Here is a 56,944-nt window from a genome sequence, read left to right as displayed (position 1 = left end):
CCAGGGCGTTGGCGGTGCGCAGGCGGGCGGTCTCCGCCTCGTAGTCCGAAATCTGCTGCTGCAGCATCCGTTCCGGGTCGGAGGGCTCGGCATCGGGCAGCAGGGCCAGGTCCTGTTTGAGCTGACGCAGCAGGGCATAGCAGTCGTCGGTCACCTGGTTGCGGCGGCAGGAGGCGGCAAAGCGGGATTTCAGCCCTGCCAGCATCAGGCTGACCAGGGACAGACGCTCGTCAAAGGGCGCCTGCAGCAGCCGGGCAAAGGCCGTCGAACGGGGCTTGCCCGCCAGGATTTCCTCCACGCCGTAGTCGTCCCGGTACTTATAGTACAGGTCCAGATAGGAGGCGAAGTCCTCGGCGATCTGCTTGTGCTGCAGATACTGCCGGATCACTTCCTCGTCGGCCTGGAGGTCCAGGGATTCGTAGGTGTCCAGCAGGTTGGACAGGTCCTCCCAGCCGCGGGCGGTGACGAACTGGGTGCCCTCCACGTCGGCGTTGATCTGGTAGAAGTTCTGGGGATGCAGCTCCAGATAGCTCAGGATGGCGCCATGGATGCCCACCGCCCGGGCGTAATCCCGCCAGGCGGGAAGATCGGGCTCAATGTCCATCCGGCGGACGCGGTCCAGGGTGACGATGTCAAAATCCCGCACCGACTTGTTGTACTCGGGCGGGTTGCCCGCCGCCACAATCACCCAGCCCGCCGGCACCGCCTGGTTGCCGAAGGTCTTGCACTGCAGGAACTGCAGCATGGTGGGGGCCAGGGTCTCGGAGACGCAGTTGATCTCGTCGATGAACAGGATGCCTTCTTTCAGGCCGGTGGTCTCCATCTTTTCATAGATGGAGGAAATGATCTCGCTCATGGTGTACTCGGTGACCGAGACATCCCGGTCGCCGTAGTGCTTCTGGCGGATGAAGGGCAGGCCCACGGCGCTCTGGCGGGTGTGGTGGGTGATGGTGTAGGCCACCAGAGCCACCCCGCACTCCCGGGCGGCCTGCTCCAGAATCTGGGTCTTGCCGATGCCCGGAGGGCCCATCAGCAGGATGGGCCGCTGACGGATGGCCGGAATAGCGTATTCCCCCAGGGCGTCCTTGGCCAGATAGGCCCGGACCGACCGCTTGATCTCATCTTTTGCACGCTTGATATTCATAGGCAGATTCCTCACGAATTGTTCAGGTCACGGTAGAGGTCCTGGTCCTCATCCAGGGCCGCAGCCAGGCTGCCGGCCGGGCTGGGAACCGAATCGGGCCGGGTGAACTCGTCCTCGTCCAGCACCACCTTGATGGCCCAGGGCGGCACGTTGGCGTCATCGAACTTGTCCCCCAAAAACAGAAACGCCGTCTCGTAGGCCGGGCGGCGGGCGGGATAGGTTCCCATGCCGTCGGTAAAATACAGCAGGCCCCGCAGGTTCTGGAACTTTTTCTCCTCGCACAGCCGGGTCACATAGGCGAAGGCGGGGCGGAAATCGGTTCCGCCGCCTCCCGCCAGCTCGAAATGGTCCATCAGGTCGATGAGCTCGTCCTCGGTGGTGACCAGATGGTCCCGCTGGACCTTGTTGTCGGCCTGAATGATGTGGAGGTTCATCCGGCGGAAAAAGCTCTCCCGCTGCTTCAGCAGGGCGTAAGTCTCGGACAAGAAGCTCCGCACCAGCGCGCCTGAGGTGGAATAGCTGGTGTCGATGACCAGGGCGATCTCCTCGATCTTTTTGCTCTCCCGGGTCTCCACCGGCTCGATGAGGGGCATGTTTCCGTAGACCGACAGCCCGTAGGTGTAGAAGTTCAGATCGAAGGTGTCGGGGTCCAGATGAGGTTCCTCCCGCAGCACGCAGAACCGGCGCAGAAAATCCCGGTAACTGCTGCGGCTCCGGTTGGCGGCCTTCACCGCCTCGGCCAGATTGCCGGCGTTGGCGCCGGCCTCCTTGTCGTTCAGCTCCAGCTCGGTCTCCATCCGCCGCCCGATCTTCTGCCAGGTCTTTTGGAGCTGGGGGGACGGGGCGGGCTGGTTGGGCTGGCCGGGCTTGGGCCACAGCCGGTGGTCGTCGGCGTAGAACTCCCGGGCCAGCTGTTTCTGGACGCCGGGGGTCTGGGTCAGCAGCCAGCGGTAGGCCGGGGCTGCCGCCGCCACATGGCCGCCCTCGGTGAGGGCCTCATAGGCCCGGCGGCGGACGTAGGTCAGGGGCCGCAGGATGCTCTTGCGCCCCAGGCCGTCGATGACGTTTTCCACCGCCAGGTCGCAGGCCACATGCCACAGAGCCGGGTCCCGGCTGCCCTGCAGCCAGAGATGTCGGAATACGCAGTGGAATATTGTATGAAGATATAACCGTTTGAGGTATTTTGGGTTTTCCCGGTAGAGCCGCAGCAGGGCGCTGGGCTGATAGAACAGGCTCTGGCCGTCGGTGGCCAGGACGCCGCACCGCTCGTCGGGAACGGGGGTCAGGGCCCCCAGGGCCTGATCCAGAAAGCGGAAGTCCAGGTACAGCTCGCTGCGCAGCACAGCCAGCACCTCGCCGCCCATCCGGGCCTGCCATTCCTCATGGGTTTCGGGCCGGGCCGACTGAAAAGGCGCGTTGAAATCCACCGGTGCTTTGCGGGCCATACAGATCACCTCCCGGAATATTTATCTCAAAAATCATCAAATGTATAGCGTCGTTTGGGCCGGGCGGGCCGGGCGCGGTACTCCGCATCGGCCAGCAGGGCGGCAGACTGGGCGTCTCCGGCCTGCTGGGCAGCCGCCGAGGCAGCGGCCAGAGCCGGACCGTCCAGGACGTTCAAGGCCAGCAATGCCCCCAGCGCCTCCCGGTCCTGGGCCCGGATGAGGGCCGCGGCCACCGCCGCCCCCTGCTGGGCCAGGAAGGCCCGGTAACGCCCGGCGGCCTCCTCCCCCAGCTGCCAGGGATACCGCAGCCGGTCCAGGCAGAGGAGGGCCATATAGGTGGGATCATCCCCGCCGTGGCCCTGGGCAAAGATGGCGTCGTACTCCTCGCAGCGCAGACGCCCGTCCCGGAAACACTGGCGGTAGTGATACCCCTGGCCCGAGAAGGTGTGGAGCAGAATGTGGGCGGGGGTCTCCTCGATGTCCTCCCAGTACTCCGGGTAGCGGAACACCGCCGCGGTGTCCCCTTCGGGCCCGTCCGGCAGGAAAGCCGCCCGCAGGTTGCTGGAAATATTGTTGACGATGGCAAACAGGCCGGTAACGGCGTCAGGCTGGGCGCAGACCCGGACCTCGGTCAGGGCAAAGCAGTTGAGGAAGACATCGCTGCCCACCGCCAGAGGCCCGTCCCCCACCGTCATCCGGCGAAGGGCCCGGCAGTTGTAGAAGGCGCAGCTGCCCACCTCCCGCAGGGAGGCCGGAAGGGTGATTTCCTCCAGGAAGTTCCCCGCCACCGGGTGCAGGTCCTCCGACTCGGAGGCAGGGCCGGCGTACACCGGCCGGCCTTCGCCGTCCCACCCGCAGCGGAACAGCTGTCCCGGCATCCGGTCCCGGACGGTTCCCGCAAAGCAGTAGCCTCCCAGCCGGGCCAGGGGCAGAAGCTGCCCCTCGGGGCCGGGCAGAACCTCGGGCAGGGTGAGGATGGGTTCCTCCCCATAGGCCCGGGCCAGGGCTGCTGTGCCGTCGGGCTGCACCATATAATCAAAGGTATACCGCATGGATGCCTCCCTTCAAAACAAAGCGCTCCCGCGGCGTGTTGCCGCCGGGAAGCGCTTTTTCCTGTGAATCAGCCCGCAGCCTGGGCCAGACAGTCATCCATACCGGCGAGAACCGCCTCGCTGGTGTAGGTGCTGCCGGACACCACGTCCACGTTGGCAGAGGAGCCGGCCTCGGTCAGGGCAGTGGCCAGCTGGGCAGCGGCCACGCCGCCCAGAGCGGGGGTCTCGCCCGAGGCATCCACCTGGACATCCGACACCATCCCGCTGGAGATGGTGACGGTGACGGTCACCTCACTGAGGTAGCCCTGCTGCACCGAGGTGTACACCCCATCCAGCAGCAAGACGTTGTTGGGGTTTTCGCCGCCGGGCAGCGGGTCCGTGTTGTGGATATAGAACACCAGGCTGAGCGCCATCAGAACGGTGACGACAGCCATCAGCAGAGCATTGCGCAAAAACCGTTTCGGCATTGTGGCAAGGCCCTCCTTTCCTCATGGTTTGAATTGGATCACTGGGGGCATTCCACCGGCTTGGCGGGCTTGAAGCTGTCCCGCAGGGTGACCACCCGGTTAAAGACACCGGGGTGCTTGGAATCGGGGGTGAAGAAGCCGTTGCGGACAAACTGGAACTTGTCCCCCGGCTTGGCGTCGGCCAGAGCCATCTCCAGCTTGCAGCCGGAGCAAACGGTGACGCTGTCCTGGTTCAGGAAATCCCGGTAGCTGGTGCCCTCGGGGAGATTGTTCATGTTCTCGCGGGTGAACAGCTTGTCGTACAGGCGGATCTCGGCCTCGATGCAGTGGGCGGCGCTGACCCAGTGGATGGTGCCCTTGACCTTGCGGCCGTCAGCGGGGTTGCCGCAGCCGGTCTCCAGGTCGGCGGTGCAGTGGATGGCGGTGACGTTGCCCTCGGCATCCTTGTCCACGCCGGTGCAGCGGACGATATAGGCGCCCATCAGACGGACTTCGCTGCCGATGGTCAGGCGCTTGAACTTGGGAGGCGGCACCTCTGCGAAGTCCTCCGACTCGATCCAGACCTCACGGCTGAAGGTCACCTCACGGGTGGAGCTGTCGTTGGCCTCCCGGTTGGGGTTGTTGGCCAGGGCAAAGGTCTCGGTCTTGTCCTCGGGGTAGTTGTCCACGATCAGCTTGACCGGGTGCAACACCGCCACGCGGCGCTGTGCGTTCAGGTCCAGCTCGCTGCGGACGCAGGCCTCCAGCTGGCGCATGTCGATCAGGTTGTCGCACTTGGCAATGCCGGCCTCCCGCACAAAGGTGAAGATGGAGGAGGGGGTATAGCCGCGGCGGCGCAGGCCGCAGAGGGTGGGCATCCGGGGATCGTCCCAGCCGTCCACAATGCCCAGCTCCACCAGCTCACGCAGGTAGCGCTTGCTCATGACGGTGTTGGTCATGTTCAGGCGGGCGAACTCCCGCTGTTTGGGGAACTCGGTGCCGAAGATGTTGGTGATGACCCACTCGTACAGGGGGCGGTGGTTCTCAAACTCCAGGCTGCACATGCTGTGGGTGATCCCCTCGATGGCGTCCTGAATGGGGTGGGCAAAGTCGTACATGGGGTAGATGCACCACTTGTCCCCCTGACGGTGATGGCTCTCGTACTTGATGCGGTAGATGGCCGGGTCACGCATATTCATGTTGGGGCTGGCCAGGTCGATCTTGGCCCGCAGGGTCTTTTCGCCCTCCTTGAACTCACCGGCCCGCATCCGGCGGAACAGGTCCAGGTTCTCCTCGGGGGTGCGGTCACGCCAGGGCGAGGGACGGCTGGGCTTGCCGGCGTCGGTGCCGCGGTACTCCCGCATCTCGTCCCGGGTCAGGTCGTCCACGTAGGCTTTGCCCTCCAGGATCAGCTTCTCGGCGTAGGCGTAGCACTGCTCAAAGTAGTCGCTGCCGTAGAAGATGCCGCCGTTGGGATCGGCGCCCAGCCAGTGCAGGTCCTCCAGGATGCTGTTGACGTACTCCACGTCCTCACGGGCGGGGTTGGTGTCGTCCAGGCGCAGGTTGAATTTGCCGCCGTAGGCCTTGGCGATGGACCAGTTGATATAGATCGCCTTGGCGCTGCCGATGTGCAGGTAGCCGTTGGGCTCCGGCGGGAACCGGGTGTGGACCTCGCTGACCTTGCCTTCGGCCAGGTCGGCGTCGATGATATCGGTCAAAAAGTTTTTGTCTGCCATAATACAGTTCTCCCTCATACTGCTCGCTGCTCGGATATCGTCCCTCCGGCGCAGGCTGCGCCGCGGGACGTCTGCGGGAAAATAGGCCGGCGGGAAAAGGTTCCCCGGCTGTCTGCCGCGGGGTGCGGGCTGTTTTTCCACCCGGCCGCCGCGGCCCGTGGAATACCGGCCTTCCAGCCCAAAAAACCACAGAGAAAGCTGCCCGTGCATGCTTTTGGTGCACGCCAGGCCGCTTTCCCGCTGAGTGTGTTGCAGACACACCCTTATAATGGTATATCATACAACATTTTCAGCTTTCCTGCAAGAAGGACGGACCCAGTTTTCTCTTTTGATTCACCGCCCGGTTTTTTTCTGCCGGTAATTCGTGCAGAATGCTTGACATCCGCCATGAAGTATCGTATAGTTCTGCATGGTGTGAAATTTTCTGTGCTTTGGAAAGCACTGTGCAACGAGGAAACAAAATTATGATGGATCTAGTCAAAGACGCTTTTAAAAAGGAAAAACTGCTTGCAAACTTCCGCTTTTTTGTTCTGCTGAACCTGGGCCTCATCCTGACGGCCCTGGGCATTGTCTGGTTCAAGACCCCCAACCACTTCGCCTTCGGCGGCACATCGGGCCTGTCGGTGCTGCTGTCGGCTTTGTTCCCCCAGTTCAACGTGGGCTTTTTCATGTGGGTGCTGAACCTGATCCTGGTGGTTCTGGGCTTTGTGTTCCTGGGCATCAGCTGCATGGGCTGGACGGTGTTCTCCTCCTTTGCCCTGTCCTTTTACGTTTCTTTGTGCGAGGCCATCTGGCCCATGCCCCATCCCTTCACCGACGACAAGCTGCTGGAGCTGATCTTCGCCGTGCTGCTGCCCGCCATCGGCGCCGCCATTGTCTTTAACATCGGCGCCTCCACCGGCGGTACCGATATTGTTGCCCTGATCCTTACCAAGCATTCATCTTTGAACATCGGCACCGCCCTGATGGTCAGCGACGTGCTGATTATCATTGGCGCAGCCGCCATCTTCGGCGTGTCCACCGGCCTGTACTGTATCCTGGGCCTGATCGGCAAGTCCTTTGTGGTGGACGGCGTCATTGAAAACATCAACCAGCGCAAGGTGTGCACGGTGGTCACCTCCAACCCCGAGGACATCATCGACTTCATTCTGGACGACCTGCACCGCTCGGCCACCGTGGAGGACGCCCAGGGCGCCTACACCGGCAAGGACCTGACCGTCATCATCACCGTCCTGACCCGCCGCGAGGCCGCCCGCCTGCGCAACTTCCTGCGGACCAATGACAACCACGCGTTCATCACCATCGTCAACTCCAGCGAGATCATCGGCAAGGGTTTCCGCGCCCTCAACTGACCCGCCTTCGCCGGCTGCCCAAAGCCGGCAAAGTCATACTTATTCGCAAAAAAAGCCGTCCAAAAGGGCGGCTTTTTTGCAGTTTTCACCAGAATTCACACCCAACCGGGCAGCAACTCCACCGTTCTGGCGGTAGTCAAACCGGGGGCAGATATGATACAATAAGGCCGTAAGAAAGATCGCGGCCCCGGCGGCCGCTTGGAAGAAGAAGGAGTGTTTTTCGATGACTGAATACAAGCCTTTCAAAGAGGGCAAGGTCCGCGAGATTTACGACGTGGGCGACGCCCTGGTGATGGTTGCGACCGACCGCATTTCCGCCTTTGACGTGATCCTGAAGAACAAGATCACCAAGAAGGGCACCGTCCTGACCCAGATGAGCAAATTCTGGTTCGACTACACCAAGGACCTGCTGCCCAACCACATGATCTCGGTCAACACCGCCGATATGCCCGAGTTCTTCCGTCAGCCCCAGTTCGAGGGCAACAGCATGCTCTGCCGCAAGCTGACCATGCTGCCCATCGAGTGCATCGTCCGCGGCTACATCACCGGCAGCGGCTGGACCAGCTACCAGAAGACCGGCAAGGTCTGCGGCATCACCCTGCCCGAGGGCCTGAAGGAGTCGGACAAGCTGCCCGAGCCCATCTACACCCCCAGCACCAAGGCCGACCTGGGCGACCACGACGAGAACATCTCCTACGAGCAGAGCATCACCGTGCTGGAGAAGCACTTCCCCGGCAAGGGCGAGGAGTACGCCGCCAAGCTGCGTGATTACACCATCGCCCTGTACAAGAAGTGCGCCGACTACGCACTGAGCCGCGGCATCATCATTGCCGACACCAAGTTTGAGTTCGGCCTGGACGAGGCCGGCAACGTGGTGCTGGGCGACGAGATGCTCACCCCCGATTCTTCCCGCTTCTGGCCCCTGGAGGGCTATGAGCCGGGCCACGGCCAGCCCTCTTTCGACAAGCAGTTTGTCCGCGACTGGCTGAAGGCCAATCCCGACAGCGACTACCTGCTGCCCCAGGACGTCATCGACAAGACCATCGACAAGTACCTGGAGGCCTACGAGCTGCTGACCGGCACCAAGCTGTAAGTCTTTAAAAAATGCTCCTCCCCCGCCTGTCCGGCCCCGCGCCGCAGGCGGGTTTTTCTATGCCCGGACGCAGAGGCGCGCCCCCATTCACAGACAACAAAAGCCCCCGGAGGGCTGGATGCCTTCCGGGGGCGGATTGGTTCTTTGGTGGAGCCCTGCGGGCCTTACTCAATGTCGATCAGGTTGCTGTTGGGCTTGGGCAGCTGCTTCTTGACCTCAGGACGGGGCAGGGTGATCTTCAGGACACCGTCCTCAAACTTGGCGTGGATGTCCTCCTTCTTGATCTCCTCGCCCACATAGAAGCTGCGGGTGCAGGTGCCCGAGAGGGTCTCGCGGCGGACGTAACGGCCATTCTGGCCTTCGTTGCCGGTGGTGTGGCTGCGGACGGCCTGGATGGTCAGATAACCGTCCTGCAGCTGCATCTTGACGTTCTCCTTCTTGCAGCCGGGCAGGTCCACATCCATCTCATAGCCGTTCTCGACTTCCTTCACGTCGGTTTTCATCATGTTGGATGCCCGCTTGCCGAAGGTGTTGCGGGTATCGCGGTTCAGCTCCCGCTCCATATCGCTGAAGAACGGATCAAACCAGTCATCGAACAAATTCTCATGAAAAACAGCAGGCAGTAACATAAGTCAAACCTCCTATCACAGCCCTCAGGGGCTGGTATATCATCTGAAATTCTCAGGGCGGGAAGGCCTCTGCCGGGGTTCTTTGGTTTCCCCCGGGGCCCTTCCTCCTGACCACGGCCTTAGTATAGCACGCATTTTTAGCACTGTCAAGCATAGAGTGCTAAAATTAATTCTTTCTTCATAATCCTGTCACATTTTCCGGCAGAGTGCACGCTTTTTCTTTTCTGTACGCTCTTTTTCGCCCAACATCCGCACTCTGTCCAGCGCTTGTGCATTCCTTCCGCTTGCATCTCCGGATACAAAAACGCCCCCGAGAGGCTTTTCGGTCTCTCGGGGGCATTTTGATGCGTTTTCGGAACGCGCCGCCTGGTTACTCAATCTCGATCAGATTCTGCTGGGCGGCGGGCAGCTGCTGCTGGACCTGGGGATGGGGCAGGGAGAATTTCAACACGCCATCCTCAAATTTTGCGTGGATGTCCTCTTTCTTCACATCCTCGCCCACATAGAAGCTGCGGGCGCAGGTGCCGGAGAAGCTCTCCCGGCGGACATAGCGGCCATTCTGGTCGGTCTGGTCGTTGCTGTGGCTGCGGACGGCCTGGATGGTCAGATAGCCGTTTTCCAGCTCCATCTTGACGTCCTCTTTCTTGCAGCCGGGCAGATCCACGGCCACCTCATAGGCGCTGCCGGTGTCCCGGACGTCGGTCTTCATCATGTTCGCGCCGCGCTTGCCAAAAACCTGGTGGGATTCGCGGTTCAGTTCGCGATCCATATCATCGAAGAACGGATCAAACCAATCATCGAAAAGATTCTCATGAAAAACAGCAGGCAGAAGCATAAGTCAAACCTCCAATCAAACAGCCCCGAAACGGGCTGAGCTTTGCTCCCGGCGGAATGGGAACCGGAGGTTGTTTGGATCTCTGGTGCCCTTCCTCCTGAGCACAGCTATACTATAACACGGACTTTTAGCACTGTCAAGCATTGGCTGCTAAAATTCACTTTGTGGACACAGTTTGTTCACATCTCATGCAATCTCTCGCCGTTTTATGCGCTATTCCGTGTTTTGGCTCACTCTGCCCGGGCCGCACCTCACATACTTAGAAAAACGCGTCGTAGCTGTCGTACTCCTCCGCCTGGGCTTTCATCTCCTCGATGACCGCCCCGGCCTGTTCCAGCTGGCTGGGCCCTGCCCCCGACTCGCTGACCAGGGCCCGCACCGCCGCCGCCAGATCCCCGCCGAACAGGGTGTCCAGCCGCTCCCGCATACAATAGACCCCATAGGCCCGCCGGGTGATGGTGGGGGTATAGATATTATAGTTGGCGTTCCGGGTGACCTTCACCCAGCCCTTGGCCTCCAGCCGGCTGAGAAAGGTCAGCAGGGTCCCGTCGGCCCAGCCCTTCTCTTTCAGCTTCCGGCCAATGTCCCGCCGGGAGGCGGGAGCCGCCTCCCAGAGGGCCAAAAGGACCTGTTCCTCCGCCGCTGAAAGCGGTTTGCAGTGCTCCGGTATGCCGTACAACCCAAAATCCCCCTTTTTCTTATCTTTACATTTGTAGTAGTTTTACTCAGTATAGCAGACCTGAGCCCGGGTGACAAGGGGTGTTTTTGGGCCTGGAATGGGCATTTTAGGCCATTCTACTACATTTGTATTTGTTTTTGTCCTTGTATGACACACATTTGTGTGTTCTGCGCTTTCACTGCTTATCTGCACCGGTCTTTTTTGTGCAAAAGAGCTCTTGTTTTTGCCGTCCCAAAACCTTTATACTTTGTACCATCAAACACGCCAACACAGAGCAATCTGAATCATACAGACGGAGGGAATTCATCATGGCAAGAGTTTACAATTTCAGCGCCGGGCCCAGCATGCTGCCTGAGGCAGTCCTGAAAAAGGCACAGGCCGAAATGCTCGACTACCACGGCAGCGGCCAGAGCGTCATGGAGATGAGCCACCGCAGCAAGTGGTTTGACGACATCATCCAGAACACCGAGGCCTCCCTGCGCCGCCTGATGCAGATTCCTGACAACTATAAGGTGGGCTTTTTCCAGGGCGGCGCCACCCAGCAGTTCGCCATGGTGCCCCTGAACTTCATGACCACCGGCAAGGCCGACTACATCGTCACCGGCAACTTCTCCAACCTGGCCGCCAAAGAGGCCGCCAAGTTCGGCGAGGCCCGCATCGTCGCCTCCAGCAAGGACAAGAACTTCACCTACATTCCGGACGTCAAGGCCATCCCCTATAACCCCGACGCCAGCTACATCCACATCTGCCAGAACAACACCATTTTCGGCACCCAGTATGTGGAGATTCCCCAGGTGGAGAACATTCCCCTGGTGGCGGACATGAGCTCGATGATCCTGTCCCGCCCGGTGGATGTGAGCCAGTACGGCTGCATCTACTTCGGCGTTCAGAAGAACGTCGCCCCCGCCGGCATGGCCATCGCCATCATCCGGGAGGATCTGCTGGGCCACGCCGCCGACACCGTCCCCACCATGATGAACTACACCACCATCATCGGCAAGGACAGCATGTACAACACCCCGCCCTGCTGGTGCATCTATATGACCGGCCTGGTGCTGGATTACCTGGAGAACGCAGTGGGCGGCCTGGCCGAGATGCAGAAGATCAACGAGGCCAAAGCCAAGGTCCTGTATGACTATCTGGACAGCCAGGACTTCTACACCAACCCTGTGGAGCACCGCTACCGCAGCACCATGAACGTCACCTTCACCAGCCCCAACCCCGACATGGACAAGAAATTCTGCGCGGAGGCCACCGAGGCAGGCTTTGTCAACCTGAAGGGCCATCGCCTGGTGGGCGGCATGCGCGCCTCCATCTACAACGCGATGCCGGCCGAGGGCATCGACAAGCTGGTCGCCTTTATGGAGACCTTCCGCAAGAACAACGCCTGAGCTTTTCCAGGGAGGAATACACCCATGTTTACGATTCAGACTCTCAACGCCATCAGCCCGGTGGGCCTGGCCAAACTGCCCAAAAACCTGTTTGAGGTGTCGGTGAATGCCGAGGACCCCGAAGGCATTCTGGTGCGGAGCGCCGACCTGCTGAACACCGAGTTCAAGCCCAACCTGCTGGCCATCGCCCGGGCGGGCGCCGGCGTCAACAACATTCCCCTGGACCGCTGCAGTGAGCAGGGCATTGTGGTGTTCAACACCCCCGGCGCCAACGCCAACGCGGTGGCCGAGCTGGTGGTGGGCATGCTGATTGCGGGCAGCCGCAATGTTCCGGCGGCCTCGGCCTGGGCCCAGGGCCTGGCCGGCGACCCCAACCTGAAAAAGGACGTGGAAAAGGGCAAAAAGCAGTTTGTCGGCAACGAAATCTCGGGCAAGGTGCTGGGCGTCATCGGTCTGGGCGCCATCGGTTCCCGGGTGGCCAACTGCGCCATCGAGCTGGGCATGGAGGTTTACGGCTACGACCCCTATATCTCCATCGACGCCGCATGGAACCTGAGCAGCCGCGTGCAGCACTGCGTCAATCTGAACGACATGCTGCCCCTGTGCGACTACCTGACCATCCATGTTCCCTACCTGCCCACCACCAAGGACACCATCAACGCCCAGACCCTGGCTCTGTGCAAGGACGGCGTCAAGGTCCTGAACTACGCCCGGGGCGAGCTGGTGAACAATGCCGCCATGCTGGAAGCTCTGGAGAGCGGCAAAGTGGCCCAGTACATGACCGACTTCCCCGCCGAGGAGCTGCTGAACAATCCCGGCGTCATCTGCACCCCCCACCTGGGCGCCTCCACCCCGGAGGCCGAGGACAACTGCGCCATTATGGCCGCCCAGGAGCTGAGCGACTATCTGCGCAACGGCAACATCACCCACTCGGTGAATATGCCCGACGTCCAGCAGCCCCGCGCCGGCGGCAAGCGGGTCTGCATCATCCACAAGAACGAGCCGGGCGTCATCAGCCAGATCACGGCTCTGACCACCGCCGCCGGCCTGAACATCGAGAACATGGTGAACAAGAGCAAGAAGAACATGGCTTACACCATGCTGGATGTCACCGGTCCCATGGACAACGGTCTGAAAGAAAAGCTGGATGAAATCCCGGCCGTTATCCGGGTTCGCATCCTGTGATAAATCTCACTATCCTCCATTACCCAAAAAAGCCCCCGGGCTGTCTGCACACCGCAGCGGCCCGGGGGTATTTTTATGGGATTATTCCAGCCCGATTTCCTTGGCGTACTCTTCCAGCAGCTCCCGCTCCAGGAAGGGGGTCTTGACGCCCATCCGGTCGCGGTAGGTCTCGTGGCCCTTGCCGATGACGGCAATCAGGTCGCCGGGCTGGGCGTGGTCCACCGCATAGTGGAGGGCGTCCAGACGGTCGGGGATCTCCACAAACTTGGCGTCGGGGTTGCCCTTGACCATGCCCTGACGGATGTCGGCCAGGATGTCCTCCACCTTTTCAAAGCGGTTGTTGTCCTCGGTGAGGATGGAGAAATCCGCCATCTTGGCGCAGATTTCGCCCATGCCGTAGCGGCGCAGTTTGGAGCGGTTGCCGCCGCAGCCGAACACCACCACCAGACGGTGGGGCTGATAGGCCCGCAGGGTGGTCAGCAGGCTCTCGGTGGAGACTTCGTTATGGGCGTAGTCCAGCAGGATGGTGAACTTTTTGCTGATGGGCACCAGCTCCACCCGGCCCTTGACCACACAGCGGGCCAGACCGTCGTGGATGGCCTGGTCGGGCACACCCAGCTCCTTGCCCACCGCCAGGGCGGCCAGGGCGTTGTAGACGCTGAATGCGCCCGGCATATTAACCCGGACGTCCATCTCGTCTTTGCCGCTGACGTGGAAGGTGACGCCCAGGAAGTCGTGGGTCCGCAGCAGCTGGCAGTCCCCGGCCCGGTAGTCGTCCTTCTCCCCCATGCCGTAGGTCACCAGGCGGCAGGTATGGCCCTCCAGCAGGGCCTCGGTGTTGGGGTCGTCGGCATTCACAATGCCCACGTCGCACCGCTGGAACAGTTTGCCCTTCCAGCTGCGGTACTCCTCAAAGCTGGCGTGCTCGCCGGGGCCGATGTGGTCGGGGGAAAGGTTGGTAAAGACGCCCACGTTGTAGTGGATGCCTCCCACACGGTCCATCATCAGGCCCTGGCTGGAAACCTCCATCACCACCGTGTCGCAGCCCGCATCCACAAAGGTGCGGAAAATTTTCTGCAGCTCGTAGCTCTCGGGGGTGGTGTTGGCGGTGTCCTCATGGCGGCCCATGTAGGACACGCCGTTGGTGCCGATCATGCCCACCTTGCGGCCCGCCGCCTCCAGCACGCTGCGGATCATGTGGGCGGTGGTGGTCTTGCCCTTGGTGCCGGTGACGCCGATCATGGTCATCCGGCGGGCCGGGTTGCCAAAGAGGTTGGCGCTCATCCGGGCCATGGCATAGCGGCTGCTGTCCACCTTCAGGACGGTGACCCCGTCCATTCCAGTCAGATCGATGTCGTGCTGGATGACGATGGCCGCCGCGCCCTTGGCGGCGCAGTCGGCGGCAAAGTCATGGCTGTCCCGCTGGGTGCCCACAATGCAGACAAACAGAACGCCGGGGGCGGCCTTCCGGCTGTCATAGACGATATCGGTGATTTCGGTGTCCATGCTGCCCTGGACCAGGGTGCAGGCGACGCCTTCCGTCAATGCAGATAATTTCATAGCGGATTCACTCCTCATTGGTCTGTCCCCTCAGCGGGGGGCTCTGGGGCCGTTCCGTCTCCGGCGGCCTGGTTTTCCGCGGCGGGGTCCGCCGGCTGGGCGGACGGATCTGCCGCCGGGTCTGCACCGGTCTCTCCTGCCGGCACGCCCTCTGCGGCAGTTTCACCGGTCAGGGCGGGGTCTGTGGTTTCGGTGTCCGGTGCAGGCACCTCCTCCGGCACAACATAGCCCGAGGGCAATTCGGGCACGCCCTGGGCAAAGATGGCCTGCAGGGTGCCGTCGGTCTTGACGTGGCTGCAATCCAGCTGACCGGTATCGGTCTCGGCACAGCCCTTGCCCTCTTTGTTCAGCAGCATGTACTCGGCATAGTCCAGTTTATAGTCCAGCTCGTTCAGGGTGCCCAGCAGGACGCTGATCCGGTCCTGATACAGGAAGGCGATCTCCTCCACATCGGCGTATTCGATGCGGGTCACGTCCCCCAGCAGGCCCCGCTCTTCCAGAGCGGTCAGCAGGGTGGTGAGGGCGTCAATCCGCCCATCCTGAGCCAGCGAGGCGCTCTCACTGTCCGCTGCACTGGATGCCTCTGCGGAGTCTGCCCCGCTCAGGGCGGGGTCCGCCAGAGCGTAGGCCAGCTGATCGCCGGGGGTCACGCTCACCGGGTCGCCGCCGTAGAGCACCAGCAGGTCGGGCTGCTGGGTCTCGGTGGACAAAATCTTGAGCCCTGCCGACAGGTTGATCCAGCCGGTGGAGGTCTGCATGGTATAGGCGGGGGTGGCCGGGGTCACCTGCACCACCACGGTGCTGGGATACACCCGCTTGACTTCGATCTGTTCCAGCAGAGGGAAGGTTTTCTCCAGCATGGCGGCCTTTTCGCCGGGGTCAAAGCTGAAGATGTTTTCCTCCACCTGTACTCCCAGGGTCTCCAGAATCTGGCTGCTGGTGTAGGGACCTGCCTCGGTGAGGGTGGCCCCGTCGGGGCCCGCCACCCGGATGGCGTTGATCTTAAACAGCATGGTGACGGTGAGGTAGACGCCCGCCGCCGCCACGCACAGCACCAGGAACACCGCCGTCAGGCGGCGCATCATCCGGCGGCGGCGCAGCATTTTGCGGGTCAGACGGCGACGGCGGCGGCCCTCCCGCCGGGGCGCCGAGGCGGACGGACGGGCCTGTGCGGGCCGCCGGGCTCCATTGGCGCTGCGGACCGGCCGCACCTGCTGGGGACGGGCCCCGTTCCGGGTCCGCTGCTCCCCCGGCCGCTGGCTGGGCCGGGTCTGGCCGGTGGGGAATTCCACCAGGTTATCCTGGCGGCGGGCCCGGGGCGGATGCTCATAAAAGAAGCTGTCCTCCACCCTCTGGTCACTCCCCGCTGCCGGGGCCGGACGCTGTCTGTTCTGCCCCTGCTGGGGCCGCTGCGGGGCGGATCGCCCTGCCGGCCTCCGCCTGCGCTTTTTGGAAGGCATACCGCTCCGCCTCCTTTCCTTCTCGTTCAAAAGCGCAATCCAATCTTTTTGGGGCCCTGCGGTCCGCAGAGGCCCGGGCGCTCCAAGAGAGAGGGCCTGCCGCTTGTGCGGGCAGCTCTCTCCTTGCGGCGCAGTCTTTGTGTTCTTTACGGCTCCCGCACCAGCTTTTGCAGCCGGTCCACAATCCGGTTCAGGCTGTCGTCCACCGACAGGGTGCGGGCGTTGCGGCCCATCCGGGCCAGTCTGGTGTCCTCGGCCAGCAGCTGCCGCACCTCCTCTACCAGCTTTTCGCCGGTCAGGTCTTTCTCCTCAATGACCACCGCTGCGTCCACCTTGGCCAGCTCCAGGGCATTGTAGTACTGGTGATTCTCAGCCACGTTGGGGCTGGGGATCAGGATGGCGGCCCGGCCGGCGGCCTCCAGCTCGGCCAGGGTCAGCGCGCCGGCCCGGCTGATGACCAGGTCCGCCGCCGCCAGCAGTTCGGGCATATTGTCGATGTACTCCCGCACAATCAGGCTGTCCCCCCGGGCAAAGCCCTTCTCCTTTTCCAGGTTGCGGAACAGCTCCACGCCGTACTGGCCGGTGGCGTGGAGGTGCAGGGTATTCAGGTGATTTTTCTGCTCCCAGGCGCACAGGTCGGCCACCACTTCATTGATCCGGCGTGCCCCCAGGCTGCCGCCAAAGGACAGGATCACGGTGCGGTCCCCTGCGTTGAGCTTGGCCCGGGCTTCGTCCCGGCGCTTGGCCCAGTCAAAGACCTCGGGACGGACCGGGTTGCCCACCACGAGGGTCTTGCCGGGTGCGCCCAGACGGTCGGCGCCGGCCTGCACCGCCGCAAAGACCACGTCCACCTCGGGGGCCAGCAGCTTGTTGGTGACGCCGGGGAAGGCGTTCTGTTCATGGATGGCGGTCTTAATCCCCCGCTTGGCCGCCGCACGGACCACCGGGCCCGACACATAGCCGCCGCAGCCGATGACCAGGTCGGGCTTCACCTCATTGAGGATGGCCTTGCAGCGGGGTCCCGAGCGGGCCAGATTCCAGACGGTGACAACATTCCGCCGCAGGTTTTCCAGGGACGGCCGCCGCTGAAAGCCGGTCACCTCGATGTGGTGGAAGGGGTAGCCCGCCTGGGTCACCAGACGGTATTCCATGCCCTCTTTCCGCCCCGCAAAGTGGATCTCGGCGGACGGGTCCGCCGCCCGCAGCGCCCCCGCAATGGCAAGGGCCGGGTTGATATGGCCGGCGGTGCCGCCGGCTGCGATTAATACGCGCATATCCGATTCCTCCTGTCCGGTCTGGCCGGACGATTTCCATGAAAAACCCATCCGCCTGTTTGACGGACGGGAGAAACAGCACAGATGCCGTCCGGACTCACAGCCCGGGCTGATGCCCGGCGGACCGGCGGCCCAGGCCATTCAGAACAATGGGCGGCCGGGCCGATTCCTGACGGATTTTTTCCATTTGCGCAGCGCGGCGGGCTTCCGCAGCCCGGGCGCCGTTGCGGCCGATGTGGATCATGACGCCCATCTCGGCCATCAGAAGCAGCAGACTGGTGCCGCCGGAGGAGAAGAAGGGCAGACTGATGCCGGTGTTGGGCAGGGTGTTGGTGACCACCGCCACATTGCAGAACACCTGCCAGCCCACCTGGGCCATGATGCCCACGCCCACCAGGGTGCTGAACCGGTCCGCGGCCTGGAATGCAATCCAGAAGCCCTGCACCAGCAGCAGCACAAACAGCAGGATGACCACCACAGCGCCCACAAAGCCCAGCTCCTCGCACACCACGCTGAAGATAAAGTCGTTGGTGCACTCAGGCAGCCAGAGCTGTTTTTCCACGCTGTTGCCCAGGCCCAGGCCGGTCAGGCCGCCCGAGCCGATGGCATACAGGCTCTGGAGGGTCTGGTCGGTCATCTTGGTGAGATCCTGGGTCCAGCCGTCCAGACGGGCCTGCAGGTAAGGGATGGAGTCAATATGGGACAGGATACTCTCCAGCAGCAGGATGGCGGCCGCTGCGCCGCCGTAAGTAATGATGCCGCCGCTGCCGTTGAGCAGCAGGATGCTGCCCACGATGGCGCACATCAGGACGATGCCGGACATATGGGGTTCCAGAGCCAGCAGCACAATGATGGGCAGCAGAGGGATCAGCGGGACCATCAGTTCCCGCACCACCTTCTGGTACAGCCACCGGCCAAAGTTCTTTGCCACCCGCCGGGCCCCGGGCTCTCCCTGGAGGACCAGATAGGGGGTGCGGCTGGCCAGATGGGCCGTCAGCAGGATCATCTCGAACTTCACCAGCTCGGAAGCCTGCAAAGTGGGCAGGCCGCGGATGTTGATCCAGCGGCGGCAGCCGTTCAGCGGCTCACAGAACAGCACCAGCACCAGCAGAATCAGGCTGATGATGTAGCCAGCCCAGACAAATTTGCGGATGAACCGCAGGTCGATGTAGGAAAAGAGGAACATAACCCCCATTCCGATGGCGGCGTAGAGGGTCTGGGACTTGATATAGTAGAAGCTGTCCCCCATCCGCAGGTAACCGGTGGTATAGCTGGCGCTGAACAGCATCACCAGCCCAAAAATCACGATCAGGATAAGGGTCGCGAGCCAGCCGATGGTCAGCGGGGTCCACGGCCCGGGGTTGCGCTGAAACACCACCACCGGCCCGTTGGGGTCGGGGCGTCGTCTTCTTGCAACAGCCATAGGAACATCTCTCTTTCGTTGGATTGGATGCCATCCCGCCCGGTCAGGCGGAGACAGGCCGCACACTCAGAGCTGTGCGGTGCGCAGGGCGGCCAGCGTTCCGGCCAGGGCCAGCGCACAGAATACATAGAACACCGTCACCGGGCCGCCCCGCCGACACAGCCAGGCGTCGAAGCTGCCCTCCCGAAAGAGAGGACGCCGCCGCACCCGGCGCCACAGCGCCTGCAGCAGGCCGGCCAGGCCCTCCACCCAGAAGGGCAGGGCCAGCGCCAGGGCGATGTCCGCCCGGCCAATGGACAGGGGGATGCCTCCCACCGCACCGGCCAGGAACATACTTCCCACCGAGCCCGGCAGCAGCCGTGCCGGGTAAAAGTTCCACAGCAGAAAAGCCATCAAAGCCCCTGCCAGGGCTGCAGGCAGCACCGCCAGGGGGAAAAATCCCAGGATGGTCTCGGCTCCCATCAGGCCCAGCATGGCCACAAAGGCCGCGCCGGCCGCCGCGCCGTCGGCGGGGCCGGACATCCGGGCCGACTCGCTGAGAGCCATCAGCATGACCGCCCAGAGGGGGGCTGCCGCGCCGCCCAGCTCCAGATACCCGACGCCGGGCAGGGTCAGGCCGGTGGGCATGGCGCCGTTCAGGTAGAGGGCCGCCACCGTCACCAGGGCGGCCGCCCCTTCCAGAGCCAGCCGGGGCCCCGTCCGCAGGCCCAGCACCTGGCGGGGCCGCAGCCGGGCCAGGTCGTCGGCCAGGCCCGCCGCTCCAAAGAGGAAGCCCGACCCCAACCCCAGCATCAGCCGGCCGGTGAGCCCGCCGCCCAGCAGCTCCGGCTGGACCAGGCAGACCACCACCCAGCCCACGCCCACCGCCGCCAGGGTGCCAATGATAAAGCACAGGCCGCCCATGGTGGGCAGGCCCCTGGGCTCAGGCGGCTCCGGCTGGCGCTCCGATTCCGGCGAATCCGGCTTTGCGCCGGCGCCGGTCTCTTTTTCGGGTGGGACAAGGGCCCGCAGCAGCGGGACCAACAGGTTCCCGACCGCGGTCGTCAGGGCGAATCCCAGCACCGACGCCACGATCAAGGCAAAACGTATCATGCTTTCTATCTCCGATCCGTTGGTTTTCAGTCGCCGTTTTCGCTCTCTGCTCTGGCCTCGGCGTCCTGCAGGGCGCTCAGCTTTTCGATGGCGTTTTCCAGCGCCATCCCGCGGCTGCCCTTAAAGAGGACCGCATCCCCCGGCGCAGCTGCCCGCGCCAGGAAACCGGCAATTTCATCGTAGTTGTTGGCGTGGATGGTCCGCACCCCTTTGGCCGCGGCCACGGTGGCGGTACGGCGGGCCAGGTCGCCGTACGTAATCAGCACGTCAATGTTGCTCTGGGCCACCAGGCGGCCCAGTTCTTCGTGGGCTTCACGGCCATGCTCGCCCAGCTCCAGCATATCCGCCAGCACCGCAAAACGGCGCTTGCAGGGATATTCCTTGAACATCTCCAGGGCGGCCTTCATGCTGTTGGGGTTGGCGTTGTAGCAGTCCTTGATGATCCGCACCCCGTGGCTGTCCAGCATCTGCTGGCGCATCCCGGTCTGGCGGAACTCCTTCATCTGCTTCAGGGCGTCCCGGGGCTCCAGGCCGGCCTGGATGGCGGCGCAGTAGGCCGCCAGGGCGTTGGCCACATTGTGGCGGCCCAGCGCGCTGATGTGGACCATGAAGCAGCCGTTCTCAGCGTCGTCCAGCAGGAAGCTCATGCCGTCGTCCTCCTGCCGGATGGCGGAGGCGTAGACGTCGGCCTCCTGGCTGGTCATGCTGTACCAGACCGGGCGGACGTGGCTGGGCAGCTGGGCCTTGCGCAGGAATTCGTCGTCGTAGTTGAGGATCAGGGGCGCGCCCTCGGGCATCCCCTCACAGATTTCCAGCTTTGCCTTGCAGATATTCTCCTGGCTGCCCAGATTCCCGATGTGGGACAGGCCGATGCAGGTGATGATACCGATATCAGGTTTGGCGCAGCGGGACAGACGGCTGATCTCTCCGGCGTGGTTCATCCCCATCTCGATCACGGCGTATTCGGTGGAGGCGTCGATCCGGAACAGCGTCCGGGGCAGGCCCAGCTCGTTGTTCTGGTTGCCCTCGGTCTTGATGGTGTTGCCCAGGACCGACAGGGCGGTGGCGCAGAATTCCTTGGTGGTGGTCTTGCCCACGCTGCCGGTGACGCCGATCACCTTGGGCGAGAACTGGGTCCGGTAATTGGCGCCCATCTGCATCATGGCCTGATAGCTGTCGGGGCAAAGGATGGTCTTTTCCTCGGGGACTCCCTCAACCGGGTGGTTCAGCACCACCCATGCGGCTCCGTCTGCCAGCGCTTTGGCTGCAAAATTGTGTCCGTCAAAGTGCTCGCCCGGAAACGCCACAAAGACGCATCCCGGCACAACCTCTCGGCTGTCGGTGGTCACCAGGGTGACTTTTTCTTCACCGATCCGTTCCGCAGGCGCCAGGCCTGCCAGGAGGATGTTTGCTGCGATGTGTTCCATATCGTTCTGATCCCCTTTCCTGTTTCATTCTTATCTATATGTATTATAAATATAGCGTACCGCAGTTGGCAAGTAAAGACCTTTTCTTTTCGCTTCGTTTTCACCTCTCGGGGCCTTCGGGCCGGGGCGCGGACTCATCCGCAGGTGATGGTGACGATGGTGCCCAGCTGAACGCTGCTGCCCGGCGCGGCGCTCTGGTTCTGGACCAGGCCTCCGGCGCTGCCCTCCACGGTGCAGTTCAGGCCCGCCGCCAGCAGCATCTGCCGCGCAAAGTCGGCGCTCTTGCCGGTGAGGTCGGGCACCTCTGTGGTCTTGCCGCCCGAGCCGTCGGTGTAGAGGTAGACGGTGGTGCCACTGGGCACGGTGGACCCGGCGGTGGGATACTGCCAGGTGACCGGCGCGGCGGTGTTGTCGGCCTCGCTCTCCACCAGCTGGTGCTTGAGGCCCCGGATGTTCAGGGACACCTGGGCGTTGCTCCACTCGGTGCCGATCAGGTTGGGCACCTTGACGGTGGTGCCGCTGCGGTCGATGCCGTCGGTGGCCAGGCCCAGATAGGGGGCAATCTCACTGATGATATTGCCCACCACCGGCGCGGCCAGAACCGACGAGTAGTCACTGTTGGCGTTGTTGGGGTCGTCCAGCATCACATAGACCAGGATCTCCGGGTCGTCTGCCGGCAGGACCGCCACAAAGGAAGCCGCCTTCTTGTAGTCGCCGTCGGCGCGGCGGTCCATGTTCAGCAGCTCGGAGGTGCCCGACTTGCCGCCGATGCGGTAGCCGGCCACATAGGCACGGTAGCCGCCCACCTGCGTGGTGCCGTCGCCCACCTCATACTCCATGATCTGGCGGATGGTCTCGCTGGCGCTCTCGCTGATGACCTGGCGGCGGACGTTGGCGCCGATCTGCTCCACCACGTTGCCGTTGGCGTCCACAATCTGGTCCACCACGTGGGGGGTCACCAGATAGCCGCCGTTGACCGAGGCCGCAATGGCGGTGCAGACCTGCAGCGGGGTCACCGCCATGGACTGGCCGAAGGCCGAGGAGGCCAGCTCCACTTCGCCCATGTTCTTGTCGGTGTAGTACTGCATGTAGGAGGTCTCATTGGGCAGGTCCACGCCGGTCTGTTCGGTGAAGCCAAAGGCCTTGAAATACTGATAGAAGGACTGGACGCCGATCCGCTGGCCCAGCTGGATAAAGTAGATGTTGCAGCTGTTCTGCAGAGCCAGAGCCAGGTTCTGGACGCCGTGGCTGTGACGACCGGCGCAGTGGTAGGTCTCCTTGGCCACTGCATAGGCGCCGGAGCAGTTGAAGGTGGTGTTGTAGGTGGCGTTGCCCGAATCCAGGCCCATGGCCGCCGTAATCACCTTAAAGACGCTTCCGGGGTAGTACAGCTCGGTGATGTTCTTGTTTTTCCACATGATATCCCGGAAATAGCCCGAGTAGTCGGCCTCCGGGTCCAGGATCTTGTTGCCCTCCTCGTCGGTGATGTAGGAGCCGTCCTCGTTTTTCAGGTAGATACCGTACAGTTCCGGCTCGGCCCGGACCAGTTCCTCCAGATAGGCCTGGTTGGCGGTGTAGTCGTTGGGGTTGTTGGGGTCAAAATCCGGCTTGGAGGCCATGGCCAGGATGCCGCCGGTCTTGACGTCCATCACAATGGCGCAGCCGCGGTTTTCCACCGTGTTGGCGGCGATGGCCTCGTTCAGATACCGCTCCACCACTTCCTGAATGGTGCTGTCCAGGGTCAGGATCATGCTGTTGCCGTCCTTGGCGTCGTAGGTCACCGCGCCGCTGTCGGCGATGGCGTTGCCCCGGGCGTTGCGGATGGTGACGGTGCGGCCGTCGGTGCCGGCCAGCACGTCGTTATAGGACTTTTCCAGACCGTAGAAACCCTCGCCGTCGGCGTTGGTAAAGCCCAGCACCGACGCCGCAAAGGCCCCGTAGGGATAGTTCCGCTGATAGGTGCGGGAGCTGGAAATGGACAGCCGGCCGGTGCCCTTTTTGGCGTTGCGGTCGGAGACGTAGCTCTCGATGGACTCCTTGACGGCGTTGTTCACCTTCTCGGCCAGCACCTGATAGGAGGAATCAATCTTGCTGAGGGCATTGTAAATCTTCTCGTACTGGGCCACATAGGCGTCGGAGGTGGTGTCCACCTTGTCCAGGCTGACGCCGTCCCCCGACAGCAGCCGGAGGGTCAGTTCCCGGCTGATTTCGGCGCAGGCCGCCGCGTTCAGGGTGTGGGCGGTGGACTCCACTTCCTCCCCGGTTTCGGGGTCGGTGGAGGTGATGGTCTGGCTGTCGTAGAGGGCGGAGGAATAGCTGGGGTCGCACCAGATATCCCAGACCACGCTGGTGGAAGCCAGGACTTTGCCGGTGGCGTCGTAGATCTCGCCCCGGGTGGCCTGAATGGTGGTGTCCAGCAGCTGCTGGTCGCTGGCGTAGCGGGTAAACATCTCGCCATTGCGGATCTGAATATTATAAAGGCTGCCCACCACGATGAGGGTGGCCAGCGCCACCGCACCGATGGAAACGGCCATCCCAATGGTCCGGGTCCGGCGTGGAATGGGGGTGGCGTCGGGTTCCCGGCGGAGCATGTAGTTCCGCCGGCGCCTGTTGTTTTCCTGATTCATCTGCTTCTCCTGACGGCGCCCGGTCTGAGCTCACAGGCGCCAAAAACCGAAAAAGCGTGCGCTGCCGCACGCTTCTCCGGGTAGTTTGTCTGTACAGGCCGTCTCAGCCGGCCGCAGGTCACTGCGCAGCGCTGGACGGCGGATTGATGGTCCGCAGCAGGGACGAGACCCCTGCCTCCAGGGTGTCGGTCCACTTTTCCACCGCGCTCTCGCGGCGGGTCAGGACGCTCTGGTCGTCCAGACGGATGTAAGTAATCTGACTGTCGTCGATCTTCATCAGACCCAGACGTCCGGCCACATCCTCCACATTGCTGATGCTGGACTGAACGTTCAGGGTGGTGTTGTAGTAGTCGTTCTGGCTCTGGGCCGACACCAGCTCTGCCTTGGCCTGGCGGATGTCGCCGCTGAGCTCCACGATGCGCGCCTCGCTGAACAGCAGCGCCACCGAAAGTCCTGCCAGAACCCCCAGCGCCAGGATTTGCACCCCGTGCTGCATCATCGCGCGGAGCGGCGAAATGGCCGCTTTGCCGCCCTGCTCGACACGCAGGTTTACCCGCCGCTCGGGCTGGAGAGCCGGGCGGCGGACAGTCTGTGCATAGGCAGTTCCGGAATAATGAATATCGTATGCAGGCTGACCCATGATCTATCTCTCCTTCTACGCACCAAACGGAGCGCTTGCTTACAGTTTTTCGAGGACCCGCAGCCGGGCCGAACGGCTGCGCCGGTTGTCGGCCAGCTCGTCGGGTTTTGCCTCAATGGGCTTGCGGGTGATCAGTTTTGCCTTGGCCTTGCCGCCGCACACGCAGACCGGAAATTCCGGCGGGCAGGTGCAGGCCGTGGCCCAGCGGCGGAACTTGTTTTTCACCAGCCTGTCCTCCAGAGAGTGGAAGGTGATGACACACAGCCGTCCGCCGGGCGCCAGGGCGCCGAAAATCGCATCCAATCCTTCTTCCAAGGCATCCAGCTCATGATTCACCGCAATGCGCAATGCCTGGAAACTGCGGCGCGCCGGGTTTTTATCCTTGCGCCGCACCGCCGGGGGAACCGCCGAAGCGATCAGCCCGGACAGCTGAAGGGTGGTTTCAATGGGGGTTTCCTGCCGTGCCTCGACGATCCGTCCGGCAATCTGCCAGGCGTAGGGTTCCTCGCCGTAGTCGCGGAGGATGCGGGCCAGTTCTTGCCGGTCCAGGGTGTTCACCAGGTCGGCGGCGCTTGTCCCCTCCTGGCTCATCCGCATATCCAGCGGAGCGTCCGCCCGATAGGAGAAGCCCCGCTCTGCGTCGTCCAGCTGATGGCTGGAGACGCCCAGATCCAGCAGCGCGCCGTCAATCTGGGCCACGCCCAGACCCGCCAGCGCGTCGGCTGCATAGCGGAAGTTGGTCTGTACCACCGTGGCGGGTAGGCCTGCCAGCCGCTGCCGCGCGGTCTGAACTGCGTCGGGGTCCTGATCCAGCGCAATCAGCCGTCCGCCTGCCGCGGCGTCCAGCCGGCTCGCAATGGCCCGGGAATGTCCTGCCCCTCCGGCGGTTCCGTCCAGATAGGTGCCGTCGGGGCGGATGGCCAGCCCTTCCAGACACTCCTCCAGCAGCACCGGCACGTGTTCAAACGAGGCCGGGTCAAATGCCTGCTGTTCCTGTTCTGCTTCCATTGGGCCCGCCTCCTTTCTCAAATCATTCATTCGCGTTCTTCCAGCGGCCCGGGCCCGGCGCAGAGGGCCTGTCCGCCATGGTTGAAAAGACAAGGGACGGCGCAGCCTGTCCCCTGACCCCGCCCGGGCAGGCAGGGACGGGGCTCAGGCGCCGTCACGAAGCCCGGTTTTCTCATCTCCACAGGCTGCATCCTGCGCTCCCTCTGCAGCCGTGTCAGATGTGCAGTTCCCGCAGACGGGCGGCCCGCTGTTCGTTGGTGATGGCGGCCCGGCGGGCGTCCCAGCGGGCGGCGTCCCAGATCTCAGCGTGGTTGCGGTTGCCGATGACGGCCACCGTCTTGCCCAGGCCCGCATACTGGCGCAGGCTGGCCGGCAGGAGGATTCGCCCCTGCTTGTCCAGCGTCACCTCGCAGGCGGTGCTGAACAGGTCGCCGGTGATCTCCCAGCTGTCCATCAGCTCGTCCGCTCCCATCCGTTCGGAGATGCGCTCCACCTCCGACATGGGCAGTGCGAACAGGCACTGGTCCAGCCATTCCATCACCACAAAGCTGTCGCCCATTCCGTCCCGGAACTTGGCCGGGAAATTCAGGCGGCCCTTGGCGTCAATGGTACAGTCGTAACGTCCAAAGAACACCCTGACCGCCTCCTTTTGTGGAGCTGTGCGGGGCGCGTTCCCCACTTCTCTCTACTTTACTCCACTGATATGGTTTTATTGTAACAAAACGGACCTTTGAATGCAATAGTTTTCGCCCGACTTTTTCCATTAATTTTCCGCAGGATATCCAAAACATCGTCCGTTTCCGCAATAAAGTTGATCTCTTTGTATCCCAGTTTAAGCTTTTCGGGAGATGTGCGCCGGGGGCGGAATAACTCCCCGTGTTTCTGCGTTCCGGCCGGCCCAAAAATCCTTTTTCTGGCAATTTTGCCCCGGCACGGAAAAAGCCCCCTCCGCCGCAGGGGCGGAAGGGGCTTTGGGACCCATGTAATTACTGTTTTCTGGGCGGGGTGCGCAGGCTGGCGCGGACGCTCTTGACCTGGGCGGCGTTGGACAGCATGACTTCCTCGGTGTTCTTGAGCATGTTGTCACAGTAGTCGGCGGTGGTCTGGCGCAGGGTGCGGCTCTCGGCCTGGGCCTGGGCCATGATCTCGGAGGCCCGCTGCTGGGCGTTCTTGACGATCTCCGACTCGCTGACCAGGATGCGGGCCCGCTCCTCGGCCTTGCGGACGATGGCCTGGGCCTGGGCGTTGGCCGAGTCCACAATCTGGGCCCGGTCGTTCACAATGGCCTGGGCCTGGCGCAGTTCGCCGGGCAGGTTGGCCCGGACTTCATCCAGATAATCCCGTATCTGGTCTACATCCACGATCCGTTTGCCCCCCGACAGCGGCATATTGGCGCTCTCCTCCAGGGCATCCTCGATGGTATCCAACAGTTCATTGATGTTCATACGGTGTCTCTCCCTTCCAGTTCGCCGGCGTGGGGCTTGGTGTAGCGCCACAGCAGCACACGGCCATAGCGGTACTGCTTGCGCAGGGTCAGGCCCCCCACCTCAGCGGGCAGGACCAGCTTTGCCTCGCTCTCACACAGGACGATGCCGCCGGGCGCCACCACCTTGTCCACCGCGGGCAAAATCTCCTCCAGGGTTCCCTGGCCGAAGGGCGGGTCCAGCAATACCAGATCAAACTGCTCATGGCAGGCCGACAGCCAGCGTGCGGCTTCGCCCACGCTGACCCGGCTGCGGTCAAACAGGCCGCAGGCCTTGCAGTTGCGCATCACCACGGCGGCTGCATCCCGGTTCTGGTCCAGGAACACGCACCGCGCCGCCCCGCGGGACAGCGCCTCGATGCCCAGCTGGCCGCTGCCGGCAAAAAGATCCAGCACCCGGGCGCCAGGCAGGTCAAACTGGACGATGCTGAACATCGCCTCCTTGACCTGGTCCAGGGTGGGCCGGGTCACGTCTGTTCCGGGCAGCGCCTCCAGACGGCGGCCCCGTGCTTCACCTGCGATCACACGCATCTGCATCCGCTCCTTTCAGTGGTACGTTGTTCCCTTCATTATTACAGAGCAGGCCGGACTTGTCAAGCCTTGGCGGGGGGTGGTGCGGATTTGTCCCCGTTTTCGCCAAAAAATCTTGCTCCTGGGGATTTACATTCTTTATTCGTTCATATCTTTGTGTTAAGATAAAAATGAATTTTTGTGCTAAATTTGGTCTATCCTGACCGGTCAAGGAGTCTGCAACAGATGGAACGCATCGAACATTACGACTGGAACGACGGTTGGTTTTTCACCCCCCGCTATGACCCGGCCCTGCTGGGGCCGGAGATCGGCGGCCTGGATCTGGAGCCGGTGCGGCTGCCCCACACCGTCAAAGTGCTGCCCTTCAATTACTGCAACGAGAACGACTACCAGCTGGTCAGCGGCTACCGGCGTGTGTTCACTGCGCCCAAGAGCTGGGAGGGCCGCACCCTGCTTTTGACCTTCGGCGCGGCGGCCCACGACGCCACCGTCTACTGCAACGGCCAGCGGGTGGGGCATCACGCCTGCGGGTACACCGCCTTCACCGTCAACCTCACCAATGCGGTCCGGCTGGGACAGGAAAACATTCTGGTGGTCCGGTGCGACAGCCGGGAAACCCTGGACATTCCCCCCTTCGGCGGCCAGACTGAGACCCTGACCTACGGCGGCCTCTACCGCGGGGTATCCCTGGACGTCAAGGAAAACGCCTGGCTGCGGGATGTGTTCATCCAGGCGGGGGCCGACGGTTCTTTCCGCATTTACTCTGCCGCCGAGGGCGAGACGGTGGGCTGCACCCTGGAGGCCGAAATCCGCTCCCCGTCGGGGCGGCGGGCCGCCTATGTGGGCGAGCTTTCCCTGCCCATCAACGGCACCCTGAACGGGGTCCAGCCCTGGAGCTGTGAGCACCCCACCCGCTATACCCTCACAGCGCGGCTGATCCGTCCCGGCACCAGCGGTCTGCCCGACCGGGCTTTGGACCAGAAGGTGATCCGGTTTGGCTTCCGCACCATCCAGTTTGTGGCGGGCGGGCTGTACCTCAACGGGGTCCGCACCCATCTGCGGGGTCTGGTCCGTCCCCAGAGCTATCCCTACCAGGGCTACGCCATGCCCGACAGCATCCAGCGCCTGGACGCCCAGATTCTCCGCAAGGAGCTGGGCTGCAACGCGGTGCGGTGCGTCTGCCCGCCCAGCCCGGCTTTCCTGGACGCCTGCGACGAGCTGGGTTTGCTGGCCTTTGTGGAAATGCCGGGGCAGCAGCACATTGGCGGCCCCGCCTGGAAAGCCCAGGCCCTTCAGAACTGCCGCGAGATGGTCTGCCAGTACCGCAACCACCCCAGCGTCTTTTTGTGGGGCGTGCGGGTGCCGGGCAGCGCCGACGACGAAGCCTTCTATAAAAAGACCAACGAGGCGGCCCGCCGCCTGGACCCCACCCGCCCCACGGCGGGCACCCACCGGACCAAAAAGGGCCAGCTGCTGGAGGACGTCTACGCCTACGACGACTTTTCCTTTGCCGGGGCGGGTCCGGGCTGTCTGCCCCGGGCCTCGGTCACCCCGGACCTGCGCCGCGGCTACCTCATCAGCGGCTACGGCGGGATGATGTACCCCACCAAGAGTTTTGACGGCAACGCCCAGCGGCTGAGCCAGGCCCTGCGTTACGGCGCCGTCCTCAACGATGCCGCCGCCCAACAGGGGGTGGCCGGCAGCTTTGGCTGGTGCATGACCGACTACAACACCCATCCGGCCTACGGCAGCGGGGACCGGGTCAGCTATCAGGGCGTGCTGGACCTGTTCCGCAACCCCAAACTGGCCGCCGCCGTCTTTGCCAGCCAGAAGCCGCCCCGGGTCCCCTCCGACATTGTGCTGGAGGTATCCCCGGCGGCCGCCTTCGGGGATATGCCCGCCGGCTATCCCGGCGGATGCTGGGCTTTCACCAACGCCGACACGGTGCGGGTCTACCGCAACGGGGATTTTATCGCCGAATTCTCCCCCGACCGTCAGGGCCGGTTTGCCGCCCTGCCCTATCCGCCCATCCAGATCGACGACTTTGTGGGCTCCCTGCTGGAAAAATACGAGGGCATCGCCCACAGCGAAGCGGTCCAGCTGGCCGGCTGTCTCAACGCCATGCGCCGGGACCCCAACATCCCCTCTCCCCTGCTGCGGGCCCGTCTGGGCCGGCTGCTGCGGGCTCTGCGGATGGACGAGTCCAACCTGATCCGGCTGTACCAGACCTATATCGGGGTGCTGGGCGGCCCCACCGCCTCCTACCGGTTTGATGCGGTGTGGAAGGGCCGTGTGGCCCGCACGGTGGTGCAGGAACCCGCCCAGCGGGTCCGCCTGGAATGCACCGTCCGCAACGCCATCCTTACCGACGGCCCCACCTGGGACTGCGCCGCGGTGTCCCTCCGGGCCATCGACCAGAACGGCAGCCTCCTGCCCTATTGCAGCGAGGCGGTCCAGCTGTCGGTGGAGGGCCCTGCCAAACTGATCGGCCCCTCGGTGGTTCCCCTGCGGGGCGGCATGGCGGGCACCTATCTGGCCACCGACGGGGTGGCCGGCCGGGCCACCCTCCACTGCAAAATGGAGGGCGCCCTGGACACCGAGGTCTCGGTCATCATCCGGCGGCGTGAAGCCTGATAAAAACCCAGACTCCGCCCGCTTTTTACGTTTGCTTTGCAGTCTGTTCAAAATTTGATCATTTCCAGCTGGCATACTAAATTTAACAGGCATTCCTCTGCGCATCCAGTGCGCGGAGGGCCCTGGGGCGGTGCAGATCTGTGCCGCCCCAGCTTTCCGGTTTGGATTCCGACGTTCACAATTTATTTTTCAAAGACATGGGGGCTTATACACATATGCGTGAGAAAATCCGTCAATTTATGGCCGGCCGCTACGGCACCGATGCGCTCAATCAGTTCCTGAGCATTCTGGCCGTGGTCCTGCTGCTGCTCTCGCTGGTCACCGGCTGGGGCATCTTCACCTGGCTGGGCCTGGCCGCGCTGATCTACTGCTATTTCCGCACCTTCAGCCGCAACATCTCCCGCCGCACCGAGGAGAACTACCGCTTCTATAACCTGAAAGAGCGGGTGGCCGGCAAGTTCCGCGGCATCAAGCGCCGCTGGGACGACCGCAAGACCTACCGCTATTTCCGGTGCCCCAAATGCCGCCAGATGCTGCGCGTGCCCAAGGGCCGGGGCCGGATCGAAATTTCCTGCCCCCGGTGCGGTACCCAGTTCATCAAGAAGAGCTGATATGTTCGGCTATATCATTCCCGACCAGCAGGCCATGACCCCCGAAGCCCGGGACCGCTACCGCACCGCCTATTGCGGGCTGTGCCGCCGGGCTGCGGCCCTCCATGGCATGGCTGGCCGGATGACCTTGAGCTACGACCTGACTTTTTTGAACCTGCTGCTGTCCAGCCTGTACGAGGGCGAGACGCCGGCGGTGGCCGAGACCGGCCGCTGTCCGGTGCATCCCATCCGGCCCATTCACTGGCGGTACAGCGGCCCCACCGATTACTGTGCCGACATCGGCCTGGCCCTTCATTATTACAGCGCCAAGGACAAATGGGAGGACGACCGCAGCCCTCTGGGCCTTGGATATATGAAGCTGCTGGACCAGCGACGCCGGGACGCCGAGGCCCGCTGGCCCCGGGCCTGCCAGGCCATCACCACCGGCCTGGCCCAGCTGGCCGCCTATGAGGCCGACGGCTGCGAGGACCTGGATTTGGTGTCGGGGTCCTTTGGGGGGCTGATGGCCGAGCTGTTCGACTACAAGCAGGACCGCTGGTCCGGCGAGCTGCGCACCATCGGCTACAGCATCGGCAAATATATCTATCTCCTGGACGCCTGGGACGACCTGGAGCGGGACAAGCGGAAGGGTTCCTATAACCCCCTGCGCAGCCTGTCCGCCGAACCGGACTATGAAAACCAGATGCGGGAAATCTTCGAGCTGCTTCTGGCCCAGGCCGCGGCTGCCTTCCGGCGGCTGCCCTGCGTCGAGGACGCCGACCTGCTGGAAAACATCCTGTACTCCGGCATCTGGCTCAAATACAACGTGAAAAACAGCCGAAAACAGCCCCGCTGAGCCTTCTTGCGCGGTGTGGGGCTTGCTTTTTGAGCCTGTATACGATAAAATAGATGAGATTGTGAAGACCTTTCCGGGAGCGCGGGTGTTTCCCGCTCATGGGCGGCGGCCTGCGCGCTCCTTTTCCACATTGCGATAGAGAGTTGTGAGGAAGTTATTCGATGAAAGATCCCTATGAGGTTCTTGGCGTCCAGCGCGGCGCCAGTGAGGAAGAGATCAAGAAAGCCTACCGCGCCAAGTGCAAGCGCTGGCACCCCGACCTGAACCCCGACGACCCCACCGCCGAGGAACACTTCAAAGAGGTGCAGGCCGCCTACGACGCCATCATGAAGGGGGATACCGGCCCCCAGAGCGCCGGCGGCTACAGCCAGCAGGGCTATGGCGGATACAGTCAGCAGAGTTATCAGCAGGGCTACCAGCAGGGCGGCTTTGAGGATGGCTTCTATGGGTTTGACCCCTTCGGCTTTGGGTTTGGCGGATACGGCTACACCCAGCAGCAGCGGGGCCCCAGCAGTTCCAGCAGCGACCCGGCTGAGATCCAGGCCGCCCGCAACTTCATCGTCAACGGCCGCTACGCCGAGGCCCGCCGGGTGCTGGACTCCCAGCGGGACCGGAACGCCCGCTGGTACTATCTGTCCAGCCTGGCCAACCAGGGCCTGGGCCGCAGCATCGACGCTCTGCAGGACGCCCGCCGGGCCGTCCAGCTGGACCCCAACAACACCGAGTACCGCTCTCACCTGAACCGGCTGCAGAATCCGGGCCAGACCTACCGGACCCAGACCACCTACACCAACGCCGGCGGCGGCATCATGCGGTGGTGCTGGTCCATGATCCTGTTGAACCTGCTGTGCAACTGCTGCTGCGGCAACCGCTGGTTCTTCTACCGGCCCTTCTGATGTTCCCCGTTTTTTCGCGCAGTTTCGCCCCTGTCCCGCCCGGACAGGGGCTTTCTTCTTGCCGCTGGATATAGACCTTTCCCACAAATTATGTTAATATATTATTAATGTGACCGGGCGGCCCTCCCCCCGGCCTGGATCAACTGGAAAGGATGCTTAACGCATGAAAATCATACTTGTGGGCGGCGGCAAAGTGGGCACGGCCCTGGCCCGTCAGCTCAGCGAGGAAGGCCACAGCGTCACGGTGGTGGACACCAACAAGGCCCGCGTGGAACAAATCGTCCAGAACTACGACGTTTTGGGCGTGGTGGGCAACGGTTCCTCCATTGCCACCCTGTCCGAGGCCGGCATCGAGGACAACGACGTCTTTATCGCCATCACCGGTTCGGACGAGCTGAATCTGCTGTGCTGCATGTTTGCCAAAAAGGCGGGCAGCCGCCACACCATCGCCCGGGTCCGCAACCCGTCCTACAGCCACGAGCTGGACTTTATCCGCCAGCAGACCGGCATCTCGGCCATCATCAACCCCGAGATGGCCGCCGCCGCTGAGATTTCGCGGCTGCTGCGGTTCCCCGGCGCCACCAAGATCGACACCTTCGCCGACGGCCGGGTCCGCCTGATCAAGTTCGCCCTGCTGGAACCCCACGGCCTGGACGGCATGCCCATCCGGGATATCCCCTCCCGGCTGGGCTGCGACATTCTGGTCTGCGCGGTGGAACGGGGCAAGACGGTGACCATTCCCGACGGCAGCTTTGTGCTGCGCAGCGGCGACCTGGTCACCTTCCTGGCCACCCAGGAAAAAGCCCACCAGTTCTTCCTCAAGCTGGGCATCCCGGTCAAGCCGGTGAAAAACGCCATGATCGTGGGCGGCGGCGCCATCGCCTTCTACCTGAGCAAGTCCCTGCTGGCGGACAACGTCAAGGTCCGCATCATCGAGCGGGACCTGAACCGCTGCGACTATCTGGCCGAGGAACTGCCCCAGGCCCAGATTCTCTGTGCCGACGGCTCCAACCGCAGTTTCCTGTTGTCTGAGGGCCTGGACTCCACTGAGGCCTTTGTCTCCCTCACCAACATGGACGAGGAAAACATCCTGCTGTCCCTCTTTGCCAGCAACCACTCCCGCGCCAAGCGGGTCACCAAGATCAACCGGCTGGAATTCGACGATATGCTCTCCAGTTTTGACCTGGGCAGCATCATCTACCCCAAGTACATGACCTGCGACTTCATCGTCCAGTACGTCCGCGCCCTCCAGAACGAGGCCGGCAGCAACATCAAGACCCTCTACCGCATTCTGGACGACCGGGTGGAAGCGCTGGAATTCACCGTCCACGAAAACAGCGCCGTCACCGGCGTCCCCCTGAGCAGCCTGTCCCTGAAACCCAATCTGCTGCTGTGCTGCATCGCCCGGGGCGACCGGATCATCATTCCCCGGGGCGGCGACACCATCCAGGTGGGCGACACCGTCATTGTGGTGACCCTGCAGCATGGCCTCCATGACCTGCGGGACATTGCGGCCGGACAAGGGAGCGCACGCCGATGAATTATGCTGTTGTTTTCCGGCTTTTGGGCTATATTCTGCTGTGCGAGGGCGGCCTGCTGTGCCTGCCGGCCCTGGTCAGCGCCCTGTACGGCGAATGGGATATCCTGTGGATTTTCCTTTTCACCGTGGCCCTCTGCTTTGTGATCGGCCTTTCCCTCACCTTCCTGAAACCCCGCAGCAAAATCTTCCATATGCGGGAGAGCTGCGCCACCGCCGCCCTGACCTGGATTGTCATCAGTATCATGGGCGCCATTCCCTTTGTGCTGTCGGGGGCCATCCCCAACCCCATCGAGGCTCTGTTTGAGACGGTGTCGGGCTTTACCACCACCGGCGCGTCGGTGCTGGCCGACGTGGAGAGCCTGCCCATGGGCATTTTGTTCTGGCGCAGCTTCACCCACTGGATCGGCGGCATGGGCATTCTGGTGTTTCTGCTGGCGGTGATGCCCCTGACCGGCGGCAGCCACGTCAACCTGATGAAGGCCGAAAGCCCTGGTCCCCAGGTGGAAAAGATGGTGCCCTCGGTCCAGGCCACCGCCAAAATCCTCTACACCATCTACCTGGGCATGACCGTTCTCCAGATTCTGTTCATGCTGGCGGGCGGCTGTCCCCTGATGGACTCCCTGCTGCTGACCTTCGGCACCGCAGGCACCGGCGGCTTCGGCGTCCTGAACGACAGCCTGGGCAGCTACTCCACCTACATCCAGGTGGTGGTCACCATCTTTATGATCCTGTTCGGCGTCAACTTCAGCGTCTATTTCTATCTGACCCGCCGCAAGTTCAAAAAGGCCTTCGCCATCGAGGAAGTCCGGTGGTATCTGGCGGTCATCGCCGCATCCATCCTGCTCATCAGCTGGAACATCCGGGACCTGTTCCCCAACTTCCTCACCGCGATGCAGCAGGCCGCTTTCCAGGTGGCCTCCATCATCACCACCACCGGCTTCTCCAGCTGCGACTTTGACCTGTGGCCCTCCTTCTCCAAAAGCATTTTGGTGGCCCTGATGTTCATTGGCGCCTGCGCCGGCAGTACCGGCGGCGGCATGAAGATCAGCCGTCTGATGGTTCTGGCCAAGAGCATCCGCAAAGAGGTGCTCCAAACCGTTCATCCCAACGCGGTCACCCCCATCCGGGTGGACGGCAAGCCCATCAACCACGAGACCCTCCGGTCCATCAACGTGTTCATAGCGGCCTACATCATCCTGTTTGCGTCGTCGGTGCTGCTGATCAGCCTGGATGGCTACGACTTCACCACCAACTTCACCGCCGTGGCCGCCACCTTCAACAACATCGGCCCCGGCCTGGCAGCCGTAGGTCCCACCGCCAACTTCTCCATCTACTCCGGCTTTTCCAAGCTGGTGCTGACCTTCGACATGCTGGCCGGACGTCTGGAGCTGTTCCCCCTGCTGCTCCTGTTCGCCCCCGAGACTTGGAAAAAATTCTAATCCGCTTTTCTGCGCCCTCTGCCCGACGGCAGGGGGCTTTTTTTGGGGCCCAAAACAAAAAATCCGCCCATTCCTGCCGATATCCGGCACGGAACAGCGGATTTTTCTCAGATTCAGATCAGGGCCGCCCCCGAATGGGCCGGCAGCTGGCTCCCCTCCATCATGCTCTGCACCAGGCTGGGCAGGGCGGTCAGGTCTCCGTCGGTCACCCGCAGGGCGGCCGCCAGACCCGCCAGGGCCACCACCCCCAGCACAAAGGCCAGGCGCACCGGCCAGCGGCGGCGATGCGCCTGCGGCGCCGGGAGGCTTGTCTCTGTTGAGGCGGAGGATTCCGGCGTTTCGTCCTCCCCAGGGGCAGCGGATTCGGCGGGGGCCGCCTGGGCCTCCCACAGGGGGCCGGGCCGTTTGCCCCGGGGCACAAAGCACACTTCCGGGGACTGTCGGCGGCCTTCGGCAGCACGGCGCAGGATATCCAGCAGCCACAGGGCAGGATTTTCCCCCGCGCCGGCCAGATAGAACCAGCTGCCCTTTCGGCCGGCCACCGCCACCAGGGTGCGCTCCTCCATCGAAAGAGCCCCCGCTGCCAGGTCGGCCTTTGTCACCTTGAGGGTTGCCCGCAGGCGGTCCAGCTCCCGGGCCACCGGACCGGCGGTTCCCTTTTTGTCCCGCCGGAGGGCCAGGGCCTCGATTCGCGCGGCGGCGTCAGGGTCCTCACAGCTGCCCGCCCCAAAGTCAAAGACGCGGTCTACCCCGTCCCGGCCTTCCAGCCGGGGGGCCAGCAGTTCCAGGGCCAGCTTGTCCCCGCAGGCCAGCAGACGGTCCCGCTTTACCAGAGCCCGGGCGGCACAATCGGCCAGGGTCTGTTCCCCTGTGCCGTACAGCCCCGCCCGAAAGGTCCGGCGCAGCCGTCCCTCCGCCTTGTGCAGCGCGGGGGCCGGGGCCGTCAGGGCCAGAAGGGTTTCGGGCCCCTGGGACCGGCTCTCCACCTGGGTCAGGCCATACCGGCCCGCCAGGCCGGAGGCGGCCCGGCACACCTCCGCCTCCTGCACACCAAAAAACCGGAGCACCCAGCTCTCATTTGCCCCATCCATCCTTGCATTCCTCCTGTCGCTTTCTGCGGTGCATCTGAAAGCCGGTCCGGCAAGGGTGATGGCGCGCTGAAGGGTTTCAGATGGACCTTATAAGATCAACGCCTGGTCCAGTGCCTCCAGCGCCTCAGGCCGGGTGCAGTCCTCGGCCGTCAGGCGGCAGCAGCCCGCCGGGGCCTTGCCCTGCATCAGCCGCAGGGCCAGCTCCAGGGCCGCATGGGCCGCCCGGGCCCGGACATTTTCCCGCCCCGAGCGGACGTAGTGGAATTTCTCCACCCAAACGCCGTCCTCCGTGGCACCGGCAATATAGACGGTGCCCACCGGGCGCACTTGGTCGCCGCCCCCCGGGCCTGCCAGCCCGGTGACCGAGACCGCCAGGTCCGCGCCGGCAGCCTGCCGGGCGCCCAGCGCCATCTGGGCCGCCACCGGTCCCGACACCACGTTGTAGCGCTCAATCACCGCCGGGTCCACCCCCAGCAGCCGGGCCTTGGCCTGTTCCCAATAGGTCACAAAGCCATAGCCGAACACGTGGCTTGCCCCCGGCACTGCGGTGAGCTGCTGGGCGATGAGGCCGCCGGTGCAGCTCTCGGCGGTGGCCAGGGTCATTCCCTTGGCCTCCAGGGTGTGGATCACGGTATGCGCCAAACCAGGTACATCTTCATCATACACCGCGTCGCCAAGAATATCATAGAACTTTTTGGCATATGCCCGGCACATGGCCTCCCCGTCCTGGTCGCTGGCCGCCCGGGCGGTGATGCGGATTTCGCTCTCGCCGGTCTTGCAGTAGATGGCCGCGGTGGGGTTGGGGCTGCTGAGCAGGTGTCGCACACGGTACTCGATCTCGCTCTCGCCCCCCAGAACCCGCAGCGTCAGGGAGTGCAGGGTGCAGTTCTGCCGGGCCAGCAGCCAGGGCCGGACCTGTTCCGCCCACATGGCTTTCATCTCGGCCGGCACCCCCGGCATCAGGACGGCGCAGCGGCCGTCCTGCTCAAACCAGGCCCCCGGCGCGGTGCCGTGGGCGTTGGGGATTTTCCGGCCGTGAACCGGCACCATGGCCTGTTTGCGGTTGTTGGGGGTGGTCTGACGGCCCATCCGGGTGAAAAAGCTCACGATCTTCTCCCACTCCTCGGGGTCAAAGACCAGCGTATCCCCGTAGCAGGCCGCCACCGTCTCCTTGGTCAGGTCGTCGTCGGTGGGCCCCAGCCCGCCGGTGAAAACCAGCAGGTCGCAGCGGTCCTTGGCCTCCCGCACCCAGTCGGCCAGCCGCTCATGGTTATCCCCCACGGTGCTCTGGCGCTGAACGGTGATGCCCAGCTGGGCCAGCTCCTGGCTGAGGAACTGGGCATTGGTATTCAGGATATTCCCCAGCAGCAGCTCGGTGCCCACGCTGATGATTTCTGCCGTCATGGCTCGGCCTCCCCTCAGTCTTCCAGCTCCAGCTCGTCGTTGATGCGGATGCGCAGCCGCTCGGTCTGGGCCGCCGCCTCGGCCTCCAGCTGGGCCAGGCCGGGCATGGCGGCCTCCGCCTCCAGAATCTCTTCCAGGGTGGGGCGGAGTTTGGGGTGGGGCGGGGTGAAGATGGTGCAGCAGTCCTCATAGGGCAGGATACTGGTCTCAAAGGTGCCGATGTGCCGGGCGGTCTCCACAATCTCGGTCTTGTCCATGCCGATCAGGGGGCGCAGCACCGGCAGGTCCTGGGCTGCATCGGTGCAGCGGAGGGCGTGGACGGTCTGGCTGGCCACCTGGGCCAGGCTCTCGCCGGTGATGAGGGCTTCGCAGCCCTGGCGCTGGGCGATCTGGCCCGCAATCCGCATCATGCTGCGGCGCATCAGAACGGTGAACAGCATGGCGGGGGCATTGTCCCGGATATACTCCTGGGGACGGGTATAGGGCACCACAAACAGGTTGCAGCTGCCGGTGTAGACGGTGGTGCGCTGGGCCAGGGCAATCACCTTGCGGCGGGCCCGCTCAGAGGTATAGGGAGGCGAGGCGAAGTGGATGTGATCCAGCGCCAGACCCCGCTTGGCCATACGGTAGGCCGCCACCGGGCTGTCAATGCCGCCCGACAGCATATTCAGGGCGCGGCCGCTGGTGCCCACCGGCAGACCGCCCTCGCCGGGGGTCTTGGGTCCGTGGACGTAGGCCCCGCGGTCCCGGATTTCCACAATCACCTTGCAGTCCGGGTTATGGACGTCCACCTTCAGCCGGGGATGCCGCTCCAGCAGATAGGCGCCCAGCTCCCGCATCAGGGCGGGGCTGTCCATGGGGAAGGTCTTGTCCGAGCGGCGGGCCTCCACCTTAAAGGTGACGGCATGGCGCAGGCTGTCTCCCAGATAGGACTCGGCGGTGCGGCAGATGGCATCAAAGTCCTTTTCACAGACGGCGCTGCGGCTGACTGCCGCCAGGCCGAACACCTTGCTCACCCGCTCAAAGGCCAGGTCCAGGTCGGCCCCGTCCTCCTCCGGCTCCATGTAAAAGGTGGACTGGGCGCACCAGACGTTGAACTTGCCGGCGTCCTTCAGCCGGAAGCGCAGAATTTTCATGAGGGCGGACTCAAACTGATTCCGGTTGAGGCCCTTGAGGGACATTTCGCCCTGGTAGCCAATGATTACTTCCTGCATATACATTCTCCTACTATAACAATCTGTCAAAACAAAAGCCAGTCCGGCCCGGGCCGGACCGGCCGTTTCCGGTTCCTTTAAAAGGACGCCAGGGTTTTCATGCCGGCCTCAAACCGCTCCAGGAAGGCGTCCACATCCTCGGGGGTGTTGTCGGCGCAGAAGGACACCCGGATGGCGGTGTCGATGGCCCGATCGCTGCGGCCCATGACCGCCAGGGTATGGCTGGGCTCGCCCCGGCCGCAGGCCGACGCCGAGGAGACATACACCTTCGCCTCGGCCAGCCAGGCCAGCATGGTCTCGCTCTTGATCCGGTTCTGGCTGAAATTCAGGATTTCAGGCACGCCGTCGGCGGGGCTGTTGATCTCCACCGTGGGGAAGGCCGCCAGCCCGGCCCGCAGCCGGTCATTCAGCTCCCGCACACGGGCGGTGCGCTCCCGCAGGGTGGGGGCCAGCTTTTGGGCGGCCGCCGCCAGGCCCAGGGCATAGGGCAGGTTCTCGGTGCCGGGCCGGATGCCCCGCTCCTGCTCACCTCCCAGATAGGGCGGCCGGAAGCTCTGGATCAGCTTGTCGCTGAGGAACAGGCCGCCCACCCCTTTGGGGGCGTGAATCTTGTGGCCGCTGACGGTGAAACTGTCGATGCCGCTGTCCGCCAGTTTGACCGGCAGCCGCATCCAGGCCTGGACGCCGTCCACGTGGACCATCACCCGGGAGTTGATCTTTTTGGCCTCCCGGGCCAGGCGCTCCACGTCGCAGCGGGCGCCGGTCTCGTTGTTCACCATCATGCAGGCCACCAGGACGGTGGAACGGTCCACCTGTTCCAGCATCCGGTCCACATCCAGCCGGCCATCGGTCTCAGGCGGCACAAACACCACCTGCCAGCCGCTGGAAGCCAGCTGCTCCAGAGGACGGCGGACGCTGGGATGCTCAAACCCCGAGCAGATGATCTTTTTGCCAAAGGTCTTGGTGAGAGCGCCGCCCAGCAGGGCCAGGTTGTTTCCCTCGCTGCCGCAGGAGGTGAAGTAAAACTCTTTGCTCTTGCAGCCGATGGTGCGGGCCAGAGCGGCCCGGGCATGGCCGAGAGCCGCCTCGCTCTCGGCGCCGGGCCGGTAGAGGGAGGAGGGATTGGCCCAGTGCTCCAGCATGGCGGTATGGATGACATCGGCCACCGCGGGGTCCACGATGGTGGTGGCCGCGTTGTCCAGATAATGCAGCGAAGGGTCTGTGCGCATCAAATTACCTGCTTTCTGTCAAGAATTCCTATTTTATAAGTATAGCATAAATCAAGCCAGGAAGAAAGGCCCCGCCGCCCCCTGGCAAAATTCACCTGCCGCCTTGCGCGGCGGTGGCGGGCGCTGTATAATAGAATCAATCATCAAAAGTCCCCGGGAAACCGGGGCAAGGAGGACCCTATGGCAGACTATCAGGAATACCGCCGCCATGTTCTGCACAGGCGGTGGCGCAGGACGTTTTCCACCGTGCTGGCGTTTCTGATGCTGGTGCTGCTGTGCGGCGTATGGGTGCTGTGGCGTCAGCTCTACCCCACCCGCCGCGAAAACAAAACGCCCCAGGTCACCCTGCTGGAACAGACCCTGCCCAGCACCGAATGGCGTACCCTCAGCTACACCCGTCAGACCAGCCTCACCGTCCAGAAACTGACCGACGGCATCACCACCGCCATGGATTTCCGGCTGGCGTCCATGCCCGAAACCCAGACCGCGCCGGTGGACCTGAGCTATTTTGACAACGCCGTCTTTCTGGGAGACAGCCTGACCCAGGGCCTGCAGATCTACGACACCGGCCTTCCCAACGCCCACTATTGTGCTTACCGCGGGGTAGGCCCCAGCGCAGTGGTCAACGGCACCACCTGCACCCGGGTGGACGGCGTCCAGGAAGTGCCGCTGGATGCAATGGTATCTTATGCCCCCGAATCTGTGTACATTCTGCTGGGCACCAACGTCCTGACCCAGGACACCGACTACACCAGTTTCCTCAACTACTACAGCCTGATGCTGGACCGCATCCGGAACCTTTTGCCGGACGCGGACATCTATGTCCAGTCCATCACGCCGGTGCGCCCCGAGGTCAGCGCCGACGCCAAGCACGCCGGCATGTATGCCGAGCGGTTCATCCGGGTGAACAATGACCTGGCGGCCCTGGCGGTGGAGAAGGGCTGCTACTTCCTGGATCTTTGGGAGGTGCTGGCGGACGAAAACGGCGACCTGAAAGCCGAATACGCCCAGCCCGACGGCTACCATCTGTTGCCTGCGGGCTATACCGCCTGGGTGGAGTACCTGCGCACCCATGTGGCCCACAATGACATTGTGAATCCCACCGAGGAACAGGTCCAGACCGCTGAGGCCGGCGTCCAGACCGAAAGTCTCCCCGCCGCAGCCAGCATCCCGGCCTGATTTCCCCTCACAGCACAAACAAAAAGGACAGCGCGTCATCCGACCGCTGTCCCTTTTCTTTTGTGGTTTTTGTTACCGCTTGGCGATGCACTCGATCTCCAGCTTGGCGCCCTTGGGGATGGCGGCCACCTGCACGCAGCTGCGGGCGGGGTAGGGCTCGCTGAAGGCCTGGGCGTAGACCTGGTTCACCGCGGCGAAATCATTGATGTCGGCCAGGAAAATCACCGTCTTGACCACGTTGGCCATAGTGAGGCCGGCCTCAGCCAGAATGGCCTTGATGTTGGCCAGGCTCTGGGCGGCCTGCTCCTCCACGGTGTCAGCCATCAAACCGGTGGCAGGGTTCACAGGAATCTGACCCGACACAAAGACCAGATCCCCCAGGTCCAGAGCCTGGCTGTAGGGACCGATGGCGGCGGGTGCGTTGGAAGTGGAAACAACGTTCATGGTAAGTTCTCCTTTTTCGGCAGGCTTGCGCCTGGGTGATGTATATTCGTCGAATGAAAGCCCCTGTCGAAGCAGAACGGCCCGGCCCATCACGCTGGACTCACAGGGCCGCAGGCCGGGAGCCTTATAAAGCTACCGGGAAACTGTCCCCTTTCGCCTGACCTGCTTCTGCGGCTGTCTGCCCATTTTCTCTCAAAAGCAGACGCAAAGACCGAAAAATCAGACTGGCACGACGCTGGACTCACAGGGCCGCAGGCCGGGAACCTCCTAAAGCGGCTGGAACCTTATCGCCGGCAGGGCCTTGTGAGGACCACAGCAGTCAGCGGTACCAGGTGAAGCTTTTTGCCAAGCTTTTTCTCGAAAAAGCGGGGTCAGGTGCGTTCGGCGACCAGCTGGAAACCGGCCTTGGCCAGCTCGGTGCGGATCTGCTCGATCTGGGCGGCGTCGCGGGTCTCCATGCCCAGCTTGAGGAAGCAGCTGGAGATGGGCATGTCGGGATCGGAACCGTCGTACTGAACCGATACCACGTTGCCGCCGCACTCGGCCACAATCCGGGATACCTTGGTCAGCTGGCCCGGCTTGTCCTCCAGGGCAATGGTCAGATTGGACTTCCGCCCGCTCATCACCAGACCGCGGGTGATGACACGGCTGAGGATGTTGACGTCAATGTTGCCGCCCGACACCACACAGACCACTTTCTTGCCCTGAATGGGCAGCTTGTGGAACAGAGCCGCCGCCACCGGCACCGCGCCGGCTCCCTCGGCCACCAGCTTCTGGTTCTCCATCAGGGAGAGGATGGCCGCTGCGATTTCGTCCTCGCTGACGGTGACCACCTCGTCCACGTACTTTTCGCACATTTCATAGGTCAGCTCGCCGGGGGTCTTGACCTGGATGCCGTCCGCAAAGGTGGAAGCGGTGTCCAGGGTCTGATACTTGTGCTGCCGCACCGACTGGTACATGCTGGGCGCGCCCGCCGCCTGGACGCCGTAGACCTTTACCTCGGGCCGCAGGGACTTGATGGTGAAGGCGATGCCGGCAATCAGGCCGCCGCCGCCGATGGGCACAATCACTGCGTCCAGGTCGGGCAGCTGGTCCAGAATCTCCAGACCGATGGTGCCCTGCCCTGCGATGACCAGCTCGTCGTCGTAGGGATGAATGAAGGTCATGCCGGTCTCGGCCTGGAGCTCCACCGCCTTGTCGTGGGCGTCGTCGTAGGTGCCCGGCACCAGACAGACCTCAGCGCCCAGGTTCTTGGTATTCTCCACCTTCATGATGGGGGCGCCGTCCGGCATGCAGACAATGCTCTTGATCCCACGGCGGGTGGCGGCCAGGGCCACGCCCTGGGCGTGGTTGCCCGCCGAACAGGCAATGACGCCCCGGCTGCGCTCCTCTTCCGACAACTGGCTGATCTTATAATAGGCGCCCCGCACCTTGAAACTGCCGGTCACCTGGAGATTCTCGGTTTTCAGGTAGATATGGCAGTCCTTGGACAGCAGAGGTGCCTCGATCAGGTCGGTGCGGCGGGCGATGTCCTTCAGCACAAAGGCGGCGTGGTAGATTTTATCCAGTGTAAGCATAATCCCTCTCCCAACAAAATACAGGGCCGGGACGCCCTGTGTCTCTTTCTGTAAAAAGGTCTGATAGACACCAGTATAGATTACATAAACTGTTTTGTCAAATGAAATCCTTTCACGACGCATTCCGGCTACCGCCGCCGGGGACGCAGACCGGCCCCCTCCAAACGACAAAGGCCCCCATCCGAGCCGCATCGGACAGGGGCCTTTGTCTCAAATAACAGGAAATCGCAGCGTTCAGTCCATCGCCTGAAGGATGGCGTCGCCCATGGCGGCGCAGCCCAGGCAGGTGCAGCCTTCGCTCATGTTGTCGGCGGTGCGCAGGCCGGCGTCCAGCACCTTGCCCACGGCCGCCTCAATGCAGTCGGCCTCGGCCGCCATCCCGAAGCTGTAGCGCAGCATCATGGCTGCCGACAGGATGCAGGCGGTGGGGTTGACCACGTCTTTGCCGGCAATGTCGGGGGCCGAGCCGTGGATGGGCTCATAGAGGCCCCGGGTCCCCTCGCCCAGGGAGGAGGAGGGAATCATGCCGATGGAACCGGTAATCATGGAAGCCTCATCCGACAGGATGTCGCCGAACATATTCTCGGTGACGATGACGTCGAACTGGGCGGGATTCTTGACGATCTGCATGGCGCAGTTGTCCACGAACATCTCGCTGTACTCCACATCGGGATACTCAGCCTGGAGGCGGTGCATCACCGCACGCCACAGGCGGCTGGTGTCCAGAACGTTGGCTTTATCCACACAGCACAGCTTCTTGCGGCGCTTCTGAGCCGTCTCAAAGCCGATGCGGCCGATCCGCTCAATCTCGTGCTCGGAATAGGGCATCAGGTCCACCGCCTGCTTTTCGCCGCTGGGCAGGGTGTCGGTGCGGTGCTCGCCGAAATAGACGCCGCCGGTCAGCTCCCGCACAATGATGAAGTCAATCCCCTGGGCCACAATCTCGGGCTTGAGGGGGCTGGCCGGGGCCAGCTGGGGCCAGATTTTGGCCGGGCGGCTGTTGGAGTACAGGCCCATGCCGGCCCGCAGGCGCAGCAGGCCCTTTTCAGGGCGCTTGTCGCCGGGCATTCCCTCCCACTTGGGGCCGCCCACCGCGCCCAGCAGAACGCTGTCGGCGGCCAGGCATTTGTCCAGCTCGTGCTGGGGCAGCGGGTCGCCGTATTTGTCGATGGCCTCGCCGCCCATGGCGGTGTCAATGTAGTGGAAGGTGTGGCCGTATTTCTCGGCGACCTTATCCAGCACCCGCAGGGCCTGGCGGACAATCTCGGGGCTGGCGCAGTCGCCCCAGATGACGGCAATGTTCTTTTCCATGGCGGTATCCCTTTCTTACTTGGCGTTCTTGGCCTGGATGGAGTTCATCAGGCCGCCGGCGGCGATGATCTCCTGGATGAAGGGCGGGAACGGCTCGGCCTGAAAGACCGCGCCGGTGGTCTCGTCGGTGATGACGCCAGTGTCAAAGTCCACGCTCACCAGGTCGCCGGCCTCGATGGCCTCGGCGGCTGCCTCACACTCCAGGATGGGCAGGCCGATGTTGATGCTGTTGCGGTAGAAAATCCGTGCAAAGCTCTTGGCGATGACCACCGAGATGCCGCTGGTCTTGATGCACAGGGGTGCGTGTTCCCGGGAGGAGCCGCAGCCGAAGTTCCAGCCGCCCACCATCACGTCCCCGGGCTGAACCTTGGCGACAAATTCCTTGTCGATGTCCTCCATGCAGTGGGAGGCCAGCTCTTTGGCGTCCTGGGTGTTCAGGTAGCGGGCCGGGATGATGACGTCGGTGTCCACGTTGTCGGGATATTTGAAAACATGACCTTTCGCGTTCATTGCAGTGTACTCCTTTCGTCGTCAGACCGTGCGGGGGTCGGTGATATAGCCGGTGAGGGCCGAGGCGGCTGCCGTGGCCGGGCTGGCCAGGTAGACCTCGCTCTTGACGTGGCCCATGCGGCCCACGAAGTTGCGGTTGGTGGTGGAGACGCAGCGCTCGCCCTCGGCCAGGATGCCCATGTAGCCGCCCAGGCAGGGGCCGCAGGTGGGGGTGGAGACGATGCAGCCTGCATCGATGAAGGCCTCGGCCCAGCCGCGGCGGATGCACTCTTTATAGACTGCCATGGTGGCCGGAATGATGATGCCCCGAACGCCCTTGGCGATGTGCTTGCCCTTGAGGATGTTGTAGGCGGCCTCCATGTCCTCCAGACGGCCGTTGGTGCAGCTGCCGATCACCACCTGATCGATCTTGATGTCGCCGCCCTCGCTGGCGGGGTGGGTGTTCTCGGGCAGGTGGGGATAGCTGACGGTGGGCACCAGGGCGGACAGGTCAATCTCGATGGTCTGCTCGTACTCGGCGTCGGGATCTGCCTCGTAGTAGACAGGGGTGCGCTGGCTGCGGCCGGCCAGATAGGCCTTGGTCACCTCGTCCACCGGGAAGATGCCGTTCTTGGCGCCGGCCTCAATGGCCATGTTGCAGACGCACAGACGGTCCTCCATGGTGAGGCTGGCCACGCCGGGGCCGGTGAACTCCATGGACTTGTACAGAGCGCCGTCCACACCGATCTGGCCGATGATGGAGAGGATCAGGTCCTTGCCCGAGACCCGCTCGGGAAGCGAGCCGGTGAGGACGAACCGGATGGCGGCGGGCACCTTGAACCATGCCATGCCGGTGGCCATGCCGGCGGCCATGTCGGTGGAGCCCACGCCGGTGGAGAAGGCGCCCAGAGCGCCGTAGGTGCAGGTGTGGCTGTCGGCGCCGATGATGCAGTCGCCGGCGGTGACGATGCCTTTTTCGGGCAGGAGGGCGTGTTCAATGCCCATTTCGCCCACGTCGTAGAAGTTGAGGATGTCGTATTTGTTGGCGAAGGTGCGGCACTGCTTGGACTGGGTGGCGCTCTTGATGTCCTTGTTGGGGACGAAGTGGTCCAGGACGATGGCGATGTGCTCCTTGTCGAACACGCTGTCAAAGCCGGCCTTCTCAAACTCGTTGATGGCCACCGGGGTGGTGATGTCATTGCCCAGGACGATGTCCAGCTTGGCGTTGATGAGCTGGCCGGCCTTGACCTGCTCCAGGCCCGCGTGAGCGGCCAGAATCTTCTGCGTCAGAGTCATTCCCATGATATGGTTCTCCCTTCATCCATTCTCACTTGTTGTTGATGGCCGACACCAGCGCCCGGATACCGGCCACAATGATGTCGGTGTCGGTGCCGGCGCCCCAGGTGGTGGTGCCGTCGCCCCAGACCAGGCCCACATAGGAGGCGGCGCGGGAAGTGGAGCCGCCGTCCAGGCTGTGCTCAGAGTACTGCTCCAGGTGGAAGTCCATGCCGGTGGCGGTCTGGATGGCGTTGGCCACAGCGTCCAGACGGCCGTTGCCGATGGCCACCACTTCGCGGGTGGAGCCGTTCATCTCCAGGGTGACCGATGCGGTGATGCCGCTCTTCTGGATGAAGTGGGCCTCGGCCACGTTGAGGGGTTTCTGCTTGTTGAGGTATTCCTGCTCAAAGATGCGGCAGACCTCGGCGGCGGACAGTTCCTTGTGGCTGTGGTCGGACACGGCCTTGACCTTGTAGCCCAGGTCCTCCCGCATTTTGGCGGGCAGGTTGTAGCCGAAGTTCTGTTCTAGCACAAAGCCGATGCCGCCCTTGCCGCTCTGGCTGTTGATGCGGATGACGTCGGCGTCGTAGGTACGGCCGATGTCGTGGGGATCGATGGGGATATAGGGGCAGGTCCAGCGGTGCTCGCCGTTGGCCTTGCGGTAGTTCATGCCCTTGGCGATGGCGTCCTGATGGCTGCCCGAGAAGGCGGCGAACACCAGCTGGCCGGCGTAGGGGCTGCGCTCATAGACGTGCATCCGGGTGACCCGCTCGTAGGTCTCGCAGATGGCGGGCAGGTCGGAGAAGTCCAGCTTGGGGTCCACGCCGTGGCTGTACATATTCAGGGCCAGAGTGATGGCGTCCACGTTGCCGGTGCGCTCGCCGTTGCCGAACAGGCAGCACTCGATTCGCTGGGCGCCCGCCAGGACGGCCAGCTCGGCGCAGGCCACGCCGGTGCCGCGGTCGTTGTGGGGATGGGTGGAGAGGATGACGCTGTCCCGGTTGTGGAGGTGGGCCGAGCAGTACTCGATCTGGCTGGCGTAGACGTGGGGCATGCTCATCTCCACCGTGACCGGCAGGTTGATGATCATGGGACGGTCGGGGGTGGGTTCCATGATGTCGATGACGGCGTTGCAGACTTCCAGAGCGTAGTCGGGCTCGGTGCCGGTGAAGCTCTCGGGGCTGTACTCAAACAGGAAGTTGCCCTCATATTCCTCGCTCAGCTGTTTGACCAGCTTGGCGCCGTCGATGGCGATCTGTTTGATCTCATCCTTGGACTTGTGGAACACCTGTTCCCGCTGGGCCACCGAGGTGGAGTTGTAGAAGTGGATGACGGCCCGGGGAGCGCCCTTGACGGCCTCGAAGGTACGGCGGATGATGTGGTCGCGGCACTGGGTCAGAACCTGGACGGTGACGTCCTCGGGGATCATGTTCTGCTCAATCAAAGTCCGCAGGAACTCATACTCGGTCTCGCTGGCGGCGGGGAAACCCACCTCGATCTCCTTGAAGCCGATCTTAACCAGCATCTGGAAGAACTCGATTTTTTCCTCCAGGCTCATGGGGACGATCAAAGCCTGGTTGCCGTCCCGCAGGTCCACGCTGCAGAAGGCGGGGGCGGTCTCGATGTGGTCTTTCTTGACCCAGCTGTCATAGCCGGCGGGTGCGGGGTAGTATCCGGGTGCGTACTTGGTGGCGTCCATCATAGCGGTATCCTCCTAAACGATGCGTAAAATACGTTGAATCCCTGGCTGCGCATACAAAAAGGCCCTCGTCGCTCAGGGGGCGAAAGCCCTGAGAGACGAGAGCCTGTAAGTTCTTTTACAGGGCACCCGTGGTACCACTCTCTTTGCCGCAGATGATGCGGCCGCTCGACACGATCAGCCAGCCATTGGCGGCGAATCGCTGCCCCAATAACGGTGGGCATCCGTCGAAGCCTACTGGAAATGATCGTTCAGCTTCGCTGCTCAGGGGCCAGTAGCCGAAAGTTCCCACACCGCCTTACACCACCCGGCGGCTCTCTGCAAGCGGGACATCCTTCGATTTTTCCCCGTCAGCGCATTTGGTTGATTGCTAACATTGCGCTTATTTTATCACTCTACGCTCCTAAAGTCAACCCCCGACTTTTCCGCTTTTTTGAAAAAAAGCTTGGCAAAAAACTTCACTGGGTACCATACACTTTCCGGGTCTCCGACACTTCCGCGGGGCCTCTACGCCCAGGCTCGCACCCGGCGTTTGGGGCTGTGCCCCGGTACGATGCAAACAAACTCAAAACCTGATTTTACAGGTCAAGCATTGTCATCCGCTCTAGAAGGCTCCCGGCGTTTGGGGCTGCGCCCCGGTACGATGCAAACGGACCCAAAACCTGATTTTACAAGTCAAGCATTGTCATCCGCTCTAGAAGGCTCCCGACGTCTGGGGCTGTGCCCCGGTTCGATGCAAACGGACTCAAAACCTGATTTTACAGGTCAAGCATTGTCAGCCGCTTTAGAAGGCTCCCGGCGTTTGCGTCTGTGGCGCGATGCGATATAAGGTTTTCCCTGGCCTGATTTCATCGTACTGCCGACTTCTTTGATCCGCACAGGGCCGCCGGCCGGGAACCTCATAAAGCGATAAAGCGACCAAAACCCAACCTCCGGCAGGACCTGGTGAGGACTGCATCAGTCAACGGTACCAGATGAATCAGTCCCCACAAAACCATGCATCGTACCGCGCCGCAGGCGCAAACGTCGTGTGAGCAAGGCATGTTTGCCGCCGGCGGGGGTGTATAAAGAGCGGCCAGAGTTCATGGTACCCAGTAAAGCTTTTTGCCAAGCTTTTTCTCGAAAAAGCGGGGTGATTTGTAAAGTTTGCATTATCCGAAACCGCTTTTTCTGGTGTTGTCTGATTCTGAATTCCCCCAAAATTTACCGTCATATTTAACTGTATATCACCAATTATTCAATTTTCCGTTTTGTCTTGTTCTTTCTGCTGTCGTCTGTGTATGTTGCGGTTTTTCTGGTAGATGTTGCGGTTTTTGTTGCGGTCAAAATTTTGACCCCCGCCGGGGATAGACCGATAAATGACCAAAAGAAACTCCAAACACAAAAGGACGCCGGTCCCCTGTGAGGCTGGCGTCCTTCTTTTCAGGCTTTCTTTTCTTCCGGTTTGGGCTGCTGGAGAGCACTCCAGACCATCGAGGCGGCCCGGTTGGCTGCTGTCTGGTTTGTATGCGTGTAAACAGCCAGGGTTGTGGATATCTGCGCATGGCCCAGACACTGGGCGACGGCGGCCACGTCTGCCCCCTGTGCTATAGCAAGGCTGGCGAAGCTGTGCCGCAGCTTGTGGGCGTGAAAGTCCTCTATCCCGTACCGCTTGCCCATCTGGGCAAAATGGGCTGTAATGCTGTTGGGGTTCATGGGTTCGGTGCTGTGTGGCCGGGCAAATACCCACCGCACGGTGACCGGTTGCTCCTGGCGAAGCTGGCGCAGCAGGTCCAGCACATCGGGCGGAACCAGGACGGCCCGTTCTCTGCCGGTTTTGGGGGTGGTGGTGTATGTGCCGCCTTTGCAGGGCTGGAGATTGCGCCGGATGGTTATTTCCCCTGTGTCAAAGTTCACACAGTCCCATTGCAGCCCGGCGGCCTCCCCCCGGCGGATACCGGTAGAGGCCAAAAGCAGCACCAACGCCCGCCAGGTCAGCGGCTCCCGCTGGATGGCCTGGAAGATCGCCTGTAGTTCATCCGCCGTATATGCCAGCTCCTGCCGCTCTATTTTGGTATCTTTGGACGCCGCCGGGCGGCGCGCCTTTTTCATGGGGTCATGTTCCAAAAGGCCGTCCTGGACAGCCGCTTCAAGGATCGCCCCCGTGATAATCCACACCAGTTCCTGCGTGGCCTCTGCATACCCTTCAGCCTGGACGTTATAAAACAGGGCCGTCAGCATGGGCGGGGTTATCTCCCCCAGCAAGCTAGGCCCCAGCGCCGGCAGGATATGCAGCCGCAGGGCGCTTTCATATACCCGCATGGTATTGCGGGCACTGCTGGCCCGCTTCTGGGGCAGCCATACCCGTTCGGTATACTGGGCGAATGTCTGGACCTTTGCAGCCTTTGCGGCGGCCCGGCGGGCTTCTTCCTGGCGTTCCCCGCGGATCAGCACCCGCCCGCCTTTTAAATCGTTTTCCAGCTGGGCGGCAAACTTCCTCAGTTCCCGCTGTGTGGTTTTCGCGCTCCATGTGGGTTCCGGCCTGAATGTGCGATACACCCGGTGGCCTCTGCCGTCGCTGGCCTGGACCTGGTAGACGGTGCGGCCTTTGCTGTCGGTTTTCTGTTTAATGCTGGCCATCCGGTTCAGACCCCCCTTCGACAGTTTCATAGTCGATGCTTTGTTCTTCCGGCCCGTCAATCCGCCATGAGACCGGCAACGTAATCCCCGGGCTTCGATACCTGGCAATCTCAACTAATTCTCTAACCCGCTCAAGTGCTACCTTTTGACCTTCAAGATTAAGCATCTGAACCGCTTCACTTATTAGGTCAAGATTTTCCTCTTCTGTCCATAAATCAAAATTTTCTAGTTGGTCAATTTCTTTGAAAGAAAGAGAATTGCGAACCTTGTCAAAATAATTTTGGTTTTCTGCAGGAGTTGGTAGAAAATAAGTGATATTCGTTTCGAGCGTTTCCGCTATTTTCCGAAGTGTGTCAATTCGAGGTTCGCGCAATCCTTTTTCATATTGTCGTATAGTAATGGGTGCAAGACCCACCTTTGCAGCAAGTTCGGCCTGTGTCAGACCAGCCCTATGCCGCTCTATTGCAATTCGCCTGCCGATCGTGGCCGCCGCGTTGTTACGTGGTTTCATATCATTGCCCCCTTGAAAGCAGTATACCACGCTTTCTACTCCGATTCAATACGAATCCTGTGCGTACACTTGACAGATTCGCAATGAATCGCTATAATGCGTTACAGGGATTCAAATTGAATCGGATGTGATTCAGACGAAACTCAGCAAACGAAAAATGGAAATAGCCCTTGCAAAGTCCGGACTGTCGAGTTATGCACAGCTGGCCCGCAAAATGGGATGCAATGCACAGAGCCTGTATACCACGATGAGTCGCAATAATTGTCGACCCGCTACCGTTGGCAAAATCGCCAATGCGCTGGAAGTACCGGTGGAGGATTTGGTGGAGGTGACGAACGAATGAGAAAACGAAACGCAGCACCTGACGCCCCTTTTCAGCGCCCGGCGGATGCGGCCCGGATTACTGGTATTCCTGTTTCGCACATCCGGGCGGGCACCCGTGACGGCTCTATTCCCTGTCAGTGGTTTGGCCGGTCTTGCCTGGTAAATATGCCGGCATACCTGCGGCAACTGGGGGTTACAGAGGCCGCCGGAACAGAAATCAGCACCGGGCCAGAGAGTCCCGGCGATAAATGAGCACAAAAAAGCCGCCCTTGCGTTTTCCACGCACGGACGGCAGCTGACGGCCTATCAGCACCATAAAACTTGTTTTTATTTTATCACACATGGAGACCAAAACCAAGTGAAAATTGCAGACTTTTTACATACAAAGTCCCGGCTTTCACCCAAGCATAATGTTCGGGGGTAAAGATGGGAGACGACCGAAAAAATGAGCCGAGAGACTATTTTTTGATGCTCCCGGCCAGCGTTGCCCGGCGATGGTTTAACCCGGCGGTATTGTATGCCGAAATACTTTCACTGTCTCGGAACGGGACTTGCGTGGCCTCTGACGCTTTTTTTGCAGAACGGTACAGTGTCGACCAGAGAACAGTAAGAAATGCGCTCAAGAGTCTTGAGTCTGCCGGACTGATTGAGAGAAAGCGAGCCGGATCAGCGGCCCGGGAAATCATCGTCAAGGGCGAACTTGTGGACGGAAAAAATCTTCCGATTACCCGGAAAAATCTTTCCGATGACGCGGAAAAAATTTTCCGAATAGTAATATAAGCTTAGTAAATAGCTTAAGCAAGCAGGCATTGCCCACAGATCAAGAGGTTTTTCAATATGCCCAAAAGATTGGGCTGGCTATGGACGCCGCCGAACGGTTTATCCGGCAGATGGAGGCTGACGGCTGGCAGATTGATGGGCAACCGGTCAGAAGCTGGAAAGCTTTATTGAAAAGCCGCTTGCAGTGGCAGACAGAAAACGAAAATGGAGGAGTGACCCAAAATGAGCCAAAACCAGAGCCAGAACGGCGCTTTGGAATCCACTTGTAAAGTCCCGTACACGCTCACGCTTGCCCAACGAATGAACCAGCACGACCCGAAGCGATACCCGGACAACCCGTGTCCCTCTTGCAACGGGTCCGGCTGGCTATATGAATATGCCTTTGAGGACCCGACGGGGGTCAAAGCGGGGGACCAGGGGTGCCGCGTGCCTTGCCCTGTCTGCTACGACCGCAAACACGCCGCAAAGAACCGCCTTGCTTCTGGCCTTCCTGAAGAGCTGAAGAATAAAACTTTGAAAGGCTTTGAATGTTCTGAACCCTGGCAACGGCAGGCCCTTGAAGCTGCTGTATCTTTCGCCAAAAACCCGGAGGGGCTGCTCTTCCTTGGTGGGCAAAGTGGGTGCGGGAAGTCCCATCTGGCCGCCGGGATTATCTACCATGTATCCGAAAGCGGCTCCCAGCCCCCGCTTTATTACAGCTGGCCGGAGCTGCTGGCAGCCGTCCGGCGGTCAAGCCGAAACTGGCGGGCCGATGATGTTCGGGACCTTGTGAAAGATTGTCGGGCAGTCGTTGTCCTGGATGATTTTTTAGCGGCACCGAATGGCCGTCCATCTACTGCCGCACTCGAAACCGCGTTTGAAATTATCAGCGCCCGAACCGCCAACAAGCGGCCAACCGTGCTGGCCAGCCCTTATACTGCTGAAGGGATTAACGGATTTTATTCCGTTTTGTTCAAGAAAATTTCCCGCGCCGCCGGGGATCGCTTGATTTCCATTGACCCGGACGAAAGAAAGGATTTTTCGATGGCGAAAGTCGTTTGATACAAAGACAACAGATCAGGCCGCCCGCAGCTGGAAGCCGCCAAAAAATAGCCACAGCGGCGCATAAACGCCGATTGTATTTGAGAAAGCGAGGATTACTATGTTTTACCTGAAAGACAACGAAAAGAAGCTCCCCATTACCTGCGACAACGTCTATACCACCTGTCCCCAGTGTGGCCGGGAGCACAAGGTTGACTTGGAGGAAATTCTGGAAAGTGGGGAGCATGACCTGGACACCACACAGGTTTATTGCGAAGAATGCTCGGCAGAACGTCAGGCCAACCGGCAGAACGCGACCCCCGGCGGCGCTTACGAAACGGTGCAGGCCATTGCCCAGTGATTCCGAGTAGACGTGAAAGTGGTGCAGGACATTGTCCGCGGCGGCATGGCAGCCGGCCTTTCTGCGAATGCCTGTTTTCTGGGGGCGCGGCTGGCGTTGTCTATGGCGACCGGCGACAGTGAGCTTTTCAGCGTCGAGGAAATGGCCGATTCTCTGGGCTGTTCCGTTGAAGAGATGATGAATCAGCTTCATGCTGAAGGCGTCGAGCCTGTCACAGTGGCCACGTCTCCCATCTTCCGGGCGGTCATTGAAGAGGTGAAGCGGGAACGCGGCTTGAATGAGTAAGTGCACCGCCAGCAGATCGGCCCCGGCGGGTTATTGCGCAAGCCCACAAATAGAGGCCCGTAGACGCCGCAAAGCTTCAAGGTATGAAAGTTATATGCCGAATCCTTGAAAAACCTCTACAGAGGCCCGTAGCCGCCGCCGAGCGTGCTTTGATGGCTACGGACCAGAGCAAAAGGTAAAAACAGTGAGTCACCGCAAGCCCTTTGACCCTAAACAGAGGCCAGAGGGCTTTTCTTCATCATCCTTTTGTTTCAGCTGTGACGAGAGCAAAGACACCACAGAAAGGGGATCACAATGCGCACAGAGATTACATCGACCGACCGGCAGGCGGCAAACGCCGCCCTTGCAGCTCTGGCCGCCGCCGGGAACGGTTTTGCTTTGGGCCAGCTTTGGGAAATCAACCAGGATTTTGTGGGGCAGCAGGTGTGGAAGTGGTACACCCGAAACCAGGGCACCGCACAGGCGCACGGCCTGACGTTGGAGGACCTGAAACAAGAAGGCTTTTTTGCTGTACAGTACGCCGCAGAGCATTACAGCCCGGAAAAGGCAGCTTCACAACCTATCTGTCCTTGTCCCTTCAAGGGCAGATCAGCAAGGTGCTTCGGGGCGCACATATTCGCCTGGTAACCGCAGAGGATGGCCGGGAGGTTCAAGTTTCGGCCGACGTTCTGAACGGCTGTGCAAGCCTGGACACTCCCTTGAACGATGATGACGCGGGCGGGGACACGCTGGCCCTTGTCCAACCGGACCCGGCAGCGGCGGCAGCCTTTGCGGCGGCAGAGGACGATATTTGCAATAAAGAATTGCGGGCCATTCTGGAAAACGCTATTGACGAATTGCCAGCCCAGGAAGCGGCAGCCGTGCGGGGCGTTTGCCTGAATGAAAAAGCGCCGGCTGACGTTGCAGCCGCTGAAGGTGTCACCGTTAAGCAGATCAGCCAGGCCAAAACAAAAGCCCTGCGCAAGCTGGGCAAAAATCCGCAGATCAGGCGCTGGCATGATGCTGTTATTTCTGTGCAGGCGTGGCGCGGCACCGGCTGGGGCGCATGGAACCACAGCGGCAGCGTGGAAGAGCGCGCGGTCGAATACCTGGAAAGAAAGGAAGAACAAAGGGCAGAGGCCAAAAGGGCCGCACAGATGGCCCGGAGCCTGCGAGAAGAAGCGCGGAGCGAATAAACCCCAACAGGAAAGGCCGGTCCAGATTTGGGCGGGCCTTTTTCTGCGGGCGGCTTTATGTCAACCAACAGAAAAGCCCGCCGGCTGAGTGGATCAGCGCCCCGGCGGGGCAGGGGCCAGGGCTAGGGCTTTGGGGCTTATGCTGCTGGATCAGCGCCCCGGAACCGGTGAAAGGCGGCTTTTTAAAAGTACGATAAATAGGATTTTATTACACGACAACGCCCGCGCATAAGGCCGGGCGTCGGATTCCCGTTTTAGAAATCCGGTCAAACTTAAAACCATAGGCTAACCCGGTGAAACGCCGGTTTAGGATCGGCAGCACCCCGGCGGCATAAAACTTCAACCCGCGCAATTTTGCGCCGGTTGGAGCCCTCAAAAATGAGGAGTCCACAGGCCCGCGCAATTTTGCGCCGGCTGGAACCCATGGCACCCCGGAGGCGACCGGCGGCGGGGGTGGTGCGGGAAATTTCCGGCCCCTTTGCCGCAGCAGCCCAGGGGCACCCGGCAGCGGGCAGGGGTCGGCGCATTGCAGACCCCTTGCAAAAGCTCCATAGACCCCGCCGGAGGTTGATGATTCCCCAGTTTTGGGGTGTCCACCCTTGCAAGGCCCCGCAGCCGTGAACCCAGAGCGAACCCAGAGCAAACCCCGAAAAAACACACATTTGGGACGGCTGACAGCAGGTCCGCCGGGATTCTATTGGGCGCAATTTTGCGCCCAGTGAACAAAGAGCGAATAACGAGAAATGCGCAGCGTGTGGCAAGCCTGAGAGCCCCTATAATGGTCGCAAAACATAAAGCGGTAGAGGAGGAACACGACAAGCGCCAAAAAGGCGCTACAGAGGCCCGCAGGCGGCCCGGGCGACGGGGTAACGATTTGTGACCCCATGGGCAGATGGTCTTTTTCTGTCCTGAGAGGATACAGCCCCAGCGGATCAGTTGGAAAATACCTTCTCGGTTTTGAGAAGATACAGCCCCGGCGGGGTTTCTACACACGATAATGCGCGGGGGTGGATCGTGGGCGGTATGGCATTCAAAACACAAGTTTTCCTAAGTACACGACACAAGCGGGCGGGCGTTTTATGACACGGCAGCGCGCCCGAGGCCGGCGCAATTTTGCGCCCAGCAGACACAAAACCCGGCGGCGGTGTGACTGTCCCCAAAATTGGGGGCAATGATTTTCCCACACGACAACGCGCCCAGGGCCAGAGGCAGCGGCAGCAGCCAAAGGGAAAGCCTGGGGCCTGTCTCCCCTATCGCTCAAAAATGAGCAAAAGCCCAGCGCCGGCGTCATTGGGTCCAAAATTGGACCCAGTGCAGCCCCGGCGGGGGTTTGGGACAAAATTGTCCGAAACTGAAAAAAGCCCCGCACCTGAACTGCTCCAGTAAAAGTAGACAGTGAAAAAAGAAGGCCTCCTGTGGTAGAATAAAACTACTACAGGAGGTCTTTGCTATGCCCAGAAAATACAGCCACATTCAGGAACACGAGA

At 62.0% G+C, this 56,944-nt stretch carries 50 protein-coding genes and 1 other annotated feature (1 of these 51 cut by a window edge); of the genes, 18 read left to right on the top strand and 32 right to left on the bottom strand.

Annotated features, from left to right (window positions below; translation table 11 throughout):
- From B5G28_RS04360 to B5G28_RS04340, 5 genes are all read right to left on the bottom strand, one after another.
- Positions 1-1,144, bottom strand: the 5' portion of a protein-coding gene (locus B5G28_RS04360; RefSeq protein WP_087246501.1) for an ATP-binding protein. 398 nt of this gene lie to the left of the window's left edge; only the first 1,144 of its 1,542 coding nucleotides appear in the window; it begins with the start codon at positions 1,142-1,144; the stop codon falls past the left edge of the window.
- An 11-nt stretch (positions 1,145-1,155) separates the two neighbouring features.
- Positions 1,156-2,589: a VWA-like domain-containing protein gene (locus B5G28_RS04355; RefSeq protein WP_087246500.1), complete on the bottom strand. Its 1,434-nt coding sequence runs from the start codon at positions 2,587-2,589 to the stop codon at positions 1,156-1,158.
- A 26-nt stretch (positions 2,590-2,615) separates the two neighbouring features.
- Positions 2,616-3,641: a leucine-rich repeat protein gene (locus tag B5G28_RS04350; protein ID WP_087246499.1), complete on the bottom strand. Its 1,026-nt coding sequence runs from the start codon at positions 3,639-3,641 to the stop codon at positions 2,616-2,618.
- Positions 3,642-3,709: 68 nt separating this feature from the next.
- Complete coding sequence (locus B5G28_RS04345) at positions 3,710-4,108, bottom strand: FMN-binding protein (RefSeq protein WP_087246498.1); 399 nt, start codon at positions 4,106-4,108, stop codon at positions 3,710-3,712.
- Positions 4,109-4,146: 38 nt separating this feature from the next.
- Positions 4,147-5,823 (bottom strand): glutamine--tRNA ligase/YqeY domain fusion protein, encoded by a 1,677-nt coding sequence (locus tag B5G28_RS04340; protein WP_087246497.1) that lies wholly within the window; start codon positions 5,821-5,823, stop codon positions 4,147-4,149.
- Positions 5,824-6,287: 464 nt separating this feature from the next.
- Here B5G28_RS04340 and B5G28_RS04335 point away from each other — a divergent pair, with 464 nt between their 5' ends.
- On the top strand, positions 6,288-7,175 hold the full coding sequence (locus B5G28_RS04335; protein WP_343215539.1) for a YitT family protein: 888 nt from the start codon (positions 6,288-6,290) through the stop codon (positions 7,173-7,175).
- Positions 7,176-7,398: 223 nt separating this feature from the next.
- Positions 7,399-8,268, top strand: coding sequence for a phosphoribosylaminoimidazolesuccinocarboxamide synthase (locus B5G28_RS04330; protein WP_087246496.1), 870 nt, complete (start codon positions 7,399-7,401; stop codon positions 8,266-8,268).
- 164 nt (positions 8,269-8,432) lie between these two features.
- Here the strand turns inward: B5G28_RS04330 and B5G28_RS04325 are convergent, their stop codons facing one another.
- From B5G28_RS04325 to B5G28_RS04315, 3 genes are all read right to left on the bottom strand, one after another.
- Positions 8,433-8,897 (bottom strand): Hsp20/alpha crystallin family protein, encoded by a 465-nt coding sequence (locus B5G28_RS04325; protein WP_087246495.1) that lies wholly within the window; start codon positions 8,895-8,897, stop codon positions 8,433-8,435.
- Between the two features lie 370 nt (positions 8,898-9,267).
- Positions 9,268-9,732 (bottom strand): Hsp20/alpha crystallin family protein, encoded by a 465-nt coding sequence (locus B5G28_RS04320; protein WP_087246494.1) that lies wholly within the window; start codon positions 9,730-9,732, stop codon positions 9,268-9,270.
- 259 nt (positions 9,733-9,991) lie between these two features.
- Positions 9,992-10,411, bottom strand: coding sequence for a BlaI/MecI/CopY family transcriptional regulator (locus tag B5G28_RS04315; RefSeq protein WP_087246493.1), 420 nt, complete (start codon positions 10,409-10,411; stop codon positions 9,992-9,994).
- Between the two features lie 308 nt (positions 10,412-10,719).
- On the opposite strand from B5G28_RS04315, the gene serC reads away from it, so the two are divergent.
- Both serC and B5G28_RS04305 read left to right on the top strand, forming a co-directional pair.
- On the top strand, positions 10,720-11,802 hold the full coding sequence (serC, locus tag B5G28_RS04310) for a 3-phosphoserine/phosphohydroxythreonine transaminase (RefSeq protein WP_087246492.1): 1,083 nt from the start codon (positions 10,720-10,722) through the stop codon (positions 11,800-11,802).
- Positions 11,803-11,826: 24 nt separating this feature from the next.
- Positions 11,827-12,987, top strand: coding sequence for a phosphoglycerate dehydrogenase (locus B5G28_RS04305; protein ID WP_087246491.1), 1,161 nt, complete (start codon positions 11,827-11,829; stop codon positions 12,985-12,987).
- An 81-nt stretch (positions 12,988-13,068) separates the two neighbouring features.
- On the opposite strand, the gene B5G28_RS04300 is transcribed toward B5G28_RS04305, so the two are convergent.
- The 12 genes from B5G28_RS04300 to rsmD form a co-directional block, all read right to left on the bottom strand.
- Complete coding sequence (locus tag B5G28_RS04300; RefSeq protein WP_087246490.1) at positions 13,069-14,547, bottom strand: UDP-N-acetylmuramoyl-L-alanyl-D-glutamate--2,6-diaminopimelate ligase; 1,479 nt, start codon at positions 14,545-14,547, stop codon at positions 13,069-13,071.
- Between the two features lie 14 nt (positions 14,548-14,561).
- Positions 14,562-15,896: an FtsQ-type POTRA domain-containing protein gene (locus B5G28_RS04295; protein ID WP_242967457.1), complete on the bottom strand. Its 1,335-nt coding sequence runs from the start codon at positions 15,894-15,896 to the stop codon at positions 14,562-14,564.
- A 257-nt stretch (positions 15,897-16,153) separates the two neighbouring features.
- Complete coding sequence (gene murG / locus B5G28_RS04290; RefSeq protein ID WP_087246488.1) at positions 16,154-17,281, bottom strand: undecaprenyldiphospho-muramoylpentapeptide beta-N-acetylglucosaminyltransferase; 1,128 nt, start codon at positions 17,279-17,281, stop codon at positions 16,154-16,156.
- 97 nt (positions 17,282-17,378) lie between these two features.
- Complete coding sequence (locus tag B5G28_RS04285) at positions 17,379-18,704, bottom strand: FtsW/RodA/SpoVE family cell cycle protein (protein WP_087246487.1); 1,326 nt, start codon at positions 18,702-18,704, stop codon at positions 17,379-17,381.
- 66 nt (positions 18,705-18,770) lie between these two features.
- Complete coding sequence (locus B5G28_RS04280; RefSeq protein WP_087246486.1) at positions 18,771-19,796, bottom strand: hypothetical protein; 1,026 nt, start codon at positions 19,794-19,796, stop codon at positions 18,771-18,773.
- A 26-nt stretch (positions 19,797-19,822) separates the two neighbouring features.
- Positions 19,823-21,223 (bottom strand): UDP-N-acetylmuramoyl-tripeptide--D-alanyl-D-alanine ligase, encoded by a 1,401-nt coding sequence (gene murF / locus B5G28_RS04275; RefSeq protein ID WP_087246485.1) that lies wholly within the window; start codon positions 21,221-21,223, stop codon positions 19,823-19,825.
- Positions 21,224-21,357: 134 nt separating this feature from the next.
- Entirely contained in the window at positions 21,358-23,850 is a 2,493-nt protein-coding gene (locus tag B5G28_RS04270) for a penicillin-binding protein 2 (RefSeq protein WP_087246484.1), read from the bottom strand.
- Positions 23,851-23,968: 118 nt separating this feature from the next.
- Positions 23,969-24,490, bottom strand: a complete 522-nt coding sequence (locus tag B5G28_RS04265) for a cell division protein FtsL (protein ID WP_087246483.1) — start codon at positions 24,488-24,490, stop codon at positions 23,969-23,971.
- A gap of 39 nt (positions 24,491-24,529) precedes the next feature.
- Positions 24,530-25,498: a 16S rRNA (cytosine(1402)-N(4))-methyltransferase RsmH gene (gene rsmH / locus B5G28_RS04260; protein ID WP_087246482.1), complete on the bottom strand. Its 969-nt coding sequence runs from the start codon at positions 25,496-25,498 to the stop codon at positions 24,530-24,532.
- Between the two features lie 214 nt (positions 25,499-25,712).
- A complete protein-coding gene (gene mraZ / locus B5G28_RS04255) occupies positions 25,713-26,132 on the bottom strand; it encodes a division/cell wall cluster transcriptional repressor MraZ (protein ID WP_087246481.1) in 420 nt (139 codons plus the stop codon).
- 352 nt (positions 26,133-26,484) lie between these two features.
- Complete coding sequence (locus tag B5G28_RS04250; RefSeq protein WP_087246480.1) at positions 26,485-26,943, bottom strand: ATPase; 459 nt, start codon at positions 26,941-26,943, stop codon at positions 26,485-26,487.
- Positions 26,940-27,512, bottom strand: a complete 573-nt coding sequence (gene rsmD, locus B5G28_RS04245) for a 16S rRNA (guanine(966)-N(2))-methyltransferase RsmD (protein ID WP_087246479.1) — start codon at positions 27,510-27,512, stop codon at positions 26,940-26,942. Before rsmD ends, B5G28_RS04250 begins: the two co-directional genes overlap by 4 nt.
- 225 nt (positions 27,513-27,737) lie before the next feature.
- Between rsmD and B5G28_RS04240 the strand changes: the two genes are divergently transcribed.
- From B5G28_RS04240 to B5G28_RS04215, 6 genes are all read left to right on the top strand, one after another.
- Positions 27,738-30,146 carry a glycoside hydrolase family 2 TIM barrel-domain containing protein gene (locus B5G28_RS04240; RefSeq protein ID WP_242967456.1) on the top strand — a complete coding sequence of 803 codons (2,409 nt, stop codon included), beginning with the start codon at positions 27,738-27,740 and terminating at the stop codon, positions 30,144-30,146.
- A gap of 215 nt (positions 30,147-30,361) precedes the next feature.
- On the top strand, positions 30,362-30,757 hold the full coding sequence (locus tag B5G28_RS04235) for a hypothetical protein (protein WP_087246478.1): 396 nt from the start codon (positions 30,362-30,364) through the stop codon (positions 30,755-30,757).
- A gap of 1 nt (position 30,758) precedes the next feature.
- On the top strand, positions 30,759-31,592 hold the full coding sequence (locus B5G28_RS04230) for a DUF5685 family protein (RefSeq protein ID WP_087246477.1): 834 nt from the start codon (positions 30,759-30,761) through the stop codon (positions 31,590-31,592).
- Between the two features lie 161 nt (positions 31,593-31,753).
- Positions 31,754-32,488: a J domain-containing protein gene (locus tag B5G28_RS04225; protein WP_087246476.1), complete on the top strand. Its 735-nt coding sequence runs from the start codon at positions 31,754-31,756 to the stop codon at positions 32,486-32,488.
- Positions 32,489-32,651: 163 nt separating this feature from the next.
- Positions 32,652-34,028 carry a Trk system potassium transporter TrkA gene (gene trkA / locus B5G28_RS04220; protein WP_087246475.1) on the top strand — a complete coding sequence of 459 codons (1,377 nt, stop codon included), beginning with the start codon at positions 32,652-32,654 and terminating at the stop codon, positions 34,026-34,028.
- Entirely contained in the window at positions 34,025-35,467 is a 1,443-nt protein-coding gene (locus B5G28_RS04215; RefSeq protein WP_087246474.1) for a TrkH family potassium uptake protein, read from the top strand. Before trkA ends, B5G28_RS04215 begins: the two co-directional genes overlap by 4 nt.
- Before the next feature lie 113 nt (positions 35,468-35,580).
- On the opposite strand, the gene B5G28_RS04210 is transcribed toward B5G28_RS04215, so the two are convergent.
- The 4 genes from B5G28_RS04210 to B5G28_RS04195 all read right to left on the bottom strand — a co-directional run bounded on the left by B5G28_RS04210 (position 35,581) and on the right by B5G28_RS04195 (position 40,405).
- The gene (locus tag B5G28_RS04210) at positions 35,581-36,558 is read right to left on the bottom strand and encodes a hypothetical protein (protein WP_087246473.1); all 978 of its coding nucleotides are present in this window, start codon (positions 36,556-36,558) and stop codon (positions 35,581-35,583) included.
- 87 nt (positions 36,559-36,645) lie between these two features.
- The gene (locus B5G28_RS04205) at positions 36,646-37,962 is read right to left on the bottom strand and encodes a competence/damage-inducible protein A (protein WP_087246472.1); all 1,317 of its coding nucleotides are present in this window, start codon (positions 37,960-37,962) and stop codon (positions 36,646-36,648) included.
- A 14-nt stretch (positions 37,963-37,976) separates the two neighbouring features.
- Positions 37,977-39,176, bottom strand: coding sequence for a tRNA uracil 4-sulfurtransferase ThiI (thiI, locus tag B5G28_RS04200; protein WP_087246471.1), 1,200 nt, complete (start codon positions 39,174-39,176; stop codon positions 37,977-37,979).
- 77 nt (positions 39,177-39,253) lie between these two features.
- Positions 39,254-40,405, bottom strand: coding sequence for a cysteine desulfurase family protein (locus B5G28_RS04195; protein ID WP_087246470.1), 1,152 nt, complete (start codon positions 40,403-40,405; stop codon positions 39,254-39,256).
- Positions 40,406-40,585: 180 nt separating this feature from the next.
- Between B5G28_RS04195 and B5G28_RS04190 the strand changes: the two genes are divergently transcribed.
- Complete coding sequence (locus B5G28_RS04190) at positions 40,586-41,584, top strand: GDSL-type esterase/lipase family protein (RefSeq protein ID WP_087246469.1); 999 nt, start codon at positions 40,586-40,588, stop codon at positions 41,582-41,584.
- Between the two features lie 72 nt (positions 41,585-41,656).
- Here B5G28_RS04190 and B5G28_RS04185 read toward each other — a convergent pair whose 3' ends face one another.
- From B5G28_RS04185 to B5G28_RS04150, 8 genes are all read right to left on the bottom strand, one after another.
- Positions 41,657-42,028, bottom strand: a complete 372-nt coding sequence (locus B5G28_RS04185; protein WP_087246468.1) for a RidA family protein — start codon at positions 42,026-42,028, stop codon at positions 41,657-41,659.
- Positions 42,029-42,399: 371 nt separating this feature from the next.
- Complete coding sequence (gene ilvA, locus B5G28_RS04180) at positions 42,400-43,605, bottom strand: threonine ammonia-lyase (protein ID WP_087246467.1); 1,206 nt, start codon at positions 43,603-43,605, stop codon at positions 42,400-42,402.
- Between the two features lie 234 nt (positions 43,606-43,839).
- Positions 43,840-44,916, bottom strand: coding sequence for a 3-isopropylmalate dehydrogenase (gene leuB, locus B5G28_RS04175; protein ID WP_087246466.1), 1,077 nt, complete (start codon positions 44,914-44,916; stop codon positions 43,840-43,842).
- Between the two features lie 15 nt (positions 44,917-44,931).
- The gene (gene leuD / locus B5G28_RS04170; RefSeq protein ID WP_087246465.1) at positions 44,932-45,426 is read right to left on the bottom strand and encodes a 3-isopropylmalate dehydratase small subunit; all 495 of its coding nucleotides are present in this window, start codon (positions 45,424-45,426) and stop codon (positions 44,932-44,934) included.
- Between the two features lie 21 nt (positions 45,427-45,447).
- Positions 45,448-46,707 (bottom strand): 3-isopropylmalate dehydratase large subunit, encoded by a 1,260-nt coding sequence (leuC, locus tag B5G28_RS04165; protein ID WP_087246464.1) that lies wholly within the window; start codon positions 46,705-46,707, stop codon positions 45,448-45,450.
- Between the two features lie 25 nt (positions 46,708-46,732).
- Complete coding sequence (locus tag B5G28_RS04160; RefSeq protein WP_087246463.1) at positions 46,733-48,385, bottom strand: 2-isopropylmalate synthase; 1,653 nt, start codon at positions 48,383-48,385, stop codon at positions 46,733-46,735.
- An 88-nt stretch (positions 48,386-48,473) separates the two neighbouring features.
- Positions 48,474-48,745 (bottom strand) — a binding site (T-box leader).
- A 1,059-nt stretch (positions 48,746-49,804) separates the two neighbouring features.
- Entirely contained in the window at positions 49,805-51,001 is a 1,197-nt protein-coding gene (locus B5G28_RS04155) for a site-specific integrase (RefSeq protein ID WP_158099575.1), read from the bottom strand.
- Complete coding sequence (locus B5G28_RS04150; RefSeq protein WP_087246461.1) at positions 50,988-51,512, bottom strand: helix-turn-helix transcriptional regulator; 525 nt, start codon at positions 51,510-51,512, stop codon at positions 50,988-50,990. Before B5G28_RS04150 ends, B5G28_RS04155 begins: the two co-directional genes overlap by 14 nt.
- A 750-nt stretch (positions 51,513-52,262) precedes the next feature.
- On the opposite strand from B5G28_RS04150, the gene B5G28_RS04140 reads away from it, so the two are divergent.
- The 7 genes from B5G28_RS04140 to B5G28_RS04115 all read left to right on the top strand — a co-directional run bounded on the left by B5G28_RS04140 (position 52,263) and on the right by B5G28_RS04115 (position 55,457).
- Complete coding sequence (locus tag B5G28_RS04140; RefSeq protein ID WP_087246459.1) at positions 52,263-52,616, top strand: helix-turn-helix domain-containing protein; 354 nt, start codon at positions 52,263-52,265, stop codon at positions 52,614-52,616.
- A 29-nt stretch (positions 52,617-52,645) separates the two neighbouring features.
- On the top strand, positions 52,646-52,885 hold the full coding sequence (locus tag B5G28_RS14645) for a hypothetical protein (protein ID WP_158099574.1): 240 nt from the start codon (positions 52,646-52,648) through the stop codon (positions 52,883-52,885).
- Positions 52,839-53,657, top strand: coding sequence for an ATP-binding protein (locus B5G28_RS04135; RefSeq protein ID WP_087246458.1), 819 nt, complete (start codon positions 52,839-52,841; stop codon positions 53,655-53,657). The genes B5G28_RS14645 and B5G28_RS04135 overlap by 47 nt, the downstream gene beginning before the upstream one ends.
- A gap of 100 nt (positions 53,658-53,757) precedes the next feature.
- Positions 53,758-53,997: a hypothetical protein gene (locus tag B5G28_RS04130; RefSeq protein WP_087246457.1), complete on the top strand. Its 240-nt coding sequence runs from the start codon at positions 53,758-53,760 to the stop codon at positions 53,995-53,997.
- 18 nt (positions 53,998-54,015) lie between these two features.
- Positions 54,016-54,282, top strand: coding sequence for a hypothetical protein (locus B5G28_RS04125; protein WP_087246456.1), 267 nt, complete (start codon positions 54,016-54,018; stop codon positions 54,280-54,282).
- Between the two features lie 294 nt (positions 54,283-54,576).
- Positions 54,577-54,909, top strand: coding sequence for a hypothetical protein (locus B5G28_RS04120; protein ID WP_087246455.1), 333 nt, complete (start codon positions 54,577-54,579; stop codon positions 54,907-54,909).
- A 71-nt stretch (positions 54,910-54,980) separates the two neighbouring features.
- Complete coding sequence (locus B5G28_RS04115; protein ID WP_144265470.1) at positions 54,981-55,457, top strand: sigma-70 family RNA polymerase sigma factor; 477 nt, start codon at positions 54,981-54,983, stop codon at positions 55,455-55,457.
- The last annotated feature ends 1,487 nt before the right edge of the window (positions 55,458-56,944 follow it).

This window comes from Faecalibacterium sp. An77 (assembly GCF_002161315.1).
Lineage (GTDB): Bacteria > Bacillota > Clostridia > Oscillospirales > Ruminococcaceae > Faecalibacterium.
Note: the sequence above shows the minus strand (reverse complement) of the source record. Positions and strands in the feature narration are given on the sequence as shown.

Bases quoted from the DNA above. Each gene is read 5' to 3' on its own strand.
- B5G28_RS04355 (WP_087246500.1), bottom strand. From the start codon at position 2,589: ATGGCCCGCAAAGCACCGGTGGATTTCAACGCGCCTTTTCAGTCGGCC.
- B5G28_RS04350 (WP_087246499.1), bottom strand. From the start codon at position 3,641: ATGCGGTATACCTTTGATTATATGGTGCAGCCCGACGGCACAGCAGCC.
- B5G28_RS04345 (WP_087246498.1), bottom strand. From the start codon at position 4,108: ATGCCGAAACGGTTTTTGCGCAATGCTCTGCTGATGGCTGTCGTCACC.
- B5G28_RS04340 (WP_087246497.1), bottom strand. From the start codon at position 5,823: ATGGCAGACAAAAACTTTTTGACCGATATCATCGACGCCGACCTGGCC.
- B5G28_RS04335 (WP_343215539.1), top strand. From the start codon at position 6,288: ATGATGGATCTAGTCAAAGACGCTTTTAAAAAGGAAAAACTGCTTGCA.
- B5G28_RS04330 (WP_087246496.1), top strand. From the start codon at position 7,399: ATGACTGAATACAAGCCTTTCAAAGAGGGCAAGGTCCGCGAGATTTAC.
- B5G28_RS04325 (WP_087246495.1), bottom strand. From the start codon at position 8,897: ATGTTACTGCCTGCTGTTTTTCATGAGAATTTGTTCGATGACTGGTTT.
- B5G28_RS04320 (WP_087246494.1), bottom strand. From the start codon at position 9,732: ATGCTTCTGCCTGCTGTTTTTCATGAGAATCTTTTCGATGATTGGTTT.
- serC (WP_087246492.1), top strand. From the start codon at position 10,720: ATGGCAAGAGTTTACAATTTCAGCGCCGGGCCCAGCATGCTGCCTGAG.
- B5G28_RS04305 (WP_087246491.1), top strand. From the start codon at position 11,827: ATGTTTACGATTCAGACTCTCAACGCCATCAGCCCGGTGGGCCTGGCC.
- B5G28_RS04300 (WP_087246490.1), bottom strand. From the start codon at position 14,547: ATGAAATTATCTGCATTGACGGAAGGCGTCGCCTGCACCCTGGTCCAG.
- murG (WP_087246488.1), bottom strand. From the start codon at position 17,281: ATGCGCGTATTAATCGCAGCCGGCGGCACCGCCGGCCATATCAACCCG.
- B5G28_RS04285 (WP_087246487.1), bottom strand. From the start codon at position 18,704: ATGGCTGTTGCAAGAAGACGACGCCCCGACCCCAACGGGCCGGTGGTG.
- B5G28_RS04280 (WP_087246486.1), bottom strand. From the start codon at position 19,796: ATGATACGTTTTGCCTTGATCGTGGCGTCGGTGCTGGGATTCGCCCTG.
- murF (WP_087246485.1), bottom strand. From the start codon at position 21,223: ATGGAACACATCGCAGCAAACATCCTCCTGGCAGGCCTGGCGCCTGCG.
- B5G28_RS04270 (WP_087246484.1), bottom strand. From the start codon at position 23,850: ATGAATCAGGAAAACAACAGGCGCCGGCGGAACTACATGCTCCGCCGG.
- B5G28_RS04265 (WP_087246483.1), bottom strand. From the start codon at position 24,490: ATGGGTCAGCCTGCATACGATATTCATTATTCCGGAACTGCCTATGCA.
- rsmH (WP_087246482.1), bottom strand. From the start codon at position 25,498: ATGGAAGCAGAACAGGAACAGCAGGCATTTGACCCGGCCTCGTTTGAA.
- B5G28_RS04250 (WP_087246480.1), bottom strand. From the start codon at position 26,943: ATGAACATCAATGAACTGTTGGATACCATCGAGGATGCCCTGGAGGAG.
- rsmD (WP_087246479.1), bottom strand. From the start codon at position 27,512: ATGCGTGTGATCGCAGGTGAAGCACGGGGCCGCCGTCTGGAGGCGCTG.
- B5G28_RS04240 (WP_242967456.1), top strand. From the start codon at position 27,738: ATGGAACGCATCGAACATTACGACTGGAACGACGGTTGGTTTTTCACC.
- B5G28_RS04235 (WP_087246478.1), top strand. From the start codon at position 30,362: ATGCGTGAGAAAATCCGTCAATTTATGGCCGGCCGCTACGGCACCGAT.
- B5G28_RS04230 (WP_087246477.1), top strand. From the start codon at position 30,759: ATGTTCGGCTATATCATTCCCGACCAGCAGGCCATGACCCCCGAAGCC.
- B5G28_RS04225 (WP_087246476.1), top strand. From the start codon at position 31,754: ATGAAAGATCCCTATGAGGTTCTTGGCGTCCAGCGCGGCGCCAGTGAG.
- trkA (WP_087246475.1), top strand. From the start codon at position 32,652: ATGAAAATCATACTTGTGGGCGGCGGCAAAGTGGGCACGGCCCTGGCC.
- B5G28_RS04215 (WP_087246474.1), top strand. From the start codon at position 34,025: ATGAATTATGCTGTTGTTTTCCGGCTTTTGGGCTATATTCTGCTGTGC.
- B5G28_RS04210 (WP_087246473.1), bottom strand. From the start codon at position 36,558: ATGGATGGGGCAAATGAGAGCTGGGTGCTCCGGTTTTTTGGTGTGCAG.
- B5G28_RS04205 (WP_087246472.1), bottom strand. From the start codon at position 37,962: ATGACGGCAGAAATCATCAGCGTGGGCACCGAGCTGCTGCTGGGGAAT.
- thiI (WP_087246471.1), bottom strand. From the start codon at position 39,176: ATGCAGGAAGTAATCATTGGCTACCAGGGCGAAATGTCCCTCAAGGGC.
- B5G28_RS04195 (WP_087246470.1), bottom strand. From the start codon at position 40,405: ATGCGCACAGACCCTTCGCTGCATTATCTGGACAACGCGGCCACCACC.
- B5G28_RS04190 (WP_087246469.1), top strand. From the start codon at position 40,586: ATGGCAGACTATCAGGAATACCGCCGCCATGTTCTGCACAGGCGGTGG.
- B5G28_RS04185 (WP_087246468.1), bottom strand. From the start codon at position 42,028: ATGAACGTTGTTTCCACTTCCAACGCACCCGCCGCCATCGGTCCCTAC.
- ilvA (WP_087246467.1), bottom strand. From the start codon at position 43,605: ATGCTTACACTGGATAAAATCTACCACGCCGCCTTTGTGCTGAAGGAC.
- leuB (WP_087246466.1), bottom strand. From the start codon at position 44,916: ATGGAAAAGAACATTGCCGTCATCTGGGGCGACTGCGCCAGCCCCGAG.
- leuD (WP_087246465.1), bottom strand. From the start codon at position 45,426: ATGAACGCGAAAGGTCATGTTTTCAAATATCCCGACAACGTGGACACC.
- leuC (WP_087246464.1), bottom strand. From the start codon at position 46,707: ATGGGAATGACTCTGACGCAGAAGATTCTGGCCGCTCACGCGGGCCTG.
- B5G28_RS04160 (WP_087246463.1), bottom strand. From the start codon at position 48,385: ATGATGGACGCCACCAAGTACGCACCCGGATACTACCCCGCACCCGCC.
- B5G28_RS04155 (WP_158099575.1), bottom strand. From the start codon at position 51,001: ATGGCCAGCATTAAACAGAAAACCGACAGCAAAGGCCGCACCGTCTAC.
- B5G28_RS04150 (WP_087246461.1), bottom strand. From the start codon at position 51,512: ATGAAACCACGTAACAACGCGGCGGCCACGATCGGCAGGCGAATTGCA.
- B5G28_RS04140 (WP_087246459.1), top strand. From the start codon at position 52,263: ATGGGAGACGACCGAAAAAATGAGCCGAGAGACTATTTTTTGATGCTC.
- B5G28_RS04135 (WP_087246458.1), top strand. From the start codon at position 52,839: ATGAGCCAAAACCAGAGCCAGAACGGCGCTTTGGAATCCACTTGTAAA.
- B5G28_RS04130 (WP_087246457.1), top strand. From the start codon at position 53,758: ATGTTTTACCTGAAAGACAACGAAAAGAAGCTCCCCATTACCTGCGAC.
- B5G28_RS04120 (WP_087246455.1), top strand. From the start codon at position 54,577: ATGCGCACAGAGATTACATCGACCGACCGGCAGGCGGCAAACGCCGCC.